Source organism: Streptomyces sp. NPDC023481 (assembly GCF_055560195.1).
Genome location: NZ_JBVHJE010000010.1, coordinates 1 through 57,178, shown reverse-complemented (window position 1 = coordinate 57,178; position 57,178 = coordinate 1). Strand labels below are relative to the sequence as shown.

At 71.4% G+C, this 57,178-nt stretch carries 52 protein-coding genes and 3 tRNA genes; 45 read left to right on the top strand and 10 right to left on the bottom strand.

The window, feature by feature from the left end; translation table 11 throughout:
• Positions 1-18: 18 nt before the first annotated feature.
• Positions 19-91 (bottom strand) — tRNA-Gly (locus ACZ3ZD_RS20355).
• A gap of 178 nt (positions 92-269) precedes the next feature.
• Between ACZ3ZD_RS20355 and ACZ3ZD_RS20350 the strand changes: the two genes are divergently transcribed.
• Genes ACZ3ZD_RS20350 through ACZ3ZD_RS20340 form a run of 3 tightly spaced genes read left to right on the top strand, consistent with a single transcriptional unit; the run spans position 270 to position 3,005 of the window.
• Entirely contained in the window at positions 270-1,313 is a 1,044-nt protein-coding gene (locus ACZ3ZD_RS20350; protein WP_467399131.1) for a chorismate-binding protein, read from the top strand.
• On the top strand, positions 1,310-2,131 hold the full coding sequence (locus ACZ3ZD_RS20345; RefSeq protein WP_467399129.1) for an aminotransferase class IV: 822 nt from the start codon (positions 1,310-1,312) through the stop codon (positions 2,129-2,131). The genes ACZ3ZD_RS20350 and ACZ3ZD_RS20345 overlap by 4 nt, the downstream gene beginning before the upstream one ends.
• 49 nt (positions 2,132-2,180) lie before the next feature.
• Complete coding sequence (locus tag ACZ3ZD_RS20340) at positions 2,181-3,005, top strand: GNAT family N-acetyltransferase (protein WP_467399126.1); 825 nt, start codon at positions 2,181-2,183, stop codon at positions 3,003-3,005.
• A 74-nt stretch (positions 3,006-3,079) separates the two neighbouring features.
• On the opposite strand, the gene ACZ3ZD_RS20335 is transcribed toward ACZ3ZD_RS20340, so the two are convergent.
• On the bottom strand, positions 3,080-3,613 hold the full coding sequence (locus ACZ3ZD_RS20335; RefSeq protein ID WP_467399124.1) for a DsbA family protein: 534 nt from the start codon (positions 3,611-3,613) through the stop codon (positions 3,080-3,082).
• 207 nt (positions 3,614-3,820) lie between these two features.
• On the opposite strand from ACZ3ZD_RS20335, the gene ACZ3ZD_RS20330 reads away from it, so the two are divergent.
• Entirely contained in the window at positions 3,821-4,273 is a 453-nt protein-coding gene (locus ACZ3ZD_RS20330; RefSeq protein ID WP_467399121.1) for a hypothetical protein, read from the top strand.
• A 154-nt stretch (positions 4,274-4,427) separates the two neighbouring features.
• Positions 4,428-4,580: a hypothetical protein gene (locus ACZ3ZD_RS20325; protein ID WP_467399120.1), complete on the top strand. Its 153-nt coding sequence runs from the start codon at positions 4,428-4,430 to the stop codon at positions 4,578-4,580.
• A 74-nt stretch (positions 4,581-4,654) separates the two neighbouring features.
• Here the strand turns inward: ACZ3ZD_RS20325 and ACZ3ZD_RS20320 are convergent, their stop codons facing one another.
• Together ACZ3ZD_RS20320 and ACZ3ZD_RS20315 are read right to left on the bottom strand one after the other, a co-directional pair.
• Positions 4,655-5,215, bottom strand: coding sequence for a CGNR zinc finger domain-containing protein (locus tag ACZ3ZD_RS20320; protein WP_467399118.1), 561 nt, complete (start codon positions 5,213-5,215; stop codon positions 4,655-4,657).
• Positions 5,216-5,588: 373 nt separating this feature from the next.
• Positions 5,589-6,002 carry an SsgA family sporulation/cell division regulator gene (locus ACZ3ZD_RS20315; protein WP_004002642.1) on the bottom strand — a complete coding sequence of 138 codons (414 nt, stop codon included), beginning with the start codon at positions 6,000-6,002 and terminating at the stop codon, positions 5,589-5,591.
• Between the two features lie 191 nt (positions 6,003-6,193).
• On the opposite strand from ACZ3ZD_RS20315, the gene ACZ3ZD_RS20310 reads away from it, so the two are divergent.
• The 9 genes from ACZ3ZD_RS20310 to ACZ3ZD_RS20270 all read left to right on the top strand — a co-directional run bounded on the left by ACZ3ZD_RS20310 (position 6,194) and on the right by ACZ3ZD_RS20270 (position 14,496).
• Positions 6,194-6,658 (top strand): TIGR02611 family protein, encoded by a 465-nt coding sequence (locus ACZ3ZD_RS20310; RefSeq protein WP_467399116.1) that lies wholly within the window; start codon positions 6,194-6,196, stop codon positions 6,656-6,658.
• 72 nt (positions 6,659-6,730) lie between these two features.
• Positions 6,731-6,802: transfer RNA gene (locus ACZ3ZD_RS20305), tRNA-Val, on the top strand.
• Positions 6,803-7,314: 512 nt separating this feature from the next.
• A complete protein-coding gene (locus ACZ3ZD_RS20300) occupies positions 7,315-8,598 on the top strand; it encodes an extracellular solute-binding protein (RefSeq protein WP_467399114.1) in 1,284 nt (427 codons plus the stop codon).
• 11 nt (positions 8,599-8,609) lie between these two features.
• Complete coding sequence (locus ACZ3ZD_RS20295; protein WP_467399111.1) at positions 8,610-9,572, top strand: carbohydrate ABC transporter permease; 963 nt, start codon at positions 8,610-8,612, stop codon at positions 9,570-9,572.
• Positions 9,569-10,447, top strand: a complete 879-nt coding sequence (locus tag ACZ3ZD_RS20290; RefSeq protein WP_467399109.1) for a carbohydrate ABC transporter permease — start codon at positions 9,569-9,571, stop codon at positions 10,445-10,447. The genes ACZ3ZD_RS20295 and ACZ3ZD_RS20290 overlap by 4 nt, the downstream gene beginning before the upstream one ends.
• A 6-nt stretch (positions 10,448-10,453) precedes the next feature.
• Complete coding sequence (locus ACZ3ZD_RS20285) at positions 10,454-11,044, top strand: hypothetical protein (protein ID WP_467399106.1); 591 nt, start codon at positions 10,454-10,456, stop codon at positions 11,042-11,044.
• Positions 11,045-11,165: 121 nt separating this feature from the next.
• Positions 11,166-13,904: an exo-rhamnogalacturonan lyase family protein gene (locus ACZ3ZD_RS20280; RefSeq protein WP_467399104.1), complete on the top strand. Its 2,739-nt coding sequence runs from the start codon at positions 11,166-11,168 to the stop codon at positions 13,902-13,904.
• 34 nt (positions 13,905-13,938) lie between these two features.
• Positions 13,939-14,385, top strand: a complete 447-nt coding sequence (locus ACZ3ZD_RS20275; protein ID WP_467399103.1) for an SRPBCC family protein — start codon at positions 13,939-13,941, stop codon at positions 14,383-14,385.
• A 39-nt stretch (positions 14,386-14,424) separates the two neighbouring features.
• Positions 14,425-14,496 (top strand) — tRNA-Val (locus tag ACZ3ZD_RS20270).
• A 53-nt stretch (positions 14,497-14,549) separates the two neighbouring features.
• Here ACZ3ZD_RS20270 and ACZ3ZD_RS20265 read toward each other — a convergent pair.
• Positions 14,550-15,275, bottom strand: coding sequence for an exonuclease domain-containing protein (locus ACZ3ZD_RS20265; protein ID WP_467399100.1), 726 nt, complete (start codon positions 15,273-15,275; stop codon positions 14,550-14,552).
• A 168-nt stretch (positions 15,276-15,443) separates the two neighbouring features.
• Here ACZ3ZD_RS20265 and ACZ3ZD_RS20260 point away from each other — a divergent pair, with 168 nt between their 5' ends.
• The 4 genes from ACZ3ZD_RS20260 (at position 15,444) to ACZ3ZD_RS20245 (ending at position 20,135) form a co-directional block, all read left to right on the top strand.
• Complete coding sequence (locus tag ACZ3ZD_RS20260; protein WP_467399098.1) at positions 15,444-16,010, top strand: DUF4365 domain-containing protein; 567 nt, start codon at positions 15,444-15,446, stop codon at positions 16,008-16,010.
• Positions 16,007-17,224: a hypothetical protein gene (locus tag ACZ3ZD_RS20255; protein WP_467399097.1), complete on the top strand. Its 1,218-nt coding sequence runs from the start codon at positions 16,007-16,009 to the stop codon at positions 17,222-17,224. Before ACZ3ZD_RS20260 ends, ACZ3ZD_RS20255 begins: the two co-directional genes overlap by 4 nt.
• A 114-nt stretch (positions 17,225-17,338) precedes the next feature.
• Positions 17,339-19,315 carry a threonine--tRNA ligase gene (gene thrS, locus ACZ3ZD_RS20250; RefSeq protein ID WP_467399094.1) on the top strand — a complete coding sequence of 659 codons (1,977 nt, stop codon included), beginning with the start codon at positions 17,339-17,341 and terminating at the stop codon, positions 19,313-19,315.
• A 262-nt stretch (positions 19,316-19,577) separates the two neighbouring features.
• Positions 19,578-20,135 (top strand): HIT family protein, encoded by a 558-nt coding sequence (locus ACZ3ZD_RS20245; RefSeq protein ID WP_467399092.1) that lies wholly within the window; start codon positions 19,578-19,580, stop codon positions 20,133-20,135.
• A 42-nt stretch (positions 20,136-20,177) separates the two neighbouring features.
• On the opposite strand, the gene ACZ3ZD_RS20240 is transcribed toward ACZ3ZD_RS20245, so the two are convergent.
• Together ACZ3ZD_RS20240 and ACZ3ZD_RS20235 are read right to left on the bottom strand one after the other, a co-directional pair.
• A complete protein-coding gene (locus ACZ3ZD_RS20240; RefSeq protein WP_467399089.1) occupies positions 20,178-21,824 on the bottom strand; it encodes a hypothetical protein in 1,647 nt (548 codons plus the stop codon).
• Positions 21,825-22,025: 201 nt separating this feature from the next.
• Positions 22,026-24,227, bottom strand: coding sequence for an elongation factor G-like protein EF-G2 (locus ACZ3ZD_RS20235; protein WP_467399086.1), 2,202 nt, complete (start codon positions 24,225-24,227; stop codon positions 22,026-22,028).
• 260 nt (positions 24,228-24,487) lie between these two features.
• On the opposite strand from ACZ3ZD_RS20235, the gene pgsA reads away from it, so the two are divergent.
• The 15 genes from pgsA to ACZ3ZD_RS20160 all read left to right on the top strand — a co-directional run bounded on the left by pgsA (position 24,488) and on the right by ACZ3ZD_RS20160 (position 39,916).
• The gene (gene pgsA, locus ACZ3ZD_RS20230; RefSeq protein ID WP_467399611.1) at positions 24,488-25,201 is read left to right on the top strand and encodes a phosphatidylinositol phosphate synthase; all 714 of its coding nucleotides are present in this window, start codon (positions 24,488-24,490) and stop codon (positions 25,199-25,201) included.
• Entirely contained in the window at positions 25,198-26,106 is a 909-nt protein-coding gene (locus tag ACZ3ZD_RS20225; RefSeq protein ID WP_467399083.1) for a phosphatidylinositol mannoside acyltransferase, read from the top strand. The genes pgsA and ACZ3ZD_RS20225 overlap by 4 nt, the downstream gene beginning before the upstream one ends.
• Complete coding sequence (locus ACZ3ZD_RS20220) at positions 26,103-27,266, top strand: glycosyltransferase family 4 protein (protein WP_467399081.1); 1,164 nt, start codon at positions 26,103-26,105, stop codon at positions 27,264-27,266. Before ACZ3ZD_RS20225 ends, ACZ3ZD_RS20220 begins: the two co-directional genes overlap by 4 nt.
• Before the next feature lie 221 nt (positions 27,267-27,487).
• The gene (locus ACZ3ZD_RS20215) at positions 27,488-28,030 is read left to right on the top strand and encodes a LemA family protein (protein WP_467399078.1); all 543 of its coding nucleotides are present in this window, start codon (positions 27,488-27,490) and stop codon (positions 28,028-28,030) included.
• 112 nt (positions 28,031-28,142) lie between these two features.
• Positions 28,143-29,048 (top strand): pyridoxal 5'-phosphate synthase lyase subunit PdxS, encoded by a 906-nt coding sequence (gene pdxS, locus ACZ3ZD_RS20210; protein ID WP_467399076.1) that lies wholly within the window; start codon positions 28,143-28,145, stop codon positions 29,046-29,048.
• A gap of 13 nt (positions 29,049-29,061) precedes the next feature.
• Positions 29,062-29,661 (top strand): pyridoxal 5'-phosphate synthase glutaminase subunit PdxT, encoded by a 600-nt coding sequence (pdxT, locus tag ACZ3ZD_RS20205; protein WP_467399074.1) that lies wholly within the window; start codon positions 29,062-29,064, stop codon positions 29,659-29,661.
• Positions 29,662-29,726: 65 nt separating this feature from the next.
• On the top strand, positions 29,727-30,479 hold the full coding sequence (locus tag ACZ3ZD_RS20200) for a YebC/PmpR family DNA-binding transcriptional regulator (protein ID WP_467399071.1): 753 nt from the start codon (positions 29,727-29,729) through the stop codon (positions 30,477-30,479).
• A gap of 126 nt (positions 30,480-30,605) precedes the next feature.
• Positions 30,606-31,145: a crossover junction endodeoxyribonuclease RuvC gene (gene ruvC / locus ACZ3ZD_RS20195; RefSeq protein ID WP_467399069.1), complete on the top strand. Its 540-nt coding sequence runs from the start codon at positions 30,606-30,608 to the stop codon at positions 31,143-31,145.
• Positions 31,142-31,747, top strand: a complete 606-nt coding sequence (gene ruvA, locus ACZ3ZD_RS20190; RefSeq protein ID WP_467399067.1) for a Holliday junction branch migration protein RuvA — start codon at positions 31,142-31,144, stop codon at positions 31,745-31,747. The genes ruvC and ruvA overlap by 4 nt, the downstream gene beginning before the upstream one ends.
• A 26-nt stretch (positions 31,748-31,773) precedes the next feature.
• A complete protein-coding gene (gene ruvB / locus ACZ3ZD_RS20185; RefSeq protein WP_467399064.1) occupies positions 31,774-32,859 on the top strand; it encodes a Holliday junction branch migration DNA helicase RuvB in 1,086 nt (361 codons plus the stop codon).
• A 178-nt stretch (positions 32,860-33,037) separates the two neighbouring features.
• On the top strand, positions 33,038-33,541 hold the full coding sequence (gene yajC / locus ACZ3ZD_RS20180) for a preprotein translocase subunit YajC (RefSeq protein WP_467399061.1): 504 nt from the start codon (positions 33,038-33,040) through the stop codon (positions 33,539-33,541).
• Positions 33,542-33,683: 142 nt separating this feature from the next.
• Positions 33,684-35,480, top strand: a complete 1,797-nt coding sequence (gene secD / locus ACZ3ZD_RS20175) for a protein translocase subunit SecD (protein ID WP_467399058.1) — start codon at positions 33,684-33,686, stop codon at positions 35,478-35,480.
• Between the two features lie 3 nt (positions 35,481-35,483).
• The gene (secF, locus tag ACZ3ZD_RS20170; protein WP_467399055.1) at positions 35,484-36,590 is read left to right on the top strand and encodes a protein translocase subunit SecF; all 1,107 of its coding nucleotides are present in this window, start codon (positions 35,484-35,486) and stop codon (positions 36,588-36,590) included.
• Positions 36,587-37,126, top strand: coding sequence for an adenine phosphoribosyltransferase (locus tag ACZ3ZD_RS20165; RefSeq protein ID WP_467399053.1), 540 nt, complete (start codon positions 36,587-36,589; stop codon positions 37,124-37,126). Before secF ends, ACZ3ZD_RS20165 begins: the two co-directional genes overlap by 4 nt.
• Positions 37,127-37,381: 255 nt before the next feature.
• The gene (locus ACZ3ZD_RS20160; protein ID WP_467399050.1) at positions 37,382-39,916 is read left to right on the top strand and encodes a RelA/SpoT family protein; all 2,535 of its coding nucleotides are present in this window, start codon (positions 37,382-37,384) and stop codon (positions 39,914-39,916) included.
• Between the two features lie 84 nt (positions 39,917-40,000).
• Here the strand turns inward: ACZ3ZD_RS20160 and ACZ3ZD_RS20155 are convergent, their stop codons facing one another.
• Together ACZ3ZD_RS20155 and ACZ3ZD_RS20150 are read right to left on the bottom strand one after the other, a co-directional pair.
• Positions 40,001-41,230, bottom strand: coding sequence for a DUF349 domain-containing protein (locus ACZ3ZD_RS20155; protein ID WP_467399048.1), 1,230 nt, complete (start codon positions 41,228-41,230; stop codon positions 40,001-40,003).
• Between the two features lie 168 nt (positions 41,231-41,398).
• Positions 41,399-42,220: a peptidylprolyl isomerase gene (locus ACZ3ZD_RS20150; protein WP_467399045.1), complete on the bottom strand. Its 822-nt coding sequence runs from the start codon at positions 42,218-42,220 to the stop codon at positions 41,399-41,401.
• A gap of 171 nt (positions 42,221-42,391) precedes the next feature.
• On the opposite strand from ACZ3ZD_RS20150, the gene ACZ3ZD_RS20145 reads away from it, so the two are divergent.
• The 5 genes from ACZ3ZD_RS20145 to rpsD all read left to right on the top strand — a co-directional run bounded on the left by ACZ3ZD_RS20145 (position 42,392) and on the right by rpsD (position 47,598).
• Entirely contained in the window at positions 42,392-43,096 is a 705-nt protein-coding gene (locus ACZ3ZD_RS20145) for an MBL fold metallo-hydrolase (protein WP_467399043.1), read from the top strand.
• A gap of 13 nt (positions 43,097-43,109) precedes the next feature.
• The gene (gene hisS / locus ACZ3ZD_RS20140) at positions 43,110-44,372 is read left to right on the top strand and encodes a histidine--tRNA ligase (RefSeq protein ID WP_467399041.1); all 1,263 of its coding nucleotides are present in this window, start codon (positions 43,110-43,112) and stop codon (positions 44,370-44,372) included.
• Between the two features lie 207 nt (positions 44,373-44,579).
• Positions 44,580-45,236: a vitamin K epoxide reductase family protein gene (locus tag ACZ3ZD_RS20135; protein ID WP_467399038.1), complete on the top strand. Its 657-nt coding sequence runs from the start codon at positions 44,580-44,582 to the stop codon at positions 45,234-45,236.
• A gap of 89 nt (positions 45,237-45,325) precedes the next feature.
• A complete protein-coding gene (locus ACZ3ZD_RS20130; protein ID WP_467399035.1) occupies positions 45,326-46,681 on the top strand; it encodes a replication-associated recombination protein A in 1,356 nt (451 codons plus the stop codon).
• Between the two features lie 302 nt (positions 46,682-46,983).
• Positions 46,984-47,598, top strand: coding sequence for a 30S ribosomal protein S4 (gene rpsD, locus ACZ3ZD_RS20125; RefSeq protein WP_066996810.1), 615 nt, complete (start codon positions 46,984-46,986; stop codon positions 47,596-47,598).
• A 21-nt stretch (positions 47,599-47,619) separates the two neighbouring features.
• Here rpsD and ACZ3ZD_RS20120 read toward each other — a convergent pair whose 3' ends face one another.
• Positions 47,620-49,791: an ATP-binding protein gene (locus ACZ3ZD_RS20120; RefSeq protein ID WP_467399032.1), complete on the bottom strand. Its 2,172-nt coding sequence runs from the start codon at positions 49,789-49,791 to the stop codon at positions 47,620-47,622.
• A 162-nt stretch (positions 49,792-49,953) separates the two neighbouring features.
• On the opposite strand from ACZ3ZD_RS20120, the gene ACZ3ZD_RS20115 reads away from it, so the two are divergent.
• From ACZ3ZD_RS20115 to ACZ3ZD_RS20085, 7 genes are all read left to right on the top strand, one after another.
• Positions 49,954-50,388, top strand: coding sequence for a DUF948 domain-containing protein (locus tag ACZ3ZD_RS20115; RefSeq protein WP_467399609.1), 435 nt, complete (start codon positions 49,954-49,956; stop codon positions 50,386-50,388).
• Positions 50,389-50,404: 16 nt separating this feature from the next.
• Positions 50,405-50,752, top strand: a complete 348-nt coding sequence (locus tag ACZ3ZD_RS20110) for a hypothetical protein (protein ID WP_467399030.1) — start codon at positions 50,405-50,407, stop codon at positions 50,750-50,752.
• A complete protein-coding gene (alaS, locus tag ACZ3ZD_RS20105; protein ID WP_467399028.1) occupies positions 50,752-53,424 on the top strand; it encodes an alanine--tRNA ligase in 2,673 nt (890 codons plus the stop codon). Before ACZ3ZD_RS20110 ends, alaS begins: the two co-directional genes overlap by 1 nt.
• A 15-nt stretch (positions 53,425-53,439) precedes the next feature.
• Positions 53,440-53,904 carry a Holliday junction resolvase RuvX gene (gene ruvX / locus ACZ3ZD_RS20100; RefSeq protein ID WP_467399025.1) on the top strand — a complete coding sequence of 155 codons (465 nt, stop codon included), beginning with the start codon at positions 53,440-53,442 and terminating at the stop codon, positions 53,902-53,904.
• Positions 53,905-54,026: 122 nt separating this feature from the next.
• The gene (gene mltG, locus ACZ3ZD_RS20095) at positions 54,027-55,682 is read left to right on the top strand and encodes an endolytic transglycosylase MltG (protein ID WP_467399023.1); all 1,656 of its coding nucleotides are present in this window, start codon (positions 54,027-54,029) and stop codon (positions 55,680-55,682) included.
• A complete protein-coding gene (locus ACZ3ZD_RS20090) occupies positions 55,663-56,502 on the top strand; it encodes a shikimate dehydrogenase (RefSeq protein WP_467399019.1) in 840 nt (279 codons plus the stop codon). Before mltG ends, ACZ3ZD_RS20090 begins: the two co-directional genes overlap by 20 nt.
• A gap of 164 nt (positions 56,503-56,666) precedes the next feature.
• A partial coding sequence (locus ACZ3ZD_RS20085; protein ID WP_467399017.1) for a chorismate synthase occupies positions 56,667-57,178 on the top strand: 512 nt, incomplete at its 3' end.

Here is a 57,178-nt window from a genome sequence, read left to right as displayed (position 1 = left end):
AGACCCCTTCTTCCTTCGAGCGGACGACGAGGCTCGAACTCGCGACCTCAACCTTGGCAAGGTTGCGCTCTACCAACTGAGCTACGTCCGCTTGTCGTTTCGGTCCGCTCCCGCGTCCCGGCGACGTGTTGAACTCTAGCGGATTCCCGGGCCAGCACAAAAACGCGTTTGCGCAGCGTGCTGCGGTGCGCCCGGCGGACCCGGTGGTCAGGGCCCGCTCCGGGACATCCCGGAGCCACCCGCCGGACACCCGCCCTAGACTCGGCCACGTGCTCCACCACCCTCCTCTCGCCCGCTTCGGCGACCGCGTCGCCACCGGCCTCCTCGACGTCACCAGCGATCCGGCCGCCCTGGACTCGGCCGGTTTCTGGGCCGTCTGCGCGGACTTCGAGGGCGGTCTGACCTGCGCCCGCTTCGCGGACGTACGCGTGGCGCCGGTGCCCGCCCCCGTGCCCGGCGCATGGCGGGGCCCCGAGCCGGAGGACTGGACCTCCTCCCTGGGTCGCGCCGCCTACACCGCGGCCGTCCGCCGCATCCGCGAGCACATCGCGGCCGGCGAGGTCTACCAGGCCAACCTCTGCCGGGTGCTGAGCGCGCCCGTCGCCCCCGGCGCCGACGTGGACGCCCTCACCGCCCTGCTGGCACGCGGCAACCCGGCCCCGTACGCAGGAACGATTCGGCTGCCCGGGCACGGCGTGGAGATCGCCACCGCCTCGCCGGAGCTGTTCCTGCGCCGGGACGGCCGTACCGTCGAGTCGGGGCCCATCAAGGGCACCGGGCGCACCGAGGCGGACCTCCTGGAGAAGGACTACGCCGAGAACGTGATGATCGTGGACCTGGTCCGCAACGACATCGGGCGTGTCTGCGCGACCGGCAGTGTCGCCGTCCCCGACCTGTGCGCCGTGGAGAAGCACCCGGGTCTGGTCCATCTGGTCTCCACCGTCCGCGGCGAGCTGCGGGCGGACGCCGGCTGGCCGGAGCTGCTGGCCGCGGCCTTCCCGCCCGGCTCGGTCACCGGCGCCCCCAAGTCCAGCGCCCTCGGGATCATCGAGGCGCTGGAGACGGCGCCGCGCGGCCCGTACTGCGGCGGCATCGGCTGGGTCGACGCCGACCGGGGCACCGCCGAGCTGGCCGTGGGCATCCGGACCTTCTGGATCGACCGCGCGGCCGGCGCCCTGCGCTTCGGCACCGGCGCCGGCATCACCTGGGGGTCCGACCCGGAGGGGGAGTGGCGCGAGACGGAGCTGAAGGCGTCCCGGCTGCTCGCGATAGCGTCGGGAGGGTGCGCGGAGACCGAGGGGGCGTTCACGTGAGGATCTGGCTCGACGGCGAGCTGCGGGACCCGCGGTCCGCCCGGGTGTCCGCCCTCGACCACGGACTGACCGTCGGCGACGGCGTCTTCGAGACCGTCAAGGCGGTCGACGGCACGCCGTTCGCCCTCACCCGGCACCTCGACCGGCTGACCCGCTCGGCCCGTGCCCTCGGCCTGCCCGACCCCGACCACGACGCGGTCCGCCGCGCCTGTACGGCCGTCCTGGCGGCCGGCCCGGTGCCGCTGGGCCGGCTGCGGATCACCTACACCGGCGGCCACGGCCCGCTCGGCGTCGGCCGCGGCGAGCAGGGCCCCACCCTGATGGTCGCCGTCGACGGCGTCACCCGCCGCCCGGACTCCACCGCGGTGATCACCGTCCCGTGGACCCGCAACGAACGCGGCGCCCTCGCGGGCGTCAAGACGACCTCGTACGCCGAGAACATCGTCGCCCTGGCGCGCGCCCACCGGAACGGCGCCTCCGAGGCGCTGTTCGGCAACACGGTCGGACAGCTCTGCGAGGGCACCGGGTCGAACGTCTTCGTCGTCCTGGACGGCGGGATCCACACCCCGCCCGTCGACTCCGGCTGTCTGCCCGGCGTCACCCGGGCGCTGGTGATCGAGTGGACGGGCGCCAAGGAGACCGACCTGCCGCTGGACGTCCTCCGGCACGCCGACGAGATCTTCCTGACCTCCACCCTGCGCGACGTACAGGCCGTGCACCAGGCCGACGACCGTGAACTGCCCGGCGCCCCGGGCCCGGTGACCGCCGAGGCGATGCGGCTCTTCGACGAGAGGTCCGGACGGGACCTGGACCCCTGAGCCGGAAAACAGGCTGACGCGGCCGGTCGCCGTGGGTAGAACACCGGTGATGACCACGACCCTGCGGCCGGCCGAGCCGCTCCAGCAGCACCCCGACGGAACCCGTTCCCGCCGCTACGCGGTCTGCGTGAACAGCCGCCCCGTCGGCGAGGTGCACCTCGGCACCTCCCCCTCCCTCGGCGACTCGGTGGCCCGCGTCATCGACCTCACCATCGCCGCACCCGACCGGCGGCGCGGCCGGGGCACCGTCGCCGCGCTCGCCGCCGAGGAGGTGGCCCGCGGCTGGGGCTGCGTCCAGATGGAGGCCGTCGTGCCCGCCGCCGCGGACGCCGCGCTGCGCCTGTTCGGCGCCCTCGGCTACACCCCGCGCAACCGCGGCATGGAGAAACGCCTCGGCGCCACCCCGCCCGCGCTGCCGCCGGACAGCCGGGCGCGGCCCATGACCGGAGCGGAGTTCGACGCCTGGCGGGAGAGGGAGAGCGAGCGGTACGCGCGCTCCTGGGCCGAGCGGGGCCTGCCCGAGCCCGCCGCCCGGGCCAAGGCCCGCGACGACCACGCCCGGCTGCTGCCGGAAGGGCTCGCCACCGACGGCGTGCTGTTCAGCGTGCTGGAGCACGCGGGGGACCGGGTGGGCACGCTGTGGCTGACCCTTCAGGAGGCCAGGGCGTTCGTCTTCGACGTGGAGACGGACCCGGCCCACCGCGGCCGGGGGCACGGCCGCACGCTCATGCTGCTGGCGGAACGCCAGGCGATCGAGGCCGGCCGGCCGGTCCTCGGCCTCAACGTGTTCGCGGGCAACACCCCGGCCGAGCGGCTGTACACCTCACTCGGGTACGAAACGGTGACCCACTCGCTGGCCAAGCCACTGCTGTGAGGCGGCCGGCCGGGGGCGTCCGGCCGGGTACGTCCGATCCGGTCCGCCCCGTTCGGCGGGCCCCGTCCGGTGCCTCAGGCCTCCTGGCCGTCCCGGTCGGCAAGCAGCCGGTCCGCGATCTCCTCGATGCGTGCGCGCAGCCCCTCCTGGCTCTTGCCGCCGTCGAGGCGCTCGCCGCCGATGACGTACGTCGGGGTGCCCGTCACCCCGATCGCCTTGCCCTCGGCCTGGTCGGCGTCCACCATCAGGATGTGCCGTCCGTCGATCAGCGCGGTGTCGAACTCCTCGGCGTCCAGGCCGAGTTCACGGGCCGCCTCGACCAGGAAGGGCTCGCCCGCACGGACCAGGTCCTCGACCCGCCCCAGCACGGCCTCCACGTACGGCCAGCCCTTGCCCTGCTCCAGCGCCTCCTCGGCGGCCTGGGCGGCGGCGAAGGCGTGCTTGTTCTTCTCCAGCGGGAAGTGCCGCAGCCGCAGCTCCAGCCGGTCGCCGTAGCGGGCGCGCAGCGCGCGGACGTCGTCCAGGGCGGTGCGGCAGTCCGGGCACTGCAGATCGCACCAGACATCGAGGACGAGGGCATCGGTGCGTGCGGGGGAGGAGTCGCTCATACCCACCAGTCTTCCAGGCCGGACGCGTGCGGACCCAATCGGGAGGGACCCGGAGGCGACCCGGAGAAGTCCCTGATGTCCGGCTGGATCATGGCATCGCGGGGCTCCGGCGGTGCACGATGGAAGCGACGCAGGACGGATGCGACGCACGAGGGAAGCGACGCAGGACGGAAACGAAGAAACGGGCGCGCCCGCCAGGAGGACCGGATGATCGCCGAGACAGTCTGCTCAGCCGTGTCCGCGGCGGGCCTGGGTATCGCGGTGGTCACGGCCTACCGCAAGCGTTTTCTGGCGGCGGCCCGCATCGCGGCCTACTCGCTGGTGCCGGTCGGACTGGTGATGACCGGAGTCGTCGGCTGGCTCGCCGACACCGCCCTGAGCCCCACCGCCTGGGCGGGCTTCGGGGTACTGGGCGCGGCCTGGCTGCTGTTCGCCGGCACGCGTGCGGTGGAACGCCGGCGGGCCCGCACCGGCGTCGGCGCCGAGCGCGGGACGGCCGGGCGGGACGCGGTGGCGCCGGCCACCCCGGCCCCGTCCCTGGACGGCAGGGGCCGCCCCGCGACGGGTTCCGCCGCCCCCCGGACCGGCTCGCCCCGGGGCGCCGAGCCTGCCGACGACTTCAGCGACATCGAGGCCATCCTCAAGAAGCACGGCATATGACAGTCACATGACTCGCTGAAACGACACAGTGGGTCCGTCGGCGTCCGGAATCGTTCACCATCCGAACGAGACCTCACGGCATTCGGCGAACTACCGCAAGATCCCTGTGCGTTGATCGCGGGCGGGCGCCGGGTGCGTCATGATCTGCCACGAGATGCTGGACACGCCACCGAGCGAGGCCGCGCCGCCGGAGGACGAGCCGCGCGGGTGCCTCTTCGCCCTTTCCCAGCCACCGCTGATGATCTTCCTGGCGGTGATCGGGTGCCTGATCCTCATGGCCGCACTGCACGACCTGCTGCTGCTGTGAGCCGTACACGTCCGTCCCGGCGCCACCCGCCGGGACCGGCGCGGCACCGGGGGAGTGGTGTCCGCCGGAGCGCCTCAGCCCGCCGCCTCCTTGCGCCGGGCGCGGTACGCGGCGACGTGCAGCCGGTTCCCGCAGGTGCGGCTGTCGCAGTAGCGGCGCGAGCGGTTGCGGGAGAGGTCCACGAAGGCGCGCCGGCAGTCCGGTGCCTCGCAGCGCCGCAGCCGTTCCTGCTCGCCGGCCACCACGAAGAAGGCGAGCGCCATCCCGCAGTCGGCGGCGAGGTGGTCGGCCACGGAGGCGCCCGGCGCGAAGTAGTGCACATGCCAGTCGTAGCCGTCGTGGTCCGTCAGCCGGGGGGTCGTACCCGCGGCGGCGACCAGCTCGTTGATCATCGTGGCGGCGGACCGGGCGTCCGGGGCCGCGAAGATGGCCGCGAACCGCCCCCGGACCCTGCGCACGGCCGAGAGATCGAACTCCGACAGCACACCGACGTCGCTCATCTTGTGGCTTCGCACGAAATCCGTGAGAGCGGGGACGTCGGTCAGTCCGTCCGCCTCCGCGTCGTCCTCCGGCGCGGTGTTCACCAGATCGACCACGGTGTCGAGGGCGCACCGGGTGTCGTGGGTGATCAGCACAGTTCGCTCCCTGGCCTGATGGGTCGGGCGGGCGCCCGCCGATGCTGGCCGATGGTAGCGACAACCGAGCCCACCGCACCCGTGCGCGACGGACGCCATGCGCCGAGAGGACGGACCGAACGCCGGGCGTGCACCCCTGGGCACGGTAAGTGAGGGAACGGGGTGGGAAAGGGCCCCGTTCGGCCGTGACGTCCGGGCATGATCCGTTCCCGGCCCGGTACGGTCGCTCACTCGCCGCGGCCGGGTGCGGACAACTCGACGCCGTCACCGTGCGTGTTCACGGAGACGGCGTCGGCCTGTGCCGTAGGCGATTGTCTTGGCCCGAGCCGTCTCCCCGAGTGGACGGCGCCGGGCTGCTTGAAGGGGCCGCGACCTAGCTCTCCGCCAGGATGTGCGAGAGCTCCTGATCCAGGTCGAAGTGCCGGTGTTCCGTGCCGGGCGGCACGGCGGCGTCGGTTCGCTTCAGGAAGGACTCCAGGGCCCGCGCCGGGGCTTCGAGCAACGCCTCCCCCTCCGGGGAGCTGAGGGCGATGCACACGACGCCCTGACCATGACTGCGCGATGGCCAGACGCGGACGTCGCCGGTGCCGGTGGGCCGGTGCAGCCCCTCGGCGAGGAGGTCGCGGGCGAACACCCACTCGACGGTCTCTTCGGCTCCGGTGTGGAAGGTGGCGTGCACGGCGTAGGGGTCGGCCGTGTCGTACCGCAGGCCTGCGGGGACAGGCAGGGAGGACTCGCTCGACACAACGAGGCGCAGGTGCAGCTCGCAGCTGACCGTGGTGTTCATAAGCGCCAGGGCCTTTCGCTCAGTGTGCGCTCGGGGATTCGCACGTCGGCGAAATCGACATGCCACCTACGGTGCCGTTGTAAACCCCTCTGAGGGTTTTGCGTGCCTTTACGTAACTCTTCCGGCCGAGACTTCGTACCAGTCCTGCCGCCATTCCGGTGACTGGATTCACTCCGGTAGGGTTTGTCTGTATGAATACGGGGAGTGACGAGCCGGGCGAGGTCGCCGTGGCAGCGGACAAGACGAGGACCGACGGGCCCGAGGCCGGCCAGGAGACCGAGCGCGGGCTCGGCTCACGGGCGCCGGAATTCGTCAGGTCCCGCCGGCTTCTGCACCTGAGCTGGCAGGTCGGGGTCTTCGTGATCGGCCTCGCGGTGGTCGGTGCGGGCATCGTCATGCTGCCCCTGCCCGGCCCCGGCTGGGTGGTGATCTTCGGCGGCATGGCGATCTGGGCCACCGAGTTCGTCTGGGCCCAGCTCGTGCTCCGCTGGACCAAACGCAAGGTCACCGAGGCTGCCCAGCGCGCGCTCGACCCCAAGGTGCGCCGCCGCAACATCACCCTTACCGTGATCGGGCTGGTGATCATCGGGGTGCTCGCCGGGATCTACCTCTGGAAGTTCGGCCTCGTCGTGCCCTGGCAGATCAAGAACCAGTGAGACGGCCGCCGCCCGTGGCCCGGCCCAGGTCGGAAGCGCCCCCTGACATGGGGTAATGTTCTTCCTGCGCCCGGGCGATTAGCTCAGTGGGAGAGCGCTTCGTTCACACCGAAGAGGTCACTGGTTCGAACCCAGTATCGCCCACCCGGCCCGACGGCCCATCTGCGACCAGCAGGTGGGCCGTCGGCGTGTCCGCACCCTTCCGGCTGCCGGCCGAGCAAACCCCGGCGACTGCGCCCCGCAGGCCGGCGCCCCCTTCACCGAACCGGCGACGACCCCCTGGTGGTGCCTCCCGTTCGGACCACGGTCCTGTCGGCCCCCGCCCGCGGCGACCGACAGGACCGTGGTCCGAACGGCCGCCGCGAGCGCGGGGCGCCGCGTCACTGGCGCCACCGGCGTCGCACCCAGAGCGCCGGTGCCGCCCCCACCGCGCCGGTGCGCCGCCACCGCGCCGACGGGCGGTCGCCGGCGAGGTGTCGGTTTCCCGGCAAGGCGCCCTCCCTGAACGCCATCCACCGAACCCGCCCCCGCATCACCGCGCAAGAAAATCCTGCCCGAATCATTGACGCACCCCTCACCCCTCCGTACCTTGTGCCAGCAAGCGCTTTCTTGAAACGATTCAGGCGAGGTCACGACACTGCGGGGAGGGCTCGACTGTGGGTGCCAGGAATGTTGACAGGCGTACGATCCTGAAGGCGGCGGGGGCCTCGGCGGCCACACTCGGGCTCGCCGCGACGGCCGGCTGCGGAGACGGAAGCGGTTCCGGGGACGGGAATGTGACGATCCGTTACTCCTGGTGGGGCGCCGAGGAGCGGGCCAAGAAGATCAACCAGTCCATCGCGCTCTTCGAGGAGAAGTTCCCGAAGATCAAGGTCAAAACGGACTTCCAGACGTATCAGAGCTTCTGGGAGAAGTTCCAGACGCAGGCCGCCGGCGGAAATCCCCCGGACGTTTTCCAAAACGCCGTCACTTTCCTTCGGAAATACGACAAGCGAGGAATTCTGCTCGACCTGAAGCCGCAGGTTCAGGCGGGAAATCTGAGCCTGGATCACTTCCGGGACGGGGTCACGAAGGTCGGCGAGGTCGACGGCAAGCAGCTCGGAATTCCCGTCGGCTCCAACACCATGGCGCTCGTCATCGACAAGAGGGTCTTCCGGAAGGCGGGCGTCGAGCCGCGGCCGGGCTGGACCTGGGACGAGTACTTCAAGGCCCTGAAGACCATCCACGACAAGACGAAGGTCCCCGGGGACACCGGCTACTTCGCCATCATGTACCTCTACGACCTCTACCTGCGGCAGAACGGCAAGGCGTTCTTCACCGACGACGGACTCGGCTTCGACAAGGCCGACCTGACGGAGTGGTGGACCGACGGCTACCACCGGGTGAAGGCCGGCATCGTCACCGACCCGAAGGTCGTCTCCCAGGACCAGCCCAAGTCCTCCCTCTCCGCCGGCCACGGCGCCTCGGAGTTCACCTGGGACAACTTCACGGTCCGCTACTCGGCCGAGGGCGGCAGCGAGTACGGCCTCGCGCCGATACCCACCACCGACGGCAAGCACACCGGCCAGTACCTCGCCTCCCTGATGCTGAGCGCCTCCGCCCGCACCGCGCACCCGAAGGAGGTCGCCCGCTTCATCGACTTCATGGTCCACGACCCCCGGGTCGGCAGGATCATGGGCTACGACCGGGGCATCCTCGCCGGCACCGAGCAGTACGAGGCGTACAAGCCGGCCGACGGGATCGACAAGGAGATCGCGCAGTACGAGGAGGACACCGCCAAGGCCGGTGTCCTCGGCACGATCACCCCGCACCCCTCCGGCGCCGACACCATCGAGGCCGCCTTCCTGCGCCTCGGCGGCGACCTCGGACAGGGCAGGACCAAGGTCCCGGACGCGGTGAACCAGTTCTTCACCGAGGCCGAGAGCGCCTTCCAGGCCTGAGGGGAACCTCCGTGACGCTCGTCAAGGACTCCACGCCCGCCACCCGTACCGCGCGCCCGGCGGCCACCGGCAGGACGACGGGGCGGCCGGGCCGGCGGCGGGAGAACCTCGCCGGCTACCTCTTCCTGTCCCCGTGGGTCGCCGGCTTCCTGCTGCTGACCGCGGGCCCGATGGTCGCCTCGCTGTACTTCGCGTTCACCGACTACAACCTCTTCACCGCCCCGAAGTGGGTCGGGTTCGACAACTTCACCAGGATGTTCGACGACCCGCGCTGGCAGAAGTCGGTGGAGGTGACGGCCAAGTACGTCGTCATCGGCACCCCGCTGAAGCTGCTGCTCGCGCTGGGCGTCGCCCTGCTCCTCGCGCAGAACCGCCGCGGCCAGGCCTTCTACCGGGCCGCGTTCTACGCCCCCTCGCTCATCGGCGCGAGCGTCTCGGTCGGCTTCGTCTGGCGGTCGCTGTTCTCCGACGGCGCCGTCGTGGACCGTACCCAGAGCTCCCTCGGCTTCCACGTGGGCGGCTGGGTCGGCAACGCCGACTGGGTGCTGTACTGCCTGGTGGCGCTGACGGTCTGGCAGTTCGGCGCGCCCATGGTCATCTTCCTGGCCGGGCTCAAACAGGTGCCCAGGGAGCTGTACGAGGCGGCCGAGATGGACGGCGCCGGCCCGTTCCGGAGGTTCTGGAACATCACCCTGCCGACCATCTCCCCGGTGCTCTTCTTCAACGTCCTGCTGGAGACCATCCATTCCTTCCAGGTCTTCGGCTCGGCCTACGTCGTCTCCAACACCAACTGCGGACCGGCCGACGCCACGCTCGTCTACACCTGCTACCTGTACCAACAGGGCTTCAAGAACTCCCAGATGGGCTTCGCCTCCGCCATGGCCTGGATGCTGCTGCTCGCCGTGGCCCTGGTGACGGCCGTCCTCTTCTGGTCCCAGAAGAAGTGGGTGCACTACGAGGAGGACGCCCGATGAGCGCGACCACCACCAAACCCCCCGGCGGGGGACTCGCCCGCAGGCGCACCGGCTCGCTCGGCTGGCACCTCGGCGCCCTGCTGATCCTGGCCGTCATCCTCTACCCGGTCGTCTGGGTGGCCGGCGCCTCGTTCAAGCCGAGCAAGGACATCATCAACAGCCTCACGCTGGTGCCGTCCCACCCGATCCTGTCCAACTTCAAGGGGCTCGCCGACGGCATCGCGGACATCCCGGCCCGGACGTTCTTCCAGAACTCCCTCGTCTACGCGGGCGGCGCGGTCGTCGGAGTCCTGATCTCCTGCTCGCTCACCGCGTACGCCTTCGCGCGCATCAGGTTCGCCGGGCGCAACCTGCTGTTCTCGCTGATGATCGGCACGCTCCTGCTGCCGTACCACGTGCTGCTGATCCCGCAGTACGTGATGTTCCAGAAGCTGGGGCTGGTCAACACCTACGTGCCGCTGCTGCTCGGCAAGTACCTGGCCACCGAGGCGTTCTTCGTCTTCCTCATGGTGCAGTTCATGCGGAACCTGCCCCGCGAACTGGACGAGGCGGCCCGTCTCGACGGCTGCGGGCACCTGCGCATCTACTGGTCGATCGTGCTGCCGCTGTGCCGGCCCGCGCTCATCACCAGCGCCATCTTCACCTTCATCAACGCCTGGAACGACTTCATGGGCCCGTTGATCTACCTCAACGAGCCCGGCAAGTACACCGTCTCCCTCGGCCTGATGATGTTCCGCGACTCCGACGGCGTGGCCGCCAACTACGGCGGCATGATCGCCATGTCGCTCGTCGCGCTGCTGCCCGTGCTGCTGTTCTTCCTCGCCTTCCAGCGCTACCTCATCGACGGCATGGCGACCTCCGGACTGAAGGGCTGAACCAGCATGTCCCCAGCACGGGTACGGCCCCGCCGGGAGCCGGTGGCCGCCGAGCGGTTCGCCGTCTTCGCCGAGTGCCTGCTGACCGGGGTGTGGATCGCGGTCGCCTCCCTCGGCGTCGTCACCTACCCGGCCGCGTTCGCCGCTGGCGCCCGGCACCTGCGCCGGCGCGCGGCCCACCGGGGCGGCGGCCGGCGGGAGTTCGGCGCCGACTTCCGGGCCGCGCTGCGCGGGGGCTGGGCGGTCGGCGTCGCCGGGTGGGTCGCCGCGGTGCTCGCCTGGGTGGACGTCCAGGCCGTGCGGGCCGGACTGCCCGGCGGGCCGCTGGCCGGTGCCGTGGGGCTGTTCGCGCTGATCGGGCTCGCCGTGGCCGGACTGCGGGCGGCGGCGGCCTGGGCACCGGGGGAGCGCTGGCGGGTGCTGCTCGCCGGTGCGGGCCGCCGTACCGTGCGGGACCCCGCCGGGTCCTTCCTGCTCGTCGGCGGAGCCGTACTGACCTGCTGTTCCGCCCTCCTCATCGCCCCGCTGGCGGTCCCCGTGCTGGGGGCCGTCGCCGCGGCGGCCGTCGCCGTCGAGGAGCGGTACCGGCGCCGCTGAACCGGCGGGCCCCTCGTCACCCGAGGCCGGCGCTCCGCGTGTCGTCACCCTCCCTCGTCTCTGTCACCTCGTCTCTGTCATGCCCCTGACCAGAATCGTCCGGAAGGAAGGCCGCAGCCTCATGTCTCCCATCCCCCGCAGGTCCGTCCTCAAGACCGCCGCCGTCGCCGGAGCCGCCGCCCGGTTCAGCTGGGCCCTGGGCGCCCGGAGCGCCGAGGCCGCACCCGCGGCCGCCGCGGACGGCGCCGACCCGGTCACCCTGGACTGGCTGGAGGACGGCGGCCTCGGCGCCGCCCCCGGCGCCACCGTCGGCGTGCCCTGGCCGGCCGGCGCCCACCAGCAGGACCAGGCCTTCGCCGTCACGGACGCCGACGGCAAGGCCGTCCCCGTCCAGACCTGGCCGCTCGCCTACTGGCCCGACGGCTCCCTCAAGTGGACGGCCCACGCCGTCGCTTCCGGCAGCGGAAAGCTCACGCTCACGGCGGGCACACCCGCCGAACCCGCCCGGAAGGTGAGCGTCGACCGCCGCGGCGCCACCATCGACGTCTCCACCGGCGTCATCACCGCGAAGATCGGCAAGAACGGGTCCACCCTGATCAGGTCCGTCACCCGCGGCTCAACCGAGATCGCCAGGAACGGCAGGCTGGTCCTCATCCGGCAGCCCGAGATCCAGGACGAGGACCAGGGCAGCGTGCGGACCGAGCGGTTCGACGGCGTCATCTCCGAGGTCACCGTCGAACAGGACGGACCGGTCCGGGCCGTCGTCCGCGTCGACGGCAAGCACCGCAAGGGCGCCCGTGGCTGGCTGCCGTTCTCCCTCCGGCTGTACTTCTACGCCGGCTCCGACTCCTTCCGCATGGTGCACACCATCACCTACGACGGCACCCAGGAACCCGGCAAGGCCTCCGGCGACTTCATCCGGGGCCTCGGCGTCCGCTTCGGCGTACCGCTGCGCGACGCGGCCTACGACCGGCACATCCGCCTCGGCGGCGAGGGCACCGGCCTGCTCCGCGAGGCCGTCCAGGGCATCACCGGCCTGCGCCGCGACCCCGGCGCGGCCGTCCAGGCCGCCCAGTACGAGGGCGAGAAGCTGCCCGACCCGGCCACCTGGGACCAGCGGGTCACCACCCGCCTCCCGTACATCCCGCACTGGGGCGACCACACCCTCGCCCAGCTCTCCGCCGACGGCTTCACCGTCCGCAAGCGCACCACGAAGGGCCACGGCTGGATCGCCGCCGGCGGCGGACGGCGTGCCTCCGGTTTCGGCTACGTCGGCGGCGCGAGCGGCGGCCTCTCCTTCGGCCTCAGGGACTTCTGGGAGAAGTTCCCCGCCCAGATCGACATCCGCGACGCCCACACCGACGAGGCCACCGTCACCCTCTGGCTCTGGTCGCCCGAGGCCCAGCCCATGGACCTGCGCTTCTACCACGACGGCATGGGCCAGGACACCTACGCCGAACAGCTCGAAGGCCTCAACATCACCTACGAGGACTACGAGCCCGAGTTCGGAACCCCCTACGGGATCGCCCGTACCTCCGAACTCCTCTTCTGGGCCAACGACTCCACCCCGGCCGCCGAGACCCTCGCCCGGCAGGCCGAGGCCGTCCGGGTGCTGCCCCAGCTCGCCGCCCCGCCGAAACAGCTCATCAGGGCAAAGGTCTTCGGCCCCGGCCTGTACTCCGAGCCGGACCGCTCCACCCCGGCCAAGGCGAAGATCGAGGACCACCTCGACTTCCTCTTCACCTACTACCGGGACCAGGTGGAGACGCGCCGCTGGTACGGCTTCTGGGACTACGGCGACATCATGCACACCTACGACTCCGCCCGGCACGTGTGGCGGTACGACATCGGCGGCTACGCCTGGGACAACTCCGAACTCTCACCCGACCTGTGGCTGTGGTACGCGTACCTCAGAAGCGGCCGCTCCGACATCTTCCGCTTCGCCGAGGCGATGACCCGGCACACCGGCGAGGTCGACGTCTACCACCTCGGCACCTGGGCGGGCCTCGGCACCCGGCACGGCGTGCAGCACTTCGCCGACAGCGCCAAGCAGCAGCGCATCGCCAACACCACGTACCGGCGCTTCTACTACTTCCTCACCGCCGACGAGCGCGTCGGCGACCTCATGCACGCCAACGTCGACTCCGACGAGACCTTCCTCGTCCTCGACCCGCAGCGCAAGGTCCGCACCGACCCCTACACGCCCGACCGGCACGCCCTGTCCGTCGGCTTCGGCACGGACTGGAGCGGCCTGGTGTCGGCCTGGCTGACCGAGTGGGAACGCAAGGGCCCCAAGTGGCAGAAGGCCAGGGCGCGCGTGCTGTCCACCATGGAGGGCATCGCCGCCCAGCCCAACGGCTTCGTCCAGGGCAGCGGCCTGTACGACCTCGACACCGGCAGGTTCGCCGTCGCCGACAAGCCGGCCGTCTCCGTCTCCCACCTCTCGGCCGTCTTCGGCCTCAACGAGCTGTGCGCCGAACTGATCCACCTGGTCGACATGCCCGAGTTCAAGGCGGCCTATCTGGACTACTGCCGCTACTTCAACGCCACCAAGGCGGAGCAGGCGGCACGTTACGGCTCCCACTTCGGCACTCTGCTGCTGTTCCAGGGCCACTCGCGCCTGGACGCCTACGCCGCCGTGCAGACCGGGGACGCCGCCCTCGCCAAGCGGGCCTGGGCCAAGTTCTACGACTCCGACGGCTACACCGAGTCCTCCCCGTGGAAGACCGAGCGGCTGACCGGACCGGCCACGCTGGTCGCGGGCAGCGAGGCGGCCTGGGTGTCCACCAACGACACCGCCCTCTACGGCCTCGCCGCCATCGAGAACCTGGCCCTGCTCGGCGACAGGATGCCTTCCTGACCGGGACCGGGGAGCGCCGCGCCATACTCGGCCCATGGACTGGAACCACTACCGCTTCCGCAGCCTGTGGCCCCTGCCCGCCCCGCCGGCCGCCGTCTACGCGGCGCTGGAACGGGCCGAGGACTACCCCGGCTGGTGGCCGCAGGTGCGGGCGGCGACCCGCCGGGACGACGGCACCGGAGTGATCACCACCCGCTCCGCGCTGCCGTACAGGCTCACCTGCACCGTGCGGGAGACCCGCCGGGACCCGGCCGCCGGCGTCCTGGAGATCACCCTCTCCGGCGACCTCGAAGGCTGGGCCCGCTGGACGGTCACCGCCGGCGGCCCCGGCACCCTCGCCCGGTACGACCAGGACGTCCGCGTCCGCAAGCCGCTGCTCAGGCGGCTCGCCGTACCCGGGCGGCCGCTCTTCCGCCTCAACCACCGGCTGATGATGCGGGCCGGCCGGCGCGGACTGCTGCGCCGGTTGCGAGCGGTTTGAAGGAACCCCGCCGGGACCTGTATTGTTCAGTGCGTTCCCGGGCGATTAGCTCAGTGGGAGAGCGCTTCGTTCACACCGAAGAGGTCACTGGTTCGAACCCAGTATCGCCCACCGGGATAGGCCGGTCCGCCGCAGCGGACCGGCCTTCTTCATGCCCGCAGGGGTCAGGCGGCCGCCGGCAGCTCCGGCCTGAGCGGCCACTCCGTGCTCACCACCTCGTCCGAGCCGCTGCGCGCGAACCACGCCTGCAGGCCCCGCGCCTGCGCCGCGTGCCAGTTCGCCTGCAGCGTGTGCAACTCGGCCGGGGACAGCCGCTCCAGCCGGGCCGCGAAACGGCGGCCCACCGCCCGTACGACATCCAGCGCGGCCAGCGCGTCCGCCGCCGCGTCATGCGCGTCCGCCAGCGTCACACCGTAGTGCTCGCACAGATCGGTCAGCGTGCGCCGGCCCTTGCGGTACCGGTCCAGATGCTTGTCCAGCACCCGCGGGTCCAGCACCCGCAGCGGCACCGACTCGAACCAGCGGTCCAGCGCCGACGCCCGGTGCCGGCGCAACTCCCGGTCCAGCAGCGTCAGATCGAACGGCGCGTTCATCACCACCAGCGGCCGGCCCAGCGCCGCGTGCTCGGCCAGCTGCTCGGCTATCTCGTACATCACCGGAGCCGGCCAGCGCCCGTTGTGCTGCAGGTGCTCCTCCGTCAGCCCGTGCACCGCCGTCGCCGCCTCCGGCACCGGCACACCCGGGTTCACCAGCCAACGGGTGACCCTGGGCCGGGACCCCGGCGCGTCCTGGACGACGACGGCGGCCGACACGATCCGGTCGGTCTCGACGTCCACGCCCGTCGTCTCCGTGTCGAAGGCGGCCAGCGGCCCCTCGTACCAGGTCGTCATCCAACCCAACTCCTCGCTCACCCACGGCAGGTGACGTACCGTCTTCTGCCCGTTTGGTGATACCCGGACCGTTTGCGCCGTACGCCGGGCGGAGACAACAGCAGTACGGGTCTTTGCAGTTCAGCGGCCCGGAGCGGGGAAACCCCTTGCCTTGGAAGGCTGTTGGTCATGGCCATAGCGCAGCCCGAGCGGGGCGGGCTGCTGCCCGAAGGTCCGGGCACCCATCGCGGCACGCTCGCCACCACCGCCTGCATGGAGACACTTCAGGTCGGCTATCTGCACGCGGTCGCCGCCGCGGCCGGCTGCTCGCTGTCCCAGCCCTTCCCGGACAACGGCATCGACTGGCACGTCAGCCACAGCGCGCCGGGACACACCGTCGACGACGAGGTCACCGTCAAGGTGCAACTGAAGGCCACCTACCAGGTCGCGCCCCACCCGCCGGGGCCCACCTTCTCCTTCACCCTCGACAACGACCACCTGCGCAAGCTCGCCCGCACCCCCGTCTCGGTGCACAAGATCCTCGTCGTCATGCTCGTACCGCGCTCCCAGGACGACTGGCTGCGCGCGAGCCACGACCGGCTCGACCTCAGACACTGCTGCTACTGGACCAACCTCGCCGGCCACCCCGTCACCGGCCGGCACCGGACCACCGTGCGGATTCCCACCTCGCGCATCTTCGACGACCGGGCCCTCTGCGAGATCATGACGCGGGTCGGGACGGGAGGCAGGCCATGACGAACCGCCCCTGCGAGCAGCCGCCACGGCGGATAGGGCCGCCCCGGCCCGTCGGCGTCGACCCCGCCGGCATCCATCCCGCGGACGTCGACCCCGCCGTGCTCGGCGCCCTGCTGCACTGGCACGGCTGGCAGCGGCGCGGCGGCGCGGCCGGGCGCTACGGCCGCTGGACCCCGCCGGGTCCGGGCGGCGCCGGCACCAGCCTGCTCGTCCCGGAGAGCCGCGCCTTCCCCGACAGCGACGACCTGCTCGGCGAGGCCCTCGACGCCCTCACCCGCGACCCCGCCCCGGCCGCGCGCGAGGTGCTGATCTCCCTCGCCGTCCCCAGCGACGAGGTCCGCTGGTGGCGCGACACCCCGCCAGGGCCCGCCGGCGCCGCCTCCTGGAGCGCCGACGGCCGGCTGCGTGCCGCCGCCCGGCAGACGCTGCTCGCCGCCGCGCTCGCCACCCGCGCGCGGGCCGGCTACCACGGCGCCCGCCACCGCCGTCCCGCCACCGCTCTCCTGGCGGACGTCCTCGTCGGCCCCGCCACCGAGGGCCGCACCCTCACCGCCTTCGTGCCCGTGCCCACCGGCCGCCCCCTCGCCGTCCGCCTCCACCAGGCCCTGCACGCCGCCCGCGAGGCCGTCGACTACCGGCGGGCCACCGGCCGCATGGACGCTTTCGACGGCGCCGTCGAGGCCGGCGTCAGCCGCGAGCTGACCGAGGCGCTCCGCGCGCTCGTCCGCGGCACCGAGGGCGCCCGCGTCGCCGTCTCCTGGGCGCCCGGCGCCGGCGTCCCCGAAGGCTGCGTGCCCCGCGCCGAACCCGTCGAGTTCTCGCCCGGCGACCTGCCCGCGCTGCGCGAGGCCGCCGCCCGCTACCTGCGCGCGGAACCCTCCGTCCCGGTCCGCGTCACCGGCGCCGTCGTCCGCATGCGCCGCTCCGGGCCCGGCGGCGAGGGCACCGTCCGGCTCCGCGTCCTCGCCGGCGCCGACGTCCCGCACCTGCGCGTCACCCTGGACGAGGAGGACTACCGCATCGCCGGCCACGCCCACCTCGTCGGACTGCCCGTGCGGGTGCACGGCCGGCTGGAGAGCAGCGGCGGCTTCCGCAGGCTCACCGGCGCCTCCGGTGTCGTACCCGTGCAGGTCGACGACGGCGAGCGGGACCGGCTGCTGAAGTCCCTCCAGGAGAACCTCGACTTCTTCGAGGAGGCCCCCGGGCAGGAGTGAGGGGACGGCGACCGAAAGTAACCGTTTCGCGGTCGGTGCCGTCGGGTCGGTACGATCGCCTGTGCGCGCGCTCCTGGTATGGCGCCGCAGCCCACCTTCAGTCAGGAGAGACCGGTGTCAGACGTCCGTGTGATCATCCAACGCGATTCCGAGCGGGAAGAACGCGTGGTGACGACGGGCACTACGGCCGCCGACCTCTTCGCGGGCGAGCGCTCGATCATCGCCGCGCGCGTGGGCGGCGAGCTGAAGGACCTCACGTACCCGCTGTCCGACGGTGACGAGGTCGAGGGCGTCGAGATCGCCTCCGAGGACGGCCTGAACATCCTGCGCCACTCCACCGCGCACGTCATGGCGCAGGCCGTGCAGGAGCTGTTCCCCGAGGCCAAGCTGGGCATCGGCCCGCCCGTCAAGGACGGCTTCTACTACGACTTCGACGTCGAGAAGCCGTTCACGCCCGAGGATCTCAAGGCCATCGAGAAGAAGATGCAGGAGATCCAGAAGCGCGGGCAGAAGTTCGCCCGCCGTGTCGTCACCGACGAGGCCGCCCGCGAGGAACTGGCCGACGAGCCGTACAAGCTGGAGCTGATCGGCCTCAAGGGCTCGGCCTCCAGCGACGACGGCGCGGACGTCGAGGTCGGCGCCGGCGAGCTGACGATCTACGACAACCTGGACGCCAAGACCGGCGAGCTGTGCTGGAAGGACCTCTGCCGCGGTCCGCACCTGCCCTCCACCCGTCTCATCCCGGCGTTCAAGCTGATGCGCAACGCGGCCGCCTACTGGCGCGGCAGCGAGAAGAACCCGATGCTCCAGCGCATCTACGGGACCGCCTGGCCGTCCAAGGACGAGCTGAAGGCGTACCTCGACTTCCTCGCCGAGGCCGAGAAGCGCGACCACCGCAAGCTCGGCTCCGAGCTGGACCTGTTCTCCATCCCCGAGCAGATCGGCTCCGGCCTGGCCGTCTTCCACCCCAGGGGCGGCATCGTCCGCCGCGTGATGGAGGACTACTCGCGCCGCCGCCACGAGGAGGAGGGCTACGAGTTCGTCTACACCCCGCACGCCACGAAGGGGAAGCTCTTCGAGACGTCCGGGCACCTGGACTGGTACGCCGACGGCATGTACCCGCCCATGCAGCTCGACGAGGGCGTGGACTACTACCTCAAGCCCATGAACTGCCCGATGCACAACCTGATCTTCGACGCGCGCGGCCGCTCCTACCGCGAACTGCCGCTGCGCCTCTTCGAGTTCGGGACCGTGTACCGGTACGAGAAGTCGGGCGTCGTGCACGGCCTGACCCGTGCCCGCGGCTTCACCCAGGACGACGCGCACATCTACTGCACCCGTGAGCAGATGTCCGACGAACTGGACACCACGCTCACCTTCGTCCTCGGCCTGCTGCGCGACTACGGCCTGACCGACTTCTACCTGGAGCTGTCCACCAAGGACCCGGAGAAGTTCGTCGGCTCCGACGAGGCCTGGGAGGAGGCGACCGAGACGCTGCGCCAGGTCGCCGAGAAGCAGGGCCTGCCCCTCGTGCCCGACCCGGGCGGCGCCGCCTTCTACGGCCCGAAGATCTCCGTCCAGGCCAAGGACGCGATCGGCCGGACCTGGCAGATGTCGACCATCCAGCTCGACTTCAACCTGCCCGAGCGGTTCAACCTGGAGTACACCGGACCGGACGGCTCCAAACAGCGCCCGGTCATGATCCACCGCGCGCTGTTCGGCTCCATCGAGCGGTTCTTCGCCGTCCTCCTGGAGCACTACGCGGGCGCCTTCCCGGCGTGGCTGGCCCCGGTCCAGGCGCTCGGCATCCCGATCGGCGACGCGCACGTGGAGTACCTGGAGAAGTTCGCGGCGGCGGCCAGGAAGCAGGGGCTGCGCGTCGAGGTGGACTCCTCCTCGGACCGCATGCAGAAGAAGATCCGCAACGCCCAGAAGCAGAAGGTCCCCTTCATGGTGATCGCGGGCGACGAGGACATGTCCAACGGCTCGGTGTCCTTCCGCTACCGCGACGGTTCGCAGGAGAACGGCATCCCGTTCGAGGAGGCCCTCGCGAAGATCGCCCAGGTGGTGTCGGACCGGGTCCAGGTCTGACCGCCACCAGCGTGAGGGCCCCCGGGATCACCGTCCCGGGGGCCCTTCCCCGTCCTGGTCGCCGCCGCACGCTCCTGCTCGTAGCCGCACGCTCCTGCTCGTACACGGTGCGCGCGCCGGCCAAGCCCGGCAGGAGCGCCAGAGACCGGCGTGCCCCCGGCTCTCCCGGCGCCGCGTACGGCTGTCGTCGTTCACCGGCCAAGCTTGGCCGGAGAGCGCCTTCCCGGAGCCCCGGCGACACGCCTGGAAGGGGTGACGCCATATGCTGCCTAGCATGACGAGTGAGCCGGAGCAGCAGATCGGAGTGGGGACGCAGGACGCGTTCCAGCGCCTGTGGACGCCCCACCGGATGGCCTACATCCAGGGCGAGAACAAGCCGACCGGCCCGGGGGCCGACGACGGCTGCCCCTTCTGCGCGATCCCGGCCCAGTCCGACGAGGACGGGCTGGTCGTCCGGCGCGGTGAGCATGTGTACGCCGTGCTCAACCTGTACCCGTACAACGGCGGCCACCTGATGACCGTGCCCTACCGGCACGTGGCCGACTACACGCAGCTGACCGGGCCGGAGACCGCCGAGCTGGCGGAGCTGACCAAGCAGGCCATGACGGCCCTGCGTACCGCGTCCGGTGCGCAGGGCTTCAACATCGGGATGAACCAGGGCGGGGTCGCCGGTGCCGGCATCGCCGCCCACCTGCACCAGCACATCGTCCCGCGCTGGGGCGGCGACACGAATTTCATGCCGGTCGTGGGCCACACCAGGGTGCTGCCCCAGCTGCTCGCGGACACCCGGAAGATGCTGGCGGAAGCCTGGCCGGCCTAGCCGCGGCTTCGCGGGGCGGTGCCCCCTGCCGGGGGCGTCCGCTCACGCGTCGTACAGGTCGGCCTTCCGGGGCATCGGGTCCTGGACGCTGCCGCTCAGGAACGCCGAGCGGGCACCGAACTTCTCCGTGTTCACGCCGTTCTCCTCCAGGACCCGTATCGCCGCCGAGTGCACCACCCGCAGCACCGGCGTGGCGGCGCGCAGCGCGTCGTCGGCCATGAACCGGTGCCGCCACGGCTGGTCGGCCCAGGCGTGCCGCAGACCGAACGGCTCGGGCAGGCCCAGCGAGCCGCCCAGCCAGTTCAGCAGCGGCGGGTACCAGATCAGCGGGGCGCGCGCGGCCAGCCGCACCACCTCGTCGGCGTTGACCAGCGGCAGCTTGATCGTGCGGTTCTCCCAGGGCTTCAGGGACTTGGAGACCTCCTTGGTCGGCGCCTCGGGCTTGCTGGTGAACAACGCGTTTACCGGTCCCAGCGCGTGCCCGGTGACCTCGATGCGCAGCGTCTCGTGCAGCACCGTGACGGTGATCAGCATGGTGATGACCAGCTGTCCGTCCCACAGGGTCCACTGCACGCCCAGGTAGTGCCGGTCGCCGCTGCCGAACTGCTGCTTGTTGCAGATCTCCTGTATGGCGTGCGGTTTGACCTGGAAGGCCTCCACGTCGGTGCCCTCCGGCCGGGACACCGCCGTCGCCTTCTCGCCGATCGGGGTGACGATCCAGTGCCGTATCGACGGCTTGGGGAAGCCGCCGGTGTTCAGCGGGCCGCGCTCCAGCAGGGACAGCTGGTCGTGGATCGCGCGCACGACGTCCCAGCTGCGGAAGGGGTGGATCTCCCGGCCGGGGTCGGCGGGCACGAGGTCCTCCGCGAGCTGCCAGGCACCCCAGCGGGTGCCCATGCCGAGTATGCCCTTGGGACCGGCGTAGAACACGGAGTTGGACTGCTGCTCGGCGCTCAGCCGGGCCAGGGACTGGCGCAGCTCCTCGGCGGCGGTCTGGCCGGGGCCGCGCGGCACGGCCTCCGGGACCTTGGCGCCGACGCTGGTGCCGGAAAGCAGGCCGTCCCAGCGGGCCCGCAGGTCCCTGGCGGTGTTCTCGCAGACCTGCTTGGCCCAGAACCAGCCGAGCACGGGGACGACGACGGCCGCGCGCGCGTACCACCCCCAGAAGCCGGCGAACGGCATCTTGATCAGGAACAGCGCGGCGAGCAGGCCGACACCGAGGAGCAGCACGGTGCCCAGGGTGCCCGCCCGCTTGTCGTCACGCCGGGCGACCAGGGCGCGCAGCTGGAAGACGAGCAGCCAGACGAGCATCCCGGGAAGGAAGAGCAGACCGCACACGACGGTGATGCCGGTCAGCCGGTTGTCGCGCTCCCGGCGGATGTTGTTGGCGGCCATGGCGTGCTCGACGACGAACTGCGGTTCGGAACCGAAGGACTGGATGAGCGGCTTGCGGCCCGGGGCGAGCATCCGGTCGACCAGCGCCCGGGAGAACGCCTCGCCGAGATTGGGCCGGAACAGCTTGAGCCGGCCCGGCTTGACGGTCGACTGGTGCCACTCGTTGTCGGCCTTCTTGATCTCATCGAGCGGGCTGTCCCGGTACGCAGCGGAGGCCAGCGCGGAGGTCGCCGCCTGCCCCTCGTCGCCCGAGACGGGTACCTGGGGCCCGTCCCACTCCGTGCCAAACGACATTCCCGCCCCCATCGCCGCCGGTGCCGTGCCTGCGGCCTTCCCGACTTCCCTGCTCCGCACACCTTTTGGACCGCCACGCCGTGCCCGTACCAGCCGGTGACCGGACGGTCGCGGCACGACGTGATCAGGCTTTCAGCGTATCCGCCGGCACCGACAACGCGGGGGCGGACGGCCGAAGCCGCCCGCCCGTGCGCCGGCGTACTACCCCTCGTCCCCGGCCTGTTCGCGGATGCGTTCGGCGATCTGCGGCGGCATCGGCTCGTGCCGGGCGTAGCGCCGGTCGAAGCGGGCCGTGCCGTGCGAGAGGGAGCGCAGGTCGACGGCGTACCGGCCGATCTCGAACTCGGGCACCTCCGCGCGGATCAACGTCCGCCCGGTGCCCACCTGTTCGGTGCCGAGCAGCCGGCCGCGGCGGCCGGACAGGTCGCTCATCACGGGGCCCACGTACTCGTCGCCGACCAGGACGGTCACCTCGGCGACCGGCTCCAGCAGATGGATCCTGGCGTCCGCCGCGGCCTCGCGCAGCGCCAGCGCGCCCGCCGTCTGGAAGGCCGCGTCGGAGGAGTCCACCGAGTGCGCCTTGCCGTCCAGCAGCGTGACCCGCACGTCCACCAGGGGATAGCCGGCGGCGACGCCCTTGGCGGCCTGGGCCCGTACGCCCTTCTCGACGGACGGGATGAACTGCCGGGGCACCGCGCCGCCGACCACCTTGTCCACGAACTCGATGCCCGAGCCGCCCGGCAGCGGCTCCACCTCGATCTCGCAGATCGCGTACTGGCCGTGGCCGCCGGACTGCTTGACGTGCCGGCCGCGCCCGCCGGCCTTCGCCGCGAACGTCTCCCGGAGCGAGACCCGGTGCGGGACGACGTCGACCTGGACGCCGTAGCGGTTGCGCAGCCGTTCCAGAGCCACGTCCGCGTGCGCCTCGCCCAGGCACCACAGGACGACCTGGTGGGTGTCCTGGTTCTGCTCCAGGCGCATGGTCGGGTCCTCGGCGACCAGCCGGGACAGGCCCTGGGAGAGCTTGTCCTCGTCGGCCTTGCTGTGCGCCTGGATGGCGAGCGGCAGCAGCGGGTCGGGCATCTGCCAGGGCTCCACCAGGAGCGGGTCGTCCTTGGCGGACAGGGTGTCACCGGTCTCGGCCCGGCTCAGCCTGGCCACGCACACCAGGTCGCCGGCCACGGCGTGGGTGACCGGGCGCTGCTGCCTGCCGAACGGCATGGACAGGGCGCCGATCTTCTCGTCGACGTCGTGGTCCTCGTGCCCGCGGTCGGCGAGGCCGTGCCCGGAGACGTGCACCGTCTGGTCGGGGCGCAGGGTGCCGGAGAAGACGCGGACCAGCGAGATGCGGCCGACGTAGGGGTCGGAGGAGGTCTTGACGACCTCGGCGACCAGCGGGCCGTCCGTGTCGCACGCCTTCAGCTCGCGCGGCTTTCCGTCGATGGTGGCGACCTGGGGCAGCGGGTGCTCGAACGGGGTCGGGAAGCCGCCGGTGACCAGCTCCAGCAGCTCGACGGTGCCCAGGCCCTGCCGGGCGCCCTCGGCGGCGGGGGCGGCGGCCAGCACCGGGAAGAAGGAGCCGCGGGCCACGGCCCGCTCCAGGTCCTCGACCAGCGTCTCGACGTCGACCTTCTCGCCGCCGAGGTAGCGGTCCATGAGGGTCTCGTCCTCGCTCTCGGCGATGATCCCCTCGATGAGCCGGTTGCGGGCCTCCTCGATGTCCGGCAGCTGGTCCTCGCCGGGCTCGGACTCCTTGCGCTCCCCGGTCGAGTAGTCGAACAGCTTCTGGGAGAGCAGGCCGACCAGGCCGGTCACGGGCGCGTGCCCGTCGGGGCCCTCGGGGCCGCGCAGCGGCAGGTACAGGGGCAGCACGGCGTCGGGGTCGTCGCCGCCGAAGGCCTGCGCGCAGGTCCGGGTCATCTCCTCGAAGTCGGAGCGCGCGGCCTCCAGGTGCGTGATGACGATCGCGCGGGGCATGCCGACGGCCGCGCACTCCTCCCACACCATCCGGGTCGAGCCGTCGACGCCGTCCGAGGCCGAGACGACGAAGAGGGCCGCGTCCGCGGCCCGCAGACCGGCCCGCAGCTCCCCGACGAAGTCGGCGTAGCCGGGGGTGTCCAGGAGGTTGACCTTGATGCCGTCCCATTCCACCGGCACCAGGGAGAGCTGGACCGAGCGCTGCTGCCGGTGCTCGATGTCGTCGTAGTCGGAGACGGTGCCGCCGTCCTCGACGCGGCCCGCCCGGTTCACCGCCCCGGCGGTCAGCGCCAGGGCTTCCACGAGGGTCGTCTTCCCCGAACCGGAGTGGCCGACCAGCACCACGTTCCGTACGGACGCGGGTCGGTCGGCCGCCAGAGCCCTGCCGGCGGCCCCGGGGTGGTGTGACTGTGCCTTGTCGCCCATGATCCTGCCTCCCGTGCACGGTGAGGTCACTGTGGGCGCGGGCACGCGGGACCCGCGTGCACTGGCGGCTCCGGCGACGCCCGCGGTTATTCGAGCTTTCCACTCCCGTCACGTGCCGTCCATACGAAGGACCGCGGCGGACCACGAAGGGTGCGCACCCGTGCCGTTCGCGTCACCCGCGCCCCGCGCGCGGGGGTGTGCGCCGGTTCCCGGCGCGGCTGCGGGTGCCCGCCCGTCACGTGCACGCGCGCGTGACTACGATGGGCCAGCCGGCGGCCATCAGGGCCGCGGCGTCACCGACCGTCGGGAAGGCCATGCTGAACAAGTACGCGCGTGCATTCTTCACGCGTGTCCTCACACCGTTCGCCGCGTTTCTCATCCGCCGGGGCGTGAGCCCCGACACGGTCACGCTCCTGGGCACGGCCGGTGTGGTCGCGGGCGCGCTGGTCTTCTACCCCCGGGGCGAGTTCTTCTGGGGCACGGTCGTGATCACCCTGTTCGTCTTTTCCGACCTGGTCGACGGCAACATGGCCCGCCAGCTGGGCCGCTCCAGCCGCTGGGGAGCCTTCCTCGACTCCACCCTGGACCGGGTCGCCGACGGCGCGATCTTCGGCGGCTTCGCGCTCTGGTACGCGGGCCGGGGCGACGACAACGTGCTGTGCGCCGTCTCGATCTTCTGCCTGGCCAGCGGTCAGGTGGTGTCGTACACCAAGGCGCGCGGCGAGTCGATCGGACTGCCGGTCGCCGTCAACGGGCTCGTCGAGCGCGCCGAGCGGCTGGTGATCTCGCTGGTCGCGGCCGGCTTCGCGGGCCTGCACATGTTCGGTGTGCCGGGCATCCAGTGGCTGCTGCCGATCGCCTTGTGGATCGTCGCCGTGGGCAGCCTGGTCACCCTGGTCCAGCGGGTCGTCACCGTCCGCCGCGAGTCCGCCGAGGCGGAGGAGGCGGCCCGGGCCGGCGAGGTGGCGCAGTGAGCGCCGCCGACCGGCTCACCGACGCGCTGTACGGCCTCGGCTGGAGCACCGTCAAGAAGCTCCCCGAGCCGGCCGCGGTACGCCTGGGCCGGAGCATCGCCGACCTCGCCTGGAAGCGGCGCGGCAAGGGCGTGCTGCGCCTGGAGGCCAACTACGCGCGCGTGGTGCCGGATGCCGGGCCGGAGCGGCTCGCCGAGCTGTCCCGCGCGGGCATGCGCTCCTACCTGCGCTACTGGATGGAGTCCTTCCGGCTGCCGGCCTGGAGCGCCGAGCGCGTCCGGAGCGGCTTCGACCCCAAGGACATACACCACCTGACCGACGGCCTCGCCTCCGGCCGGGGCGTGATCCTCGCCCTGCCCCACCTGGCGAACTGGGACCTGGCCGGCGCCTGGGTCACCACCGAGCTCCGGACGCCGTTCACGACGGTCGCCGAGCGCCTGAAGCCCGAGACGCTCTACGACCGCTTCGTCGCCTACCGCGAGGGCCTTGGCATGGAAGTCCTGCCGCACAGCGGCGGCTCCGCCTTCGGCACGCTCGCCCGCAGGCTGCGCGAGGGCGGCCTGGTCTGCCTGGTCGCCGACCGCGACCTGTCCGCCTCCGGTGTCGAGGTCGGCTTCTTCGGCGAGACGGCCCGCATGCCCGCGGGACCGGCCCTGCTCGCCCAGCAGACCGGCGCGCTGCTGCTGCCCGTCACCCTCTGGTACGACGACTCGCCCGTCATGAAGGGCCGCGTGCACCCCCCGGTCGAGGTCCCCGAGTCGGGCACGCGGGCCGAGAAGACGTCCGTCATGACACAGGCCCTGGCCGACGCCTTCGCCTCCGGGATCGCCGAGCATCCCGAGGACTGGCACATGCTCCAGCGGCTGTGGCTCGCCGACCTCGACCCCGCGAAGGGACCCGCGTGAGAATCGGGATCGTCTGCCCGTACTCCTGGGACGTGCCCGGTGGCGTCCAGTTCCACATCCGCGACCTCGCCGAGTACTTCCTGCGGCTCGGCCACGAGGTGTCCGTCCTCGCCCCGGCCGACGACGACACCCCGCTGCCGCCGTACGTCGTCTCGGCCGGCCGCGCGGTCCCGGTGCCGTACAACGGCTCGGTGGCCCGGCTGAACTTCGGCTTCCTGTCGGCCGCGCGGGTACGGCGCTGGCTGCACGAGGGCGCCTTCGACGTGGTGCACATCCACGAGCCGACCTCGCCCTCGCTGGGCCTGCTGACCTGCTGGGCGGCGTCCGGCCCGATCGTGGCCACCTTCCACACCTCCAACCCGCGCTCGCGCGCGATGATCGCCGCGTACGCGATCCTGCAGGCCGCGCTGGAGAAGATCAGCGCGCGGATCGCGGTCAGCGAGTACGCCCGCCGCACCCTCGTCGAGCACCTCGGCGGGGACGCGGTGGTCATCCCCAACGGCGTCGACGTGGACTTCTTCGCCAGGGCCGAGCCGAAGCCCGAGTGGCAGGGCGACACCATCGGCTTCATCGGCCGTATCGACGAGCCCCGCAAGGGCCTGCCGGTGCTCATGAGGGCCCTGCCGAGGATCCTCGCCGCCCGCCCGCAGACCCGGCTGCTGGTCGCGGGGCGCGGTGACGAGGAGGCGGCCGTGGAGGACCTGCCGAAGGAGCTGCGCCCGCGCGTGGAGTTCCTCGGCATGATCAGCGACGAGGACAAGGCCCGTCTGCTGCGCAGCGTCGACCTGTACGTCGCGCCCAACACCGGCGGCGAGAGCTTCGGCATCATCCTGGTCGAGGCGATGTCGGCGGGCGCCCCCGTGCTCGCCGCCGACCTGGACGCGTTCGTGCAGGTCCTCGACCAGGGCGAGGCCGGCGAGGTGTTCGCCAACGAGGACGCCGACGCGCTGGCCGAGGCGGCCCTCCGCCTGCTCGGGGACCCGGCCCGCCGCACCGAACTGCGCGAGCGGGGCAGCGCCCATGTCCGCCGGTTCGACTGGTCCACGGTCGGCGCGGACATCCTGTCCGTCTACGAGACGGTGACGACGGGCGCGGCGGCGGTCGCCGCGGACGAACGGACGACGGGCCTGCGGGCCCGGTTCGGGCTGGCCCGGGACTGAGGCGTGGCGCCGGGCCCTCGCGCGGGGTGCGGCGCGTGGGGGCTGGGCCGGTGGGGCGTTCTGAGGATCGGCGGGGTGGCCGCCTGGAGGTCGGTGGGGTCGCCCGGGATCGGCGGGGTGGCCGCCTGGGGGTCGGTGGGGTCGCCTGGGATCGGCGGGGTGGCCACCTGGGGGCCGGTGGGGCCGCCTGGCGGCACCGGGGCAGCCGATAGCCTTCCGTCGTGACCGCAACCCTCATCTGGATCCTCGTCGCGCTGCTCGCCGTCGGGGTGTACCTCAGCTGGACGGCCGGGCGGCTGGACCGGTTGCACGTGCGGATGGACGCCGCGCGGGCCGCGCTCGACGCCCAGCTGCTGCGGCGGGCCTCCGTGGCGCAGGAGCTGGCGACCTCGGGCGTGCTGGACCCGGCCGCCTCGATCGTGCTGTACGAGGCCGCGCACGCGGCCCGGCAGGCCGAGGAGGAGCAGCGGGAGGTCGCCGAGAGCGAGCTGAGCCAGGCGCTGCGCGCGGTCTTCGGGGACCCGGCGCAGGTGGAGGCCGTACGCGAGGCGCCGGGCGGCGAGGAGGCGGCCCGCGAGCTGGCCGAGGCCGTCCGCCGGGTGCCGATGGCCCGCCGCTTCCACAACGACGCCGTGGGCGCCGCCCGCCGGCTCCGCGAGCACCGCAAGGTCCGCTGGTTCCGGCTGGCCGGCCACGCCCCGTTCCCGCTGGCCGTCGAGATGGACGACGAGCCGCCCGCGGCCCTGGTCGAGAGGGTCTCCTGAGCCGGGGAGACGAAAAGGATCCACCGGCTTGTCATTGGCCCTTGCTGTGGCCTGGTCCACTCGCGTTTCCTCGGTGAAGCATCAACCACCTTTCACTCCAGTGAGGTCACCCGTGTCCACCAACGAGAACCAGGCTCCCGAGACCGGCACCGCCCGCGTGAAGCGCGGTATGGCCGAGCAGCTCAAGGGCGGCGTGATCATGGACGTCGTCACGCCGGAGCAGGCGAAGATCGCCGAGGACGCGGGCGCGGTCGCCGTCATGGCCCTGGAGCGGGTCCCGGCCGACATCCGCAAGGACGGCGGCGTGGCCCGCATGTCCGACCCGGACATGATCGAGGGCATCATCGACGCCGTCTCGATCCCGGTCATGGCCAAGTCCCGCATCGGCCACTTCGTCGAGGCCCAGGTGCTGCAGTCCCTCGGCGTCGACTACATCGACGAGTCCGAGGTCCTCACCCCGGCCGACGAGGTCAACCACTCCGACAAGTGGGCCTTCACCACCCCGTTCGTGTGCGGCGCGACCAACCTGGGCGAGGCCCTGCGCCGCATCGCCGAGGGCGCCGCGATGATCCGCTCCAAGGGCGAGGCCGGCACCGGCAACGTCGTCGAGGCCGTGCGCCACCTGCGCCAGATCAAGAACGAGATCGCCCGCCTGCGCGGCTACGACAACCACGAGCTGTACGCCGCCGCCAAGGAGCTGCGCGCCCCGTACGAGCTGGTCAAGGAGGTCGCCGAGCTGGGCAAGCTCCCGGTGGTCCTCTTCTCCGCCGGTGGCGTCGCCACCCCGGCCGACGCGGCCCTGATGCGCCAGCTCGGCGCCGAGGGCGTGTTCGTCGGCTCCGGCATCTTCAAGTCCGGCGACCCGGCCAAGCGCGCCGCCGCCATCGTGAAGGCCACCACGTTCTACGACGACCCGAAGATCATCGCGGACGCGTCCCGCAACCTCGGCGAGGCCATGGTCGGCATCAACTGCGACACCCTCCCCGAGACCGAGCGCTACGCCAACCGCGGCTGGTAAGGCACCGGATCACATGAACACCCCCGTCATAGGCGTCCTGGCCCTCCAGGGCGACGTACGGGAGCACCTCATCGCCCTGGCCGCGGCGGACGCCGTGGCCAGGCCGGTGCGGCGCCCCGAGGAACTCGCCGAGGTGGACGGCCTCGTCCTGCCCGGCGGCGAGTCCACCACCATCTCCAAGCTGGCCCACCTGTTCGGCCTGATGGAGCCCCTCCGCGCGCGCGTGCGGGACGGCATGCCCGTCTACGGCACCTGCGCGGGCATGATCCTGCTCGCCGACAAGATCCTCGACCCGCGCTCGGGCCAGGAGACCGTCGGCGGCATCGATATGATCGTGCGCCGCAACGCCTTCGGCCGGCAGAACGAGTCGTTCGAGGCCGCACTCGACGTCAAGGGCATCCCGGGCGATCCTGTGGAGGGCGTCTTCATCCGCGCCCCCTGGGTGGAGTCCGTGGGCGCCGCGACCGAGGTGCTCGCCGAGCACGAGGGCCACATCGTCGCCGTACGCCAGGGCAACGCGCTCGCCACGTCGTTCCACCCCGAACTGACCGGCGACCACCGCGTGCACTCGCTGTTCGTCGACATGGTGCGCGCGCACCGGACACCGGAGTAGGACGAGAGTCCTTGTAGGATCTCTGGCGTTCGTATCTGGATGGGTTACGCGAAGGAGACAGGCAGATGTCCGGCCACTCTAAATGGGCCACGACGAAGCACAAGAAGGCCGTGATCGACGCCAAGCGCGGCAAGCTCTTCGCGAAGCTCATCAAGAACATCGAGGTCGCGGCGCGCATGGGCGGCGCCGACCCCGAGGGCAACCCGACGCTCTACGACGCCATCCAGAAGGCGAAGAAGTCGTCGGTCCCCAACAAGAACATCGACTCCGCGGTCAAGCGCGGCGCGGGCCTGGAGGCCGGCGGCGCCGACTACGAGACGATCATGTACGAGGGCTACGGCCCCAACGGTGTCGCGGTGCTCATCGAGTGCCTCACCGACAACCGCAACCGCGCCGCCTCCGAGGTCCGCGTCGCCATGACCCGCAACGGCGGCTCCATGGCGGACCCGGGCTCGGTGTCGTACCTGTTCAACCGCAAGGGCGTCGTCATCGTCCCCAAGGGCGAGCTGAGCGAGGACGAGGTCCTCATGGCCGTCCTGGACGCCGGCGCCGAGGAGGTCAACGACCTCGGCGAGACCTTCGAGGTCATCAGCGAGGCCACCGACCTGGTCGCGGTCCGCACCGCCCTCCAGGACGCCGGTATCGACTACGACTCCGCGGACGCCAACTTCGTCCCGACCATGCAGGTCGAACTGGACGAGGAGGGCGCGAAGAAGATCTTCAAGCTGATCGACGCCCTGGAGGACAGCGACGACGTGCAGAACGTCTACGCCAACTTCGACGTGAGCGACGAGATCATGGAGAAGGTCGACGCGTGACGCCTCGCTGAACCAGCGGGAATGACGGCGGGCCGGTGGGACACGTCCCACCGGCCCGCCGTCATTGTCAGTGGGACCCGATAGCCTGCACAAACAGGCGATCGAGGGATCCGAGGGAGGGGCGCGGTGCGCGTACTGGGGGTGGACCCCGGGCTGACCCGGTGCGGTGTCGGCGTGGTCGAGGGGGTCGCGGGCCGCCCGCTCACCATGCTCGGCGTCGGCGTCGTCCGCACGCCCCCGGACGCCGACCTCGGCCACCGGTTGCTCGCCGTCGAACAGGGCATCGAGCAGTGGCTGGACGAGCACCGGCCGGAGTTCGTCGCGGTGGAGCGCGTCTTCAGCCAGCACAACGTGCGCACCGTGATGGGCACCGCCCAGGCCAGCGCCGTCGCCATGCTGTGCGCCGCCCGGCGCGGCATCCCGGTCGCCCTGCACACCCCCAGCGAGGTCAAGGCCGCCGTCACCGGCAGCGGGCGCGCCGACAAGGCACAGGTCGGGGCCATGGTGACCCGGCTGCTCCGGCTCGCCGCGCCGCCCAAGCCGGCCGACGCGGCCGACGCCCTCGCGCTCGCCATCTGCCACATCTGGCGCGCCCCCGCCCAGAACCGGCTCCAGCAGGCCGTCGCCCGGCATGCAGTCCACGCAACGAAAGGCCGTACGGCATGATCGCCTTCGTCAGCGGCACGGTCGCCGCGCTCGCCCCCGACGCAGCGGTCGTCGAGGTCGGCGGTGTCGGCATGGCCGTCCAGTGCACGCCGAACACACTCTCGACGCTCCGCCTCGGTACACCGGCCAAGCTGCACACATCCCTCGTCGTGCGGGAGGACTCGCTCACCCTGTACGGCTTCGCCGACGACGACGAACGCCAGGTCTTCGAGCTGCTGCAGACCGCGAGCGGCGTCGGACCGCGCCTGGCGCAGGCGATGCTCGCCGTGCACACCCCGGACGCGCTGCGCCGCGCCGTCGCCACGGGGGACGAGAAGGCCCTCACCGCCGTCCCCGGCATCGGTAAGAAGGGCGCCCAGAAACTGCTGCTGGAGCTGAAGGACCGGCTCGGCGAGCCCGTCGGCGCCCCCGCGGTCGGCGCGCCCGTCAGCCAGGGCTGGCGCGACCAACTGCACGCGGCCCTGATCGGCCTCGGCTACGCCACCCGCGAGGCCGACGAGGCGGTGGCCGCCGTCGCGCCCCAGGCCGCGGAGGCGGGTGGCACACCCCAGGTGGGACAGCTGCTGAAGGCCGCCCTGCAGACCCTGAACCGCGCCCGCTGACCCGCGCCACCCGCTAGGAGAACTTCGTGAACTGGGACGACACGACCGGCACCCCCGGCGAGGAGCGGCTCGCCGAGGAGCGACTGGTGGGCTCGGTCGCCGACCGGGAGGACCAGGCCGTCGAGGCCGCCCTGCGCCCCAAGGACCTCGGCGAGTTCATCGGCCAGGAGAAGGTCCGCGAACAACTCGACCTCGTGCTGCGCGCCGCCCGCGCGCGGGGCGCCACCGCCGACCACGTGCTGCTCTCGGGCGCCCCCGGCCTCGGCAAGACCACCCTGTCGATGATCATCGCCGCCGAGATGGGCGCCCCCATCCGCATCACCTCCGGCCCCGCCATCCAGCACGCCGGCGACCTCGCCGCGATCCTCTCCTCCCTCCAGGAAGGCGAGGTCCTCTTCCTGGACGAGATCCACCGCATGTCCCGGCCCGCCGAGGAGATGCTGTACATGGCGATGGAGGACTTCCGCGTCGACGTCATCGTCGGCAAGGGCCCCGGCGCCACCGCGATCCCGCTGGAGCTGCCGCCGTTCACCCTGGTCGGCGCCACCACGCGCGCGGGCCTGCTGCCCCCGCCGCTGCGCGACCGCTTCGGCTTCACCGCGCACATGGAGTTCTACGAGCCGCACGAGCTGGAGCGGGTCGTCCACCGCTCGGCGAGCCTGCTGGACGTCGGGATCGACCCGGACGGCGCCGCCGAGATCGCCGGCCGGTCCCGGGGCACGCCCCGCATCGCCAACCGCCTGCTGCGCCGCGTCCGCGACTACGCGCAGGTCAAGGCCGACGGGCTGATCACCCGCGACATCGCGGCCGCCGCCCTCGCCGTGTACGAGGTCGACGCGCGCGGCCTGGACCGGCTCGACCGCGCGGTCCTGCAGGCCCTGCTGAAGCTGTTCGGCGGCGGACCGGTCGGCCTGTCCACCCTGGCCGTCGCGGTGGGGGAGGAGCGGGAGACCGTCGAGGAGGTCGCCGAACCGTTCCTGGTCCGGGAGGGGCTGCTGGCCCGCACCCCCCGCGGCCGGGTCGCCACGCCCGCCGCATGGGCGCATCTCGGCCTCACCCCGCCGGGCCCCGCGGCCCCGGGAAACGGACAACAGGACCTGTTCGGGGCGTGATGGCCGCCGCCCGGCGAGGGCTATGGCCCGGGCAGGAACCCAGGTGCCATGCTGAGCGTTGTTCCATGCGAGCGGACTCGCTTAGACTCCGCCGATGCCGCCCTTACGGGCGGCGCCGACCACACCCCCATCCAACTGGCCGCTCACCCGCGCGGTCGCGCGAAGGAAATTCCGTCCCGTGAATGCCTATACCCTTCTCCCGTTCATCGTGCTCATCGCGGCGATGTTCCTGATGACGCGTTCGGCCAAGAAGAAGCAGCAGCAGGCCGCCCAGATGCGGAACGAGATGCAGCCCGGCTCGGGTGTCCGCACGATCGGGGGTATGTACGCGACGGTCAAGGAGGTCAACGAGGACACGGTCCTCCTCGACGCCGGGCCGGGCGTCGACCTCCTCTTCGCCAAGAACGCCATCGGCGCCGTCCTCACCGACGACGAGTACAACCGCATCGTCCACGGCATCGAGCACGACCTGAAGTCCGACGCCGACCTCGTCCCGGACGACGCCTCCTCCCTCACCGAGACCGACGAGACCGACGGGCCCGCCGCCGCTGCCTCCGCGTCCGACGACAAGATCGACCTCGGTAAGAAGGACGCCGTCGAGGACACCGACGCGGCCGGTGCCGCCGAGGCCAAGGCACAGGACGAGCCGAAGAAGACCGACGGCGACTCCGACGCGAAGTAGTCACGCCCCGGGAGGCGCGGCGGCGGCATGATCGCGCCCCGTGGATCCCGGGCGCGTCTGTTTCCCGCAGGGGAGCCCGACACCACGTCATGGCCGACCGCGCCGACCGGGCGCGGGGCGGCCCGAGAGGGAGTACGAGAAGGTGGCAGCACCTAAGAGGGGCCGAAGCGCGAGCGCCCAGAGCAAGCCAGGGCGCTCGCTGGCCCTCATCCTGATCGCCATCGTGGCGCTCACCGGGGGGATGTTCCTCTCCGGGCACACCACTCCGCGTCTCGGCATCGACCTTGCCGGTGGTACGAGCATCACGCTCAAGGCGAAGGCCGACCAGGGGTCCGCGATCAACAAGGCCAACATGGACACCGCGGTCGACATCATGAACCGCCGTGTCAACGGCCTGGGTGTCTCCGAAGCGGAGGTGCAGACCCAGGGGAACGACAACATCATCGTCAACATCCCCAAGGGCACCAACTCCAAGGAGGCGCAGGAGCAGGTCGGCACCACCGCGAAGCTGTACTTCCGGCCGGTCCTGGCCAGCGAGCCCAGCGGCCCCGCGGCGAAGACGCCCTCGCCGGGCGCGTCCTCCAGCGGCAGCTCCTCGCCCAAGCCGGGCACCAGCCCGTCGTCGAGCGCCTCCGCCAAGGACAAGGCGTCCTCGTCCGGCTCCACGTCCCCCACGGCCTCGGCCACCTCCCAGGGCCGCGCCGTCAGCGACGCGCTGAAGGCCGACTCCACTCCCTCCCCGAGCGCCTCCGGCAGCGGCAAGCCCTCGGGCAGCCCCTCGGCCACTCCGTCGGCCTCCGCGAGCGGCGGCTCGAACGCGACGGCCGGGCTCCAGGCCCAGTACGCGGCCCTGGACTGCACCAAGCCCACCGACCGCGCCAAGGCCGGCAAGAACGTCAAGCCCGGCGACCCCACCGTGGCCTGCGGCCAGATCCACGACGCCTGGTACAAGTACCTCCTCGGCCCGGCCGCCGTGGACGGTACCGAGGTGAAGAAGGCGCAGGCCATCTTCAACACCCAGGGCGCCGCAGGCTGGCAGGTCCAGATGACCTTCACCGGCGGCGGCTCCAAGAAGTTCGCCGACATCACCGGCGAACTGGCCAAGAACCAGACCCCGCAGAACGAGTTCGGCATCGTCCTGGACGGCGAGGTCGTCTCCAGCCCGTACGTGACCAGCGCCATCACCGGCGGCCAGGCGGAGATCTCCGGCAGCTTCAAGCAGGAGGAGGCGCAGAGCCTCGCCAACATGCTGTCGTACGGCGCCCTGCCGCTGTCCTTCCAGGAGCAGTCCGTCACCACCGTCACCGCCGCGCTCGGCGGTGAGCAGCTGCACGCCGGTCTGCTCGCCGGCGCCATCGGTCTCGCGCTGGTCGTGATCTACCTGGTGGTGTACTACCGCGGGCTGTCCCTCGTGGCCATGGCCTCGCTGCTGGTCTCCGCGATCCTCACCTACGTGATCATGGCGCTGCTCGGCCCGGCCATCGGCTTCGCTCTGAACCTGCCGGCCGTCTGCGGTGCCATCGTCGCGATCGGTATCACCGCCGACTCGTTCATCGTGTACTTCGAACGCATCCGGGACGAGATCCGCGAGGGCCGCTCGCTGCGCCCCGCCGTGGAGCGGGCCTGGCCGCGCGCCCGGCGCACCATCCTGGTCTCCGACTTCGTGTCGTTCCTGGCGGCCGCGGTGCTGTTCATCGTCACCGTCGGCAAGGTGCAGGGCTTCGCGTTCACGCTGGGTCTGACCACCCTGCTCGACGTCGTCGTCGTCTTCCTCTTCACCAAGCCGCTGATGACGCTCCTGGCCCGCCGCAGGTTCTTCGCGGACGGCCACAAGTGGTCCGGCCTCGACCCGAAGAGCCTGGGTGCCAAGCCGCCGCTGCGCCGCACCCGTCGTCCCGCCGGTCCCGTCGCCGGCCCTGCCGACCCGAAGGAGGCGTGAGCGATGTCGAAACTCGGCAACCTCGGCGCTCGACTGCACCGCGGCGAGATCTCCTACGACTTCGTCGGCAAGCGCAAGATCTGGTACGGCGTCTCGATCCTGATCACCATCACGGCCATCCTCGGCCTGGCGGTGCGCGGCCTGAACATGGGCATCGAGTTCCAGGGCGGCGCGGTCTTCACCACGCCGACCAAGATGAGCACCTCTGTGGCCCAGGCCGAGGCGTACGCCAACGAGGCCTCGGGTCACCAGGCGGTCGTCCAGAAGCTCGGCAACGGCAGCCTGCGCATCCAGATCGCGGGCATCGACACCGGCCAGTCCGACCGGATCAAGCAGGAGCTGGCCAAGGACCTGAACCTCAACCCGGAGAAGCTCGCCGCCGACCTGGTGGGCCCGAGCTGGGGCGAGCAGATCGCCAACAAGGCCTGGGAGGGCCTGGCGATCTTCATGGTTCTGGTCGTGATCTACCTGGCGATCGCGTTCGAGTGGCGCATGGCCATCGCGGCGCTGGTCGCACTGATCCACGACATCACCATCACCACCGGTATCTACGCCCTGGTCGGCTTCGAGGTCACACCCGGTACGGTCATCGGTCTGCTGACCATCCTCGGTTACTCGCTCTACGACACGGTCGTCGTCTTCGACAGCCTGAAGGAGCAGACGAAGGACATCACCAAGCAGACCCGCTGGACGTACAGCGACATCGCCAACCGGTCGATCAACGGCACCCTGGTCCGCTCGATCAACACCACGGTCGTCGCGCTGCTGCCGGTCGCCGGTCTGCTCTTCATCGGCGGCGGCTTCCTCGGCGCGGGCACGCTCAACGACATCTCCCTGTCGCTGTTCGTCGGTCTCGCCGCCGGTGCCTACTCGTCGATCTTCATCGCCACTCCGCTGGTCGCCGACCTCAAGGAGCGCGAGCCGGCGATGAAGGCCCTCACCAAGCGGGTCCTCGCCAAGCGCGCCCAGGCCGGCGCGGAGGAGGACCTCGAGCAGGACCACGGGGCCGGTGACGACGCCGACGAGGCCGCGCCCGCCGTGGTGGGCCCGCGCAACCAGCCCGCGGCCCGTGGCCGGGGCCGCGGCCGTCCCTCGGGGAAGCGCCGATGACCGACATCCAGGAGCTGCTGCTCAGCCGCATCCGCGACGTCGCCGACTACCCGGAACCGGGCGTGATGTTCAAGGACATCACCCCGCTCCTGGCCGACCCGGCGGCCTTCACCGCGCTCACCGACGCGCTGGTCCAGGTCGCCGCGAACACCGGCGCGACCAAGGTCGTCGGCCTGGAGGCCCGGGGCTTCATCCTCGGCGCCCCGGTCGCCGTCCGCGCGGGCCTCGGCTTCATCCCGGTCCGCAAGGCGGGCAAGCTGCCCGGAGCCACCCTGCGCCAGGCGTACGACCTGGAGTACGGCTCGGCGGAGATCGAGGTGCACGCGGAGGACCTGGCGGCCGGCGACCGCGTCCTGATCGTGGACGACGTCCTGGCCACCGGCGGCACCGCGCAGGCCGCGATCCAGCTCATCCACCGTGCCGGCGCGGAAGTGGCAGGCGTCGCGGTGCTCATGGAGCTGGCTTTCCTCGATGCCCGCGTCCGGCTGGAGCCGGTGCTCTCGGGGGCGCCTCTGGAGGCGCTGCTCACCCTCTGAGTCAGACGCATGCGTGTACAGGCACCCCGGACCTCGGGGTGCCTTCGCATGGACGCGAGTGGCCGACCCCCCTGCCGCCGGTCACGCTGCGCCCGCACGTGACAGCGGTACGCGACTGAAGTGAGGTCAGGGGCCCCGAGCCGGGTCCCGGGCGCCTGACGACTGAAGGGCCTTGTCGGTGGTCAGGGTGCGGGGGCCGCTACCATGGATGTCCGGAGCCTGACCGGGGACCCGGATCGCGCACGAGGAGCCCTCTTGCCAGACGAGGCCCAGCACCTGACCGCCGCCAAGCCCGAGCCCGCCTCGGCACCCGCGGCGAAGCCCGCGCCGAGCACTCCGCAGGTGAAGAACGACGCCCGCGGGACGGTCGAGCACGCCCAGTCCGCGCCCGTCGAGAAGAGCGCCGAGTCCTCGCGTCCCAAGCCGGCCCCGCCCGAGCGCCCGGCCCAGCCGCCCGTGGTGCGCCAGCCGGCCGCGCAGCCCGGCCGTACCGGCTCCTCCAACCGCGTCCGGGCTCGCCTCGCCCGCCTCGGCGTCCAGCGCGCGAACCCGTACAACCCGGTCCTGGAGCCGCTGCTGCGGATAGTGCGCAGCAACGACCCCAAGATCGAGAACGCCACGCTGCGCCAGATCGAGCGCGCCTACCAGGTCGCCGAGCGCTGGCACCGCGGCCAGAAGCGCAAGAGCGGCGACCCGTACATCACGCACCCGCTCGCCGTCACCACCATCCTCGCCGAGCTGGGCATGGACCCGGCCACGCTGATGGCCGGGCTGCTGCACGACACCGTCGAGGACACCGAGTACGGCCTGGACCAGCTCCGCCGCGACTTCGGCGACACCGTCGCCCTGCTCGTGGACGGCGTCACCAAGCTGGACAAGGTCAAGTTCGGCGAGGCCGCGCAGGCCGAGACCGTGCGCAAGATGGTCGTAGCCATGGCCAAGGACCCGCGGGTCCTGGTCATCAAGCTCGCCGACCGCCTGCACAACATGCGCACCATGCGCTACCTCAAGCGCGAGAAGCAGGAGAAGAAGGCGCGCGAGACGCTGGAGATCTACGCTCCGCTCGCCCACCGCCTCGGCATGAACACCATCAAGTGGGAGCTGGAGGACCTCGCGTTCGCGATCCTCTACCCCAAGATGTACGACGAAATCGTACGGCTGGTGGCCGAGCGGGCACCGAAGCGTGACGAGTACCTGGCCATAGTGACCGACGAGGTCCAGGCCGACCTGCGCGCCGCCCGCATCAAGGCGACCGTCACCGGCCGCCCGAAGCACTACTACAGCGTCTACCAGAAGATGATCGTCCGCGGCCGCGACTTCGCCGAGATCTACGACCTGGTGGGCATCCGCGTCCTGGTCGACACGGTCCGCGACTGCTACGCCGCCCTCGGCACCGTGCACGCGCGATGGAACCCGGTCCCCGGCCGGTTCAAGGACTACATCGCGATGCCCAAGTTCAACATGTACCAGTCGCTGCACACGACGGTCATCGGCCCCAACGGCAAGCCGGTCGAACTGCAGATCCGCACGTTCGACATGCACCGCCGCGCCGAGTACGGCATCGCCGCGCACTGGAAGTACAAGCAGGAGGCCGTCGCCGGCGCCTCCAAGGTCCGTACCGACGTGCCGAAGGCCGGCAAGAAGGACGACCACCTCAACGACATGGCGTGGCTGCGCCAGTTGCTGGACTGGCAGAAGGAGACGGAGGACCCGGGCGAGTTCCTGGAGTCGCTGCGCTTCGACCTGTCCCGCAACGAGGTCTTCGTCTTCACGCCCAAGGGTGACGTCATCGCGTTGCCGGCCGGTGCCACCCCGGTGGACTTCGCGTACGCCGTCCACACCGAGGTCGGCCACCGCACCATAGGAGCGCGGGTCAACGGCCGTCTCGTACCGCTCGAATCGACCCTGGACAACGGCGACCTGGTGGAGGTCTTCACCTCCAAGGCGGCCGGCGCCGGCCCCTCCCGGGACTGGCTCGGCTTCGTCAAGTCACCGCGGGCCCGCAACAAGATCCGCGCCTGGTTCTCCAAGGAGCGCCGGGACGAGGCGATCGAGCAGGGCAAGGACGCCATCGTGCGGGCCATGCGCAAGCAGAACCTGCCGATCCAGCGGATCCTCACCGGCGACTCGCTGGTCACGCTCGCCCACGAGATGCGCTACTCGGACATCTCCGCGCTGTACGCGGCGATCGGCGAGGGCCATGTCTCGGCGCAGAACATCGTGCAGAAGCTCGTCCAGGCCCTGGGCGGCGAGGAGGCGGCCTCCGAGGAGATCGACGAGACGGTCCCGCCGTCCCGCACCCGTGGCCGCAAGCGCCGCTCCAGCGCCGACCCGGGCGTGGTGGTCAAGGGCGTCGACGACGTGTGGGTCAAGCTGGCCCGGTGCTGTACGCCGGTGCCCGGCGACCCGATCATCGGCTTCGTCACCCGCGGCAGCGGCGTCTCCGTGCACCGCAGCGACTGCGTCAACGTCGACTCGCTGTCCCGCGAGCCCGAGCGCATCCTCGACGTCGAGTGGGCGCCCACCCAGTCCTCGGTCTTCCTGGTCGCCATCCAGGTCGAGGCCCTGGACCGCTCGCGCCTGCTCTCGGACGTCACCCGGGTCCTGTCCGACCAGCACGTCAACATCCTCTCGGCGGCCGTGCAGACGTCCCGCGACCGGGTGGCCACCTCCCGGTTCACCTTCGAGATGGGCGACCCCAAGCACCTCGGCCACGTCCTGAAGGCCGTACGCGGCGTGGAGGGTGTGTACGACGTCTACCGCGTGACCTCCGGACGCACCCGCTCGTAGCGTTGCCGGTCGGGCGCCGCCCGACCGGCACGGAAAAGGCCCCGTACGCGCGTACGGGGCCTTCTCACGCAGCGAGGGGGGATATCAGCCGCCGAACTCGTGCAGGCCCTTCAGAGCCTGGTCCAGCAGCGCCTGACGGCCCTCCAGCTCCTTCTCCAGCTTGTCGGCCCTGGCGTTGTTGCCCTGGGCGCGCGCCTGCTCGATCTGCGCCTTCAGCTTGTCCACGGCGGCCTGGAGCTGGCCGGTCAGACCCTCGGCACGCGCGCGTGCCTCCGGGTTCGTCCGGCGCCACTCGGCCTCCTCGGCCTCCTGGATCGCCCGCTCGACGGTGTGCATCCGGCCCTCGACCTTCGGCCGGGCGTCCCGCGGGACGTGCCCGATGGCCTCCCAGCGCTCGTTGATCGAGCGGAAGGCGGCCCGCGCGGCCTTCAGGTCGCCGACCGGCAGGAGCTTCTCGGCCTCCTCGGCCAGCTCCTCCTTCAGCTTCAGGTTCTCCGACTGCTCCGCGTCCCGTTCGGCGAACACCGAGCTGCGGGCGGCGAAGAACACGTCCTGGGCGCCGCGGAAGCGATTCCACAGGTCGTCCTCGTGCTCGCGCTGTGCGCGGCCCGCGGCCTTCCACTCCGCCATCAGCTCGCGGTACCGGGCGGCCGTCGGCCCCCAGTCCGTCGAACCGGACAGCCCCTCGGCCTCGGCGACCAGCCGCTCCTTGACCCGGCGGGCCTCCTCGCGCTGCGCGTCCAGCTGCGCGAAGTGCGCCTTGCGGCGCTTGGAGAACGCCGAGCGGGCGTGCGAGAAGCGGTGCCACAGCTCGTCGTCGGACTTGCGGTCCAGCCGGGGCAGGCCCTTCCAGGTGTCCACCAGCGCGCGCAGCCGCTCACCGGCCGCCCGCCACTGGTCGGACCGGGCCAGCTGCTCCGCCTCGGCTACCAGGTCCTCCTTGGCCTTGCGGGCCTCGTCGGACTGCTTGGCCCGCTGCGCCTTGCGCTCCTCGCGGCGCGCCTCGACGGTCTCGACCAGCTTGTCCAGCCGTCCGCGCAGGGCGTCCAGGTCGCCGACCGCGTGGTGGGCGTCGACCTGCTCGCGCAGGTGGTCGATGGCGGCCTGGGCGTCCTTCGCCGACAGGTCGGTGGTCCGCACGCGCTTCTCGAGGAGGCCGATCTCGACAACCAGGCCCTCGTACTTGCGCTCGAAGTAGGCCAGCGCCTCCTCGGGGGAGCCGGCCTGCCAGGAACCGACGACCTGCTCGCCGTCGGCCGTACGCACGTACACGGTCCCCGTCTCGTCGACGCGGCCCCACGGGTCGCTGCTCACAGCGCCTCCTCCACATGATGCCTGCGAGGGGCCTGAAGCACCCCCGGGCATCGTCCACAGTTTCGTCACGGCCAACATAGGCGACCAGCGGGTTGCCTGTCCGCATCCAGCGCGACCGAAATTCCGCGGTCGGCCGCCGCCCCCGAGGTCACCGAAGGTCCGGTGACCTCAGGACTTGGCGACCGTCGCCTTGTTGATCACGACCGTCGCGTTCGGCGCTCCGTCACCGGCGCCGGTGCTCTCGCCGGCCGCGGCGATCTTGTTCAGCACCTTCATGCCGGCCGCGTCGATCGTGCCGAACGGGGTGTAGCTCGGCGGCAGCTGGCTGTCCTTGTAGACGAGGAAGAACTGGCTGCCGCCGGTGTGCTTCTGACCGGTGTTGGCCATCGCCACCGTGCCCGCCGGGTAGGTGTTGTTCTTCAGGCTCTTGTCCTTGAGGTTCTCGTCCGGGAGCGTGTAGCCCGGACCGCCCATGCCGGTCCCCTGCGGGTCGCCGCACTGCAGGACGTAGATGTTCTGGGTCGTCAGGCGGTGGCACTTGGTGTGGTCGAAGTAGCCCTTGCCGGCCAGGAAGTCGAACGAGTTCACCGTGTGCGGGGCCGCCGACGTCTTCAGCGCCACCCCGATGTCGCCGCACGTCGTCGCGAGCTTCAGCGTGTACTTCGCCGACGTGTCGATCGTCATCGCCGGCTCCTTCTTCCAGCTCTGCTTCTTCACCGAGCCGGCCGCCGGCTTCGCGCACGGGTCCGGTGCCTTCTTCGTCGGCGTCGGGCTGGGGGTGACCTCGGCGCTCGCGTTGGTCTTCTTGTCGTCGTTCTTGAGCACCCCGGTCGTGTACAGCGCGACACTGCCGATCACGACCACGCCGAGTACCGACGCGATCACGGAGTTGCGTACGCGGGACCTGCGCCGCGCCTGGGTGCGCCGCTGCTGCTGCCGCAAGAACTTCTCCCGGGCGAGCTGACGCCGCCGCTGCTCCTGGCTGACCACCGGGTTCTCTCCTCATGCGTGTCGTGTGTCGGGCGGTACGCGTACGTCCTCGTGAGCCGACCGCTGCGTGTAGCCCCGTACCGTATATGGGTTCGCTGAGGAAACGGCAGCGCCGGTAGGCTCTGAGAGCAGCCGCAGCCGCCTGTGAAACCGACACAACGAAGGACGATCGTGCTCATTGCCGGGTTCCCCGCCGGGGCCTGGGGGACGAACTGTTATCTCGTCGCCCCCGCCGCCGGTGAGAAGTGCGTGATCATCGACCCCGGCCACCAGGCCGCCGAAGGCGTCGAGGAAGCGCTGAGGAAGCATCGGCTCAAGCCCGTCGCCGTCGTCCTGACCCACGGCCACATCGACCACGTGGCCTCGGTCGTCCCCGTCTGCGGGGCGCACGACGTGCCGGCCTGGATCCACCCCGAGGACCGGTACATGATGAGCGACCCCGAGAAGGCGCTCGGCCGTTCCATCGGCATGCCGCTGATGGGCGAGCTGACCGTGGGGGAGCCGGACGACGTCAGGGAGCTGACGAACGGCACGGCCCTGGAGCTGGCGGGCCTGGAGTTCTCCGTTGCGCACGCGCCGGGCCATACCAGGGGGTCGGTGACCTTCCGGATGCCCGAGACCGCCGACGTCCCGTCGGTGTTCTTCTCCGGGGATCTGCTGTTCGCCGGCTCCATCGGACGCACCGATATGCCGGGCGGATCCATGGCGGACATGCTCGACTCGCTGGCCCGTGTGTGCCTGCCGCTCGACGACTCCACCGTGGTGCTGTCCGGACACGGCCCCCAGACGACCATCGGCCAGGAGCGCGCCACCAACCCCTATCTGCGGCAGGTGGCCGCCGGCCAGGGAGCCGAGGCTCCCCGACGAGGAATGTGACGAGAGACCTTCCGTGAGCACCTTCAAGGCCCCCAAGGGCACCTACGACCTGATCCCGCCGGACTCCGCCAAGTACCTCGCGGTCCGCGACGCGATCGCCGCCCCGCTGCGCAACTCCGGTTACGGCTACATCGAGACGCCCGGCTTCGAGAGCGTCGAACTGTTCGCACGCGGAGTCGGCGAGTCCACCGACATCGTGACCAAGGAGATGTACGCCTTCGAGACCAAGGGCGGCGACCGGCTCGCCCTGCGCCCCGAGGGCACCGCCTCCGTGCTGCGCGCGGCCCTGGAGGCCAACCTGCACAAGTCGGGCAACCTCCCGGTCAAGCTCTGGTACTCCGGTTCCTACTACCGCTACGAGCGCCCCCAGAAGGGCCGTTACCGCCACTTCTCCCAGGTCGGTGCCGAGGCGATCGGCGCCGAGGACCCGGCGCTCGACGCCGAGCTGATCATCCTGGCCGACCAGGCATACCGCTCGCTGGGCCTGAGGAACTTCCGCATCCTGCTCAACAGCCTGGGCGACAAGGAGTGCCGCCCGGTGTACCGGAGCGCGCTCCAGGAGTTCCTGCACGGCCTGGACCTGGACGAGGACACCCGCCGGCGCGTCGACATCAACCCGCTGCGGGTCCTCGACGACAAGCGCGAGTCGGTCCAGAAGCAGCTCACGGGCGCCCCGCTGCTGCGCGACTACCTGTGCGACGCCTGCAAGGCGTACCACGAGGAGGTCCGCGAGCTGATCACGGCGGCCGGTGTCGCCTTCGAGGACGACCCGAAGCTGGTGCGCGGCCTGGACTACTACACCCGCACCACCTTCGAGTTCGTGCACGACGGCCTGGGCTCGCAGTCCGCCGTGGGCGGCGGCGGCCGGTACGACGGCCTGTCCGAGATGATCGGCGGCCCCGCGCTGCCGTCGGTCGGCTGGGCCCTGGGCGTCGACCGCACGGTCCTCGCGCTGGAGGCCGAGGGTGTGCGGCTCGACATCCCGTCCGCCACGTCGGTCTACGCCGTACCGCTCGGCGAGGAGGCCCGCCGGGTGCTGTTCGGGAAGATCACCGACCTGCGCAAGGTGGGCATCGCGGCGGACTTCGCGTACGGCGGCAAGGGCCTGAAGGGCGCCATGAAGAACGCCAACCGCTCGGGCGCCCGGTACACGATCGTCGCCGGCGAGCGCGACCTCGCCGAGGGCGTCGTCCAGCTCAAGGACATGGAGTCCGGCGAGCAGACGGCGATCGGCGTCAACGAGATCGTCGCGGAGCTGGAGTCCCGGCTCGGCTGATCCGCACGCGCGCGTGGGCGCCGGACGCTCCCCGAGGGGGCGTCCGGCGCCCCTGTGTTTCCGGCCGGCCGGCTCTGTCCGGAACCGGACCGAGGCACGCGTCGTACGTACATCCTTATGCGGAGCGAACGGTGCGCACACACGCGCGTGCGGCACAATGACCCCTGCCCGAAGATGTTCCGACTCTCAAGTGACGGAATCGGCGTGATGAGCAAGACGACAGTCAAAGACGTCTCCGCGGAGCCCGGTCCGGAGCGCGCCGCCGACGCCCCGCGCGCGGTGGGCGGCAGCCGGGCCTTCGCCCTCCTGCTGGTGATCACCGGCGCGGCCGGACTGCTGGCCGCCTGGGTCATCACGATCGACAAGTTCAAGCTGCTGGAAGCCAAGGTCGCCGGCCGGTCGTTCACCCCCGGGTGCAGCCTGAACCCGGTGGTCTCCTGCGGCAGCGTCATGGAGAGCAAGCAGGCCGCCGTCTTCGGCTTCCCCAACCCGATGCTCGGCCTGGTCGCCTACGGCATCGTCGTCTGCGTCGGCATGAGCCTGCTGGCCCGCGCCCGCTTCCCGCGCTGGTACTGGCTGACCTTCAACCTCGGCACGCTGTTCGGCGTGGCCTTCTGCACCTGGCTGCAGTTCCAGTCCCTGTACCGGATCAACGCGCTGTGCCTGTGGTGCTCGCTGGCCTGGGTCGCCACGATCACCATGTTCTGGTACGTCACCTCGTTCAACGTCCGCAACGGATTCCTGCCGTCCCCGCGCCCGCTGAAGACCTTCGCCGGCGAGTTCACCTGGGTGCTCCCGGTCCTGCACGTCGGCGTCATCGGCATGCTGGTCCTCACCCGATGGTGGGACTTCTGGACCAGCTGACGGACCGGCTGACGGGTCGGCCCACGGGCCGGGAGGGACCGGCCGGCGGCCCGGACCCGATTGTCAGTGCGGTGTTCTAGGGTTTCAGCGTGGAACCCGACCTCTTCACCGCAGCAGCAGAAGAACGCCAGGAGAAGGACCCGGCGGCCAGCCCCCTGGCGGTGCGCATGCGCCCGCGTACACTCGACGAGGTCGTGGGCCAGCAGCACCTGCTCACCCCCGGCTCCCCACTGCGCCGGCTGGTCGGCGAGGGCAACGGCGGCCCCGCCGGCCCGTCCTCGGTGATCCTGTGGGGCCCGCCCGGCACCGGCAAGACCACCCTGGCGTACGTCGTGTCCAAGGCGACGAACAAGCGGTTCGTGGAACTGTCCGCGATCACGGCCGGCGTCAAGGAGGTCCGCGCCGTCATCGACGGCGCCCGCCGCGCCACCGGCGGCTTCGGCAAGGAGACCGTCCTCTTCCTGGACGAGATCCACCGCTTCAGCAAGGCACAGCAGGACTCCCTGCTGCCGGCCGTGGAGAACCGCTGGGTGACCCTGATCGCGGCCACCACGGAGAACCCCTACTTCTCGGTGATCTCCCCACTGCTCTCCCGCTCGCTGCTGCTCACCCTCGAACCGCTCACCGACGACGACATCCGGGGCCTGCTGCGGCGCGCGCTGAGCGACGAACGCGGCCTGAAGGGCGCCGTCGGCCTCCCCGAGGACACCGAGGCGCACCTGCTGCGGATCGCCGGCGGCGACGCCCGGCGCGCCCTGACCGCCCTGGAGGCCGCCGCCGGAGCCGCCCTGGACCAGGGCGAGAGCGAGATCGGCCTGCGGACGCTGGAGCGGACCGTCGACCGGGCCGCCGTGAAGTACGACCGCGACGGCGACCAGCACTACGACGTCGCCAGCGCCCTCATCAAGTCCATCCGCGGCTCCGACGTGGACGCCGCCCTGCACTACCTGGCCCGCATGATCGAGGCCGGCGAGGACCCCCGGTTCATCGCCCGCCGCCTGATGATCTCCGCCAGCGAGGACATCGGCCTGGCCGACCCCAACGCCCTGCCGATCGCGGTCGCCGCCGCCCAGGCCGTCGCCATGATCGGCTTCCCGGAGGCCGCCCTCACCCTCAGCCACGCCACCATCGCCCTGGCCCTCGCGCCCAAGTCCAACTCCGCGACCACCGCGATCGGCGCCGCCCTGGACGACGTACGCAAGGGCCTGGCCGGCCCGGTGCCGCGGCATCTGCGTGACGGGCACTACCAGGGCGCCGCCAAACTCGGCCACGCCCAGGGGTACGTGTACCCGCACGACCTGCCCGAGGGCATCGCCGAGCAGCAGTACGCCCCGGACGCCCTGAAGGACCGCGAGTACTACGCGCCGGGCCGGCACGGCGCCGAGGCCAGATACGCGGACGCCGTGGAGTGGACCCGCGCCCACCTCGGTCGCAAGCGGTCCTGAGCACCCTGTAGACTGCCCCGAAGTGCTGAGTCCCGTGCTGTCAGAGCGGGACGGCCAGCCGGACGTCCAGTCCCTCGCGGACGGACTCCAGGAGCGTCGCGCACCGTCGAACGGTGTCGCGGGCAGCCCACCACCACCCGCACCGCCGGGACGGTCGGTGGGCCACTCGCGTGCTGCACGTATGTGCCCAGACCAGGGAAGCGGCTGCCCGACAGGTCCCCTGTGGACCCGGCGGGTTTTCCCGGCTGCGAATGCGACCTCCCCATGACCTGACAAGCCGGAAACTAGGAAATGAGACAAGAGTGGCGAACCAGTCCCGCCCCAAGGTCAAGAAGTCGCGTGCCCTCGGTATCGCGCTGACCCCGAAGGCCGTCAAGTACTTCGAGGCCCGCCCCTACCCGCCGGGTGAGCACGGCCGTGGCCGCAAGCAGAACTCGGACTACAAGGTCCGTCTGCTGGAGAAGCAGCGTCTGCGCGCGCAGTACGACGTGTCCGAGCGCCAGCTCGTCCGCGCCTACGAGCGTGCCTCCAAGGTCCAGGGCAAGACCGGTGAGGCCCTGATCATCGAGCTGGAGCGCCGTCTCGACGCCCTGGTCCTGCGTTCGGGCATCGCCCGCACCATCTACCAGGCCCGCCAGATGGTCGTCCACGGCCACATCCAGGTCAACGGCCAGAAGGTCGACAAGCCGTCCTTCCGTGTCCGCCCGGACGACGTCGTGCAGGTCCGCGACCGCTCCAAGGACAAGACGCTCTTCCAGATCGCCCGTGAGGGTGGCTTCGCCCCCGACGGCGAGACCCCGCGCTACCTGCAGGTGAACCTCAAGGCCCTGGCGTTCCGCCTGGACCGCGAGCCGAACCGCAAGGAGATCCCGGTGATCTGCGACGAGCAGCTCGTCGTCGAGTACTACGCCCGCTGATCCCAGCCCCGGCGCAGCACCTCAGCCCGCCGTCTCCCCGCCCTTCCGGGTGGGCGAGGCGGCGGGTTCGCGCTGTCCGGAGCGGGTGTGCGGCACCGGCCCCCGGGGCGTGGGCAGCGCCGGCAGCGGCCGGACGTCGTCGCTGAGCGCCCGGGCCACCGCCGTCTCCCGGTCCAGCCGCGCCCCCCGGTGCACCCACTCCTCGTACCGCTCGTCGCCCAGCGCCTCCCGGGCCGTCGCCTCGCACAGCTCGTGCGGGGCGTTGTAGTACGCCGAACCGAACAGCGGCAGTCCGACCGAGGGCCACATCCGCCCGGCGGCGCCCTGGAGCACCGCCGCCTCCACCGCGTCGCCCCGCGTCACCGTCACCAGGGCCAGCAGCTCGATCGACAGCACCGTCCCGAGCAGGTCGCGGAAGATGTGCGCGTTGTCCAGGCACTCCGCGAGCAACTCCCGCGCGCGGCCCGGATCGCCGCCCTGCCAGGCCGCGTACGCCAGCACGTACAGCGCGTACGACCGCGCCCAGCGCTCCCCGTGGTCCTCGCACACCCGGCGCACGTCCTCGCACAACCGCACCGCGTCCGCCAGGTCCCCCTGGAACGCCCGCGCCATCGCCAGCTCCACCTGACCCATCAGGACGTTGCTGTTCAGCTCGCCGATCTCCTGGTAGCGCTCCAGCGCCGACCGCAGCAGCGTCTCCGCGCGGGCCATGTCGTCGGAGACCAGGGCCAGACAGCCGGTGCGGTGCTCGGCGTACGCCACCGCCGCCGGGTCGGCCGACCGCTCCGCCTGCTCCCGGCAGGCGTGCAGCGCCTTGAGCGCCGGTACGGTGTCGCCCTGCAGGATCGCCACGTAGCCGAGCACCCACAGCGCCTTCAGCCGGGACTGCTCGTACTCCGAGTCCAGCTCCACGCTGCGCTCCAGCCAGCGCCGCCCCTCCATCAGCCGGCCGCAGCCCACCCAGCAGAACCACAGCGAGCCCGCCAGGTGCTGGCCCAGATGCGCCTCCTCCGGCTCGGTCAGGCAGAACTCCAACGCCGCCCGCAGGTTCGACAGCTCGGCGTCGACCCGCGCGGCCACCTCACGCTGCCGGGGCGAGAACCACTCCAGCTCGCACCAGGTCGCCAGGCCCAGGTACCAGTCCCGGTGCCGTCTGCGCAGCCGGCCCGCGTCCCCCGTCGCCTCCAGCCACCCGGCGCCGTAGGCCCGGACGGTGTCCAGCATCCGGTAGCGGGGGCCCGCCGGGGTCTCCTCGCGGGAGACGACCGACTGGGCGAGCAGCTCCGACAGCACGTCCAGGACGTCCTCGGCGGCCAGCCCGTCACCGCTGCACACGTACTCGGCCGCCTCCAGGTCGAAGGTCCCCGCGAACGCCGACAGCCGTGCCCACAGGAGCCGTTCGGCCGGCGTGCACAGCTCGTGGCTCCAGCCGATCGCCGTGCGCAGCGTCTGGTGCCGGGGCAGGACGTCCCGGCCGCCGCCGGTCAGCAGCCGGAACCGGTCGTCGAGCCGTTGCAGCAGCTGCGCCGGGGACAGCGCCCGCAGCCGCCCGGCCGCCAGCTCCAGCGCCAGCGGCAGCCCCTCCAGCCGCCGGCACAGCTCCCGCACCTCGGTGTCGTCGGCCACCGGCACCCCGTGCGTTCGCGCCCGGTCCGTGAACAGCTCCACCGCCTCGTCCTCGCCGAGCGGCGCCAGCGGGAACAGCCGCTCGCCCGCGAGGCCGAGCGGACGCCGGCCCACGGCCAGCACGCGCAGCTCCGGCAGGGTGCGCAGCAGCTCCGCCGTCAGCTCGGCGCAGGCGCTCACCAGGTGCTCGAACCCGTCCAGCACCAGCAGCGCCGGCCGGCCCGCCAGGTGCTCCAGCAGCGCTTCCCGGGGCAGACGGGCGGTGTGGTCGGTCAGCCCCAGCGCCTCCACGACCGCGTACTCCACGAACTGCGGGTCCCGCACGGGCGACAGCTCCACCCGCCCCCAGCCCGGCCCGCCCGGCGCCCCGGCGCCGGCCCAGCGGGCCGCCGCCCGCGCGGCCAGCCGGGACTTGCCGACCCCGCCCACCCCGGTCACGGTCAGCAGTCGTGTCCGGCCGAGCGCCGCCGTCAGCTCGGTCAGCTCGGCCGAGCGCCCGACGAAGGCGGTGAGTTCGACGGGCGGCTCGCCGTCCGTCCAGGAGCCGGGACTGTGAGGACCTCGCATGGGACACGGAGCGTACTGAACCGTGTTCAATGCGTACAGCCGCTTCCCTTAACTCCGCTCGCCCCGCCCGGTAATCGGGTACGGAGCCGCGGCCCCGGCGCGATAGGCTCGGGGCACTGCTTTTTCATGGTTCGGATGTTCAGAGCACGTTTCAGGGAGCGGGTGCGCACAGTGTCCGGTGGTGAGGTGGCCGGGATCCTGGTGGCCGTCTTCTGGGCGATCCTGGTCTCCTTCCTCGCGGTCGCACTGGCGAGGCTGGCCCAGACGCTCAAGGCGACCACCAAGCTCGTCGCGGACGTGACCGACCAGGCGGTGCCGCTGCTCGCCGACGCCTCCGAGGCCGTGCGCTCGGCGCAGACCCAGATCGACCGCGTCGACGCGATCGCCTCCGACGTCCAGGAGGTCACGTCGAACGCCTCCGCGCTGTCCACCACCGTCGCCTCCACCTTCGGCGGCCCCCTGGTGAAGGTCGCGGCCTTCGGCTACGGCGTACGCCGGGCGCTCGGCGGACGCAAGGAGGACGTGCCCGGCACGTCGCCCCGGCGTACCGTGATCGTGGGCCGGACCGTCCCCGCCGCACGACGCAAGCGGAAGTAAGGACTGAGACCGAGCGATGTTCCGTCGTACGTTCTGGTTCACCACCGGTGTCGCCGCCGGTGTGTGGGCCACCACCAAGGTCAACCGCAAGCTGCGGCAACTGACCCCGGAGAGCCTCGCCGCCACCGCGGCGAACAAGGCCCTGGAGACCGGTCAGCGGCTGAAGGACCGCGCGGTCGGCTTCGCGCTCGACGTCCGCGACAACATGGCCCAGCGGGAGGCCGAGCTGGAGGAGGCCCTCGGCATCCAGGACAGCCCGGAACTCGCGGCGCCCCGGCGGTACGCCGCCATCGAGAACAACCGCAGCAACCCGAAGTACGTCGAGAACACGACGTACTCGTACAACCGGAATGAGGACCACTGATGGAGTCGGCCGAGATTCGCCGCCGCTGGCTGAGCTTCTTCGAGGAGCGCGGGCACACCGTCGTCCCTTCGGCGTCGCTCATCGCGGACGACCCGACTCTGCTCCTCGTCCCCGCCGGCATGGTGCCCTTCAAGCCCTACTTCCTGGGTGAGGTCAAGCCCCCGTTCCCGCGCGCCACCAGCGTGCAGAAGTGCGTGCGCACCCCCGACATCGAAGAGGTCGGCAAGACCACCCGCCACGGCACGTTCTTCCAGATGTGCGGCAACTTCTCCTTCGGCGACTACTTCAAGGAAGGCGCCATCGGTTACGCCTGGGAGCTGCTCACCACGCCCCAGGACAAGGGCGGTTACGGCCTCGACCCCGAACGTCTGTGGATCACCGTCTACAAGGACGACGACGAGGCCGAGCGCATCTGGCACGAGGTCGTCGGCGTGCCCAAGGAGCGCATCCAGCGCCTGGGCATGAAGGACAACTACTGGTCCATGGGCGTCCCCGGCCCCTGCGGTCCCTGCTCCGAGATCAACTACGACCGCGGCCCCGAGTTCGGCGTCGAGGGCGGCCCGGCCGTCAACGACGAGCGGTACGTGGAGATCTGGAACCTCGTCTTCATGCAGTACGAGCGGGGCGAGGGCATCGGCAAGGACAACTTCGAGATCCTCGGGGACCTGCCGAGCAAGAACATCGACACGGGCCTCGGCCTGGAGCGGCTCGCCATGATTCTGCAGGGCGTGCAGAACATGTACGAGATCGACACCTCCATGGCCGTCATCGACAAGGCCACCGAGCTGACCGGCGTGCGCTACGGCGACGCCCACGCCTCGGACGTCTCCCTGCGCGTGGTCACCGACCACATGCGCACCGCCACCATGCTCATCGGTGACGGCGTCACCCCCGGCAACGAGGGCCGCGGGTACGTGCTGCGCCGCATCATGCGCCGCGCCATCCGCAACATGCGCCTGCTCGGCGCCACCGGCCCGGTCGTCAGGGAACTGATCGACACCGTCATCCGGATGATGGGCCAGCAGTACCCGGAGCTGATCACCGACCGCGAGCGCATCGAGAAGGTCGCCCTCGCCGAGGAGAACGCCTTCCTGAAGACGCTGAAGGCCGGCACCACCATCCTCGACAACGCCGTCAGCGAGACCAAGGCCTCGGGCTCGGCCGTGCTCCCCGGCGACAAGGCGTTCCTGCTCCACGACACCTGGGGCTTCCCGATCGACCTCACCCTGGAGATGGCCGCCGAGCAGGGGCTGTCCGTGGACGAGGAGGGCTTCCGCCGCCTGATGAAGGAGCAGCGGGAGCGCGCCAAGGCCGACGCCCAGGCCAAGAAGACCGGCCACGCCGACCTCGGTGCCTACCGCGAGATCGCCGACGCCGCCGGCGAGACCGACTTCATCGGCTACACCGACACCGAGGGCGAGTCCACGATCGTCGGCATCCTGGTCGACGGCGCCTCCTCCCCGGCCGCCACCGAGGGCGACGAGGTCGAGGTCGTCCTGGACCGCACCCCGTTCTACGCCGAGGGCGGCGGCCAGATCGGCGACACCGGAAGGATCAGGGTCGACTCCGGTGCCGTCATCGAGGTCCGCGACTGCCAGAAGCCGGTCCCGGGGGTGTACGTCCACAAGGGCGTCGTCCAGGTCGGCGAGGTGACGGTCGGCGCCAAGGCCCACGCCTCCATCGACGCCCGCCGCCGTACGGCCATCGCCCGCGCCCACTCGGCCACCCACCTCACCCACCAGGCCCTGCGCGACGCCCTCGGCCCGACGGCCGCCCAGGCCGGCTCCGAGAACCAGCCGGGCCGCTTCCGCTTCGACTTCGGTTCCCCCTCGGCCGTGCCGACGGCCGTGATGACCGACGTCGAGCAGAAGATCAACGAGGTGCTGAGCCGCGACCTCGACGTGCAGGCCGAGGTCATGGGCATCGACGAGGCCAGGAAGCAGGGCGCCATCGCCGAGTTCGGCGAGAAGTACGGCGAGCGGGTGCGCGTCGTGACCATCGGCGACTTCTCCAAGGAGCTGTGCGGCGGCACGCACGTGCACAACACCGCCCAGCTGGGCCTGGTGAAGTTGCTCGGCGAGTCCTCCATCGGCTCGGGTGTCCGCCGTATCGAGGCCCTCGTCGGTGTGGACGCCTACCACTTCCTCGCCCGTGAGCACACGGTCGTCAACCAGCTGACCGAGCTGCTCAAGGGGCGCCCGGAGGAGCTGCCGGAGAAGGTCTCCTCGATGCTCGGCAAGCTGAAGGACGCCGAGAAGGAGATCGAGAAGTTCCGCGCCGAGAAGGTCCTCCAGGCCGCCGCCGGTCTTGCCGGGTCCGCCAAGGACGTGCGGGGCGTCGCCCTCGTCACCGGCCAGGTCCCGGACGGCACCACCCCGGACGACCTGCGCAAGCTGGTCCTCGACGTGCGCGGCCGCATCCAGGGCGGGCGGGCCGCCGTGGTGGCCCTCTTCACGGTGAACAACGGCAAGCCGCTCACGGTCATCGCCACCAACGACGCCGCTCGCGAGCGCGGTCTGAAGGCCGGTGACCTGGTGCGTACGGCCGCCAAGACGCTCGGCGGCGGCGGTGGCGGCAAGCCGGACGTCGCCCAGGGCGGCGGCCAGAACCCGGCCGCCGTCGGCGAGGCTGTCGACGCCGTCGAGCGCCTGGTCGCCGAGACCGCGAAGTAGGGAACGGTCACCGACATGCGCAGAGGACGTCGGCTCGCGATCGACGTCGGGGACGCCCGGATCGGGGTCGCCTCGTGCGACCCCGACGGGATTCTCGCCACCCCGGTGGAGACCGTCCCCGGCCGGGACATCCCCGCCGCCCACCGCCGGTTGCGGCAACTGGTGGCGGAGTACGAACCGATCGAGGTCGTCGTCGGCCTCCCCCGCTCCCTCAAGGGGGGCGAGGGGCCGGCCGCGGTCAAGGTCCGCGCTTTCGCCCAGGAGCTGGCCAAGGGCGTCAGGCCGGTGCCGGTGCGGCTGGTGGACGAGCGGATGACGACGGTGACGGCCAGTCAGGGACTGCGCGCCTCGGGCGTGAAGTCGAAGAAGGGCCGCGCGGTCATCGACCAGGCCGCCGCCGTCATCATTTTGCAGCAGGCCCTGGAATCCGAACGGGTGTCAGGTAATCCACCCGGTGAAGGCGTCGAAGTGGTCATCTGATCGCGATACGGTAACGTTCCGCGCGATGCGCCGGTGTTCGAACAGCCGGGGCACAGCAAGAGGCGGAACGGAAGCCGACCCACCGGCCGCGTGACCGTCGGCCTCGCGGCTCTAGGGGATCGATGACTGAGTATGGCCGGGGCCAAGGCTCCGAACCGTGGCATCCGGAGGACCCGTTGTACGGGGACGGCGGATGGGGTGGACAGCAGGCCCACGCGGGTCGGCAGTCCCCTTACGACGGCCGGTCCCAGCACCATGCGCAGGCGTCGCAGTACGGCGACTGGAGCCAGGAGCAGCAGCCCGGGTACGACGGGCAGCAGCACGTGTACCCGGACGGATCCGGTCAGCAGCAGTACGACCAGTCGTTCCAGGGGCAGCAGCAGCAGTTCCCCCAGGGTGGCTGGGACGCGACCGGCACCCACGGCCAGGTGCCGTACGCGGCCGACCCCGGCGACCCGTACGGCCAGCAGGCCGTGGCCTACGGCGCGGAGCAGCCCGACTTCTATCCCACCGAGGACGCCTACCCGCCGCCGGAGCCGCCCGGCCGCAGGCGCCCCGAGCCGGAACCGGAACCGGAGACGGCGGACGAGGAGGAGCACGCCTTCCTCGCCGGGGGCGGCGAGGAGGACGACGAGGAGCACGAGCTGCAGAGCCGGCGGGAGCGGCGCGGCAAGGGCAGGAAACCCGTCAAGAGCAAGAAGCGGCGCACCGGCTGCGCCTGCATGGTGGTCGTCCTGGTGTTCGGCGGCGGCCTCGCGGGGATCGGGTATTTCGGCTACCAGTTCTACCAAAATCGTTTCGGCACTGCTCCGGACTTCGCGGGCGACGGCGTCAGCCAGACGGTGACCGTCGAGATCCCGAAGGGCGCGGGCGGCTGGGAGATCGGCCGCCGGCTGAAGGAGGCCGGGGTCGTCAAGAGTGCCGAGGCTTTCGTGCACGCCCAGACCAGCACTCCGGGCGCCGACGGAATCCAGGCCGGCGCGTATCTCCTGAAAAAGGAGATGTCCGCCGCCAGCGCGGTCCGGCTCATGATGGACCCGCGCAGCCAGAACAATGTGGTCGTCACCCCGGGCGAACGCAATTCGGGTGTGTACGCGGCCATCGACAAGAAACTCGAACTGTCCAAGGGCGCCACGAAGAAGGTCGCCGACCAGCAGTACAAGAGCCTCGGCCTGCCGGCCTGGACGCGCAACAACGCCGAACTCAAGGATCCGCTGGAGGGCTTCCTCTTCCCGGGCACCTATCCGGCCGCCAAGGGCATGAAGCCCGAGGCCGTCCTGAAACAGATGGTCGCCCAGGCCAAGCAGAAGTACGCCGCCTACGGCCTCACCGAGAAGGCGAGGGCGCTCGGCCTGGACAACGCGTTCCAGCTCGTCACGGTCGCGAGCCTGGTCCAGGCGGAGGGCAAGACCCACGAGGACTTCCGCAAGATGGCGGAGGTGGTCTACAACCGCCTGAAGCCCACCAACACCGAGACCAACCGGCTGCTGCAGTTCGACTCGACCTACAACTACCTCAAGGGCACGAGCAACATCCATATCTCCGAGAAGGAGATCAACAGCAACCCGAGCCCGTACAACACCTACCGTCACCCCGGACTTCCGCCCGGCCCGATCGGCAACCCCGGCGAGGACGCGCTGAAGGCGACCCTGAATCCGACCCACGACGGCTGGATCTATTTCGTGGCGACCGACGGGACCAACAACACCGAGTTCGCCAAGACCTACGCGGAATTCCTCGAGCTCAAGGACAAGTTCAATGCCAACGCGGGCAACTGACGGCCGTCGTGCCGCCGTGCTCGGTTCGCCGATCGCCCACTCCCTCTCCCCGGTGCTGCACCGGGCCGCGTACGAGGCGGCCGGTCTCACCGGCTGGTCGTACGACAGCTTCGACGTCGACGAGGCCGCCCTGCCCGGCTTCCTGGACGGGCTCGGCCCGCAGTGGGCCGGGCTGTCGCTGACCATGCCGCTGAAGCGGGCGGTCATCCCGCTGCTGGACGAGATCAGCGACACGGCCGCCTCGGTCGACGCCGTCAACACGCTCGTCCTCACCGAGGACGGACGCCGGCTCGGCGACAACACCGACATCCCGGGCATGGTGGCCGCCCTGCGCGAGCACGGCATCGAACAGGTCGACTCCGCCGCGATCCTCGGCGCCGGCGCCACCGCCTCCTCCGCGCTCGCCGCGCTGGCCCGGGTCTGCACCGGGGAGGTCGTCGCCTACGTCCGCAGCGAGGCCCGCGCCGCCGAGATGCGGCAGTGGGGCGAACGCCTCGACGTGGAGGTCCGTACGGCCTCCTGGTCGGATGCGGCCGAGGCGCTGCGCTCCCCGCTGGTGATCGCCACCACGCCCGCCGGCACCACCGACGCCCTCGCCACCGCCGTACCCGAACGCCCCGCCACCCTCTTCGACGTGCTCTACGAACCCTGGCCCACCGAGCTGGCGGCCCGCTGGTCCATGTTCGGCGGCGCCGTGGTCAGCGGCCTGGACCTGCTGGTCCACCAGGCTGTACTCCAGTTCGAGCAGATGACCGGGCACATCCCGGGCCCGCTGGAGGCCATGCGGCACGCCGGCGAGAAGGCGCTCGCGGCCCGCTGACGTCCGCGCACGCGTCCGCCTGCTGGACCGGCGGCCGGTTCCCGGCCCCGGACGTGGGAGGATCGGAGGTGGCGTACCGGGGTCGCGCACCCGGTGACGCCGTCGCCGTACGCGAGGACGCGCGTGCGCAGGGCAGTACCGGGCGCGAGCACTGAGGAGCACCGTTGAGCAGGCTGCGTTGGCTGACCGCGGGGGAGTCCCACGGTCCCGCACTCGTCGCGACGCTGGAGGGTCTTCCCGCCGGCGTGCCGATCACCACGGACATGGTGGCGGACCACCTGGCGCGGCGGCGGCTCGGCTATGGCCGTGGTGCCCGCATGAAGTTCGAGCGGGACGAGGTCACCTTCCTGGGTGGTGTCCGGCACGGTCTGACGCTCGGTTCCCCGGTGGCGATCATGGTGGGCAACACCGAGTGGCCGAAGTGGGACCAGGTCATGGCGGCCGACCCGGTCGACCCCGAGGTGCTCGCCGACCTGGCCCGCAACGCGCCCCTGACCCGCCCCCGTCCCGGCCACGCCGACCTTGCGGGCATGCAGAAGTACGGCTTCGACGAGGCCCGCCCGATCCTGGAGCGCGCCTCAGCCCGGGAGACGGCGGCCCGGGTCGCGCTGGGCGCGGTCGCCCGGTCGTACCTGAAGGAGACGGCCGGCATCGAGATCGTCTCCCACGTGGTGGA

Bases quoted from the DNA above. Each gene is read 5' to 3' on its own strand.
- ACZ3ZD_RS20340 (WP_467399126.1), top strand. From the start codon at position 2,181: ATGACCACGACCCTGCGGCCGGCCGAGCCGCTCCAGCAGCACCCCGAC.
- ACZ3ZD_RS20335 (WP_467399124.1), bottom strand. From the start codon at position 3,613: ATGAGCGACTCCTCCCCCGCACGCACCGATGCCCTCGTCCTCGATGTC.
- ACZ3ZD_RS20330 (WP_467399121.1), top strand. From the start codon at position 3,821: ATGATCGCCGAGACAGTCTGCTCAGCCGTGTCCGCGGCGGGCCTGGGT.
- ACZ3ZD_RS20325 (WP_467399120.1), top strand. From the start codon at position 4,428: ATGCTGGACACGCCACCGAGCGAGGCCGCGCCGCCGGAGGACGAGCCG.
- ACZ3ZD_RS20315 (WP_004002642.1), bottom strand. From the start codon at position 6,002: ATGAACACCACGGTCAGCTGCGAGCTGCACCTGCGCCTCGTTGTGTCG.
- ACZ3ZD_RS20310 (WP_467399116.1), top strand. From the start codon at position 6,194: ATGAATACGGGGAGTGACGAGCCGGGCGAGGTCGCCGTGGCAGCGGAC.
- ACZ3ZD_RS20290 (WP_467399109.1), top strand. From the start codon at position 9,569: ATGAGCGCGACCACCACCAAACCCCCCGGCGGGGGACTCGCCCGCAGG.
- ACZ3ZD_RS20285 (WP_467399106.1), top strand. From the start codon at position 10,454: ATGTCCCCAGCACGGGTACGGCCCCGCCGGGAGCCGGTGGCCGCCGAG.
- ACZ3ZD_RS20280 (WP_467399104.1), top strand. From the start codon at position 11,166: ATGTCTCCCATCCCCCGCAGGTCCGTCCTCAAGACCGCCGCCGTCGCC.
- ACZ3ZD_RS20275 (WP_467399103.1), top strand. From the start codon at position 13,939: ATGGACTGGAACCACTACCGCTTCCGCAGCCTGTGGCCCCTGCCCGCC.
- ACZ3ZD_RS20265 (WP_467399100.1), bottom strand. From the start codon at position 15,275: ATGACGACCTGGTACGAGGGGCCGCTGGCCGCCTTCGACACGGAGACG.
- ACZ3ZD_RS20260 (WP_467399098.1), top strand. From the start codon at position 15,444: ATGGCCATAGCGCAGCCCGAGCGGGGCGGGCTGCTGCCCGAAGGTCCG.
- ACZ3ZD_RS20255 (WP_467399097.1), top strand. From the start codon at position 16,007: ATGACGAACCGCCCCTGCGAGCAGCCGCCACGGCGGATAGGGCCGCCC.
- ACZ3ZD_RS20245 (WP_467399092.1), top strand. From the start codon at position 19,578: ATGCTGCCTAGCATGACGAGTGAGCCGGAGCAGCAGATCGGAGTGGGG.
- ACZ3ZD_RS20240 (WP_467399089.1), bottom strand. From the start codon at position 21,824: ATGTCGTTTGGCACGGAGTGGGACGGGCCCCAGGTACCCGTCTCGGGC.
- ACZ3ZD_RS20235 (WP_467399086.1), bottom strand. From the start codon at position 24,227: ATGGGCGACAAGGCACAGTCACACCACCCCGGGGCCGCCGGCAGGGCT.
- pgsA (WP_467399611.1), top strand. From the start codon at position 24,488: ATGGGCCAGCCGGCGGCCATCAGGGCCGCGGCGTCACCGACCGTCGGG.
- pdxT (WP_467399074.1), top strand. From the start codon at position 29,062: ATGAACACCCCCGTCATAGGCGTCCTGGCCCTCCAGGGCGACGTACGG.
- ACZ3ZD_RS20200 (WP_467399071.1), top strand. From the start codon at position 29,727: ATGTCCGGCCACTCTAAATGGGCCACGACGAAGCACAAGAAGGCCGTG.
- ruvA (WP_467399067.1), top strand. From the start codon at position 31,142: ATGATCGCCTTCGTCAGCGGCACGGTCGCCGCGCTCGCCCCCGACGCA.
- secF (WP_467399055.1), top strand. From the start codon at position 35,484: ATGTCGAAACTCGGCAACCTCGGCGCTCGACTGCACCGCGGCGAGATC.
- ACZ3ZD_RS20165 (WP_467399053.1), top strand. From the start codon at position 36,587: ATGACCGACATCCAGGAGCTGCTGCTCAGCCGCATCCGCGACGTCGCC.
- ACZ3ZD_RS20135 (WP_467399038.1), top strand. From the start codon at position 44,580: ATGAGCAAGACGACAGTCAAAGACGTCTCCGCGGAGCCCGGTCCGGAG.
- ACZ3ZD_RS20120 (WP_467399032.1), bottom strand. From the start codon at position 49,791: ATGCGAGGTCCTCACAGTCCCGGCTCCTGGACGGACGGCGAGCCGCCC.
- ACZ3ZD_RS20110 (WP_467399030.1), top strand. From the start codon at position 50,405: ATGTTCCGTCGTACGTTCTGGTTCACCACCGGTGTCGCCGCCGGTGTG.
- alaS (WP_467399028.1), top strand. From the start codon at position 50,752: ATGGAGTCGGCCGAGATTCGCCGCCGCTGGCTGAGCTTCTTCGAGGAG.
- ruvX (WP_467399025.1), top strand. From the start codon at position 53,440: ATGCGCAGAGGACGTCGGCTCGCGATCGACGTCGGGGACGCCCGGATC.
- mltG (WP_467399023.1), top strand. From the start codon at position 54,027: ATGACTGAGTATGGCCGGGGCCAAGGCTCCGAACCGTGGCATCCGGAG.
- ACZ3ZD_RS20090 (WP_467399019.1), top strand. From the start codon at position 55,663: ATGCCAACGCGGGCAACTGACGGCCGTCGTGCCGCCGTGCTCGGTTCG.